Here is a 57671-nt window from a genome sequence, read left to right on the forward strand (position 1 = left end):
TGGGCGATCGGCTCCAGGGTGTGAACGCCGAGCCCGCCGAAATCGGCGACGAAGGGATAGCGGTAGTCGAGGCCGATCGCCGGCATGACGCGGCCGGAGAAGCCGTCATCGACGGTGGTGATGTTGTTCACCAGCGCGTTCTGGAAGCCCGAGCGGCTCGGGTTCACGAAGAACGCGTCCGTGCGCAGATAGGTGAACGGCGTGAAGACCTGGCCGAAATCGTCGATGAAGCTGCGGCGCCAGGAGACCTGGGCCGAGAGCCGGGTGTCGACGCCGCCCAAACCGCGCACGATGCAGCGGTCGCGCACGAAGGTGGTGCAGGTCTCGTAGAGCGGGTAGCTGATCCCGTTGACGCTCGGGGCGAACAGGTAGCTGCCGGTGCGCGGGATGCCCTGGAAGTCGGTCGCCTCGCGGCTGAGGCTCGTGACATTGGCCTCGAACCGCACCTCACCACCGATGGGCTGCGGCCCGTCGATGCGCTTGTCGTAATCGATCACGGGCAGGACGACCGGCTGCTCCTTCTGCCAGTCGAAGCTCGACAGGGCCTTGAAGTAGTAGCCGCGCGCCTCGAACCAGGAGCGGTCGCCCTGGCCGATCAGGTAGGCGGTCGAGACCGCTTCGCGGAAATAGTCGGTGGTGATGCTCTGGTTGCGGATGCGGTAATTGTCGAGGAACCACTTGTCGGTCACGCCGACGAGATCCCAGCCCGTGCGCCAGTGCTCGTTGATGAAGAAGCGCCCGCGCGACTCGACCGAGCCGCGGAACTCCCGGTCGGCCGCGCCCAGCGGCCCCGGCAGGAAGGCCGAGGGCGTGGTCTGGAAGATGCCCGACAGGCGTAGATTATAGCTGCCGTTGTCGATCCGCTGGCGGAACTCGGCCTGGCCCAGCACGCCCTGGCGCGAAACGAAGGCGGGCGAGAGCGTCAGGTCGTAGCTCGGATCGAGGTTGAGAAAGAACGGGGTCGCGACACCGGTGCCGATCGCCGTCGAGGTGATGAAGCGCGGTGTCAGGAAGCCGGTCTTGCGCTTCACCGTCGGGTCGGCGGACTCGAAATAGGGCAGGTAGGCGACCGGGATCCCACCGAGTTCGAGGGTCGAATCCTCGTAACTGATCGTATGGGTCTCATTGTTGTGGATGATCTTGGCCGCCTTGATCTGCCAGAGCGGCGGCGTCTCCGGATGGTCCTTGCACGGCTCGCAGGCGGTGTAGGTGGCGTAGTCGAAGCTCGACTGCTCGCCCGCGATTCGCTCCGCCCGCGGAGCGGAGATGCGGGTGCGCACCGTCTCGCCCTTGAGCTGGACGGTCTGCTGGATGCGAAGCGCGTCGACGAAGCCGTTCTTGAAGTCGTCGGTCAGCTCCATGCGCTCGCCGGTGACGAGGGCGCCGGTCTCGTCGGTGAGGCGGACATTGCCCTCGGCGAAGACTCGGCTCGTGCCACGGTCGTAGCGCACCCGGTCGGCCTGGAGCGTGCGGGCGCCGTAATGCAGCTCGGCATTGCCGCGGGCAGTCACGGTGTTGCGGTCGTTGTCGTAGATCAGCTCGTCGGCCTCGACGAGCAGGCGCTGGCCCTTCCCGTCCTTCTCCTTCGAGCCGGCTAGCTTCTCCAGCCCGGCCTGGGCATGGGCGCGCGGCGCGGCGAGCCCGAAGGCTGCCGTCAGCAGTGCGGCCATGGAGACCGTGATCGCGATGTCGGCGACCTTACGCAACGCGTCCCTCGAACCCTGTGCAGCCCCCTGCACGACGACCACAACCGAACCCGTCCCGACCCGGACAACCGCACATCAGCCGTCCTCCTGGTAGAGAAGCGTGAGCGTACCGAGCAAGCTTCCTACCACGGCGGGGAACCACGCCGCCACTGTCGGTGCGACCATCCCCGACGCTCCGAGGCCCTCCATGACCTGCCGCGCGACGTAGAGCACGAAGCCCGCGCTCACCCCGCCGAGCACCAGTTTTCCGACCCCACCAAAGCGGAAGAACCTTAAGGAAACCGTTGCCGCCACGAGGACCATCGCGAGGTAGAGCAGGGGCGTTGCCAGCAGCACATCGTACTGGAGCCGGTAGCGCGTGGCATCCAGCCCGGCCCGCTCGTGGCGTGCGATGGTCTCCGGAAGTTGCCAGAAGGGCACAGATTCCGGGGGGGTGAAGCGCTGGCGGACCTGGCTCGGGTCCAGCGTCGAGGCGACGAGGTAGACCTCGTGGCTCTCGGGCGGTTCATCGCGTGTGAGAACGCGCACATCGCGCAATTCCCACCAGCCGTCGTGCAAGGTCGCTCGCGCCGCCTCGACCTGCGCGGTGAAGACGCCGGCGTCATCGAACTGGAAGACGGTGACGCCGGCCAGCGTCGTCGTGCCCTCGATCGCCGTCTCGGCGCGGATGATCGCCTGCCCGTCGATGCTGCGCTGGCGCAGCCACAGGTCCTTGCCGGTGCCGGCCTTGGTGGATTTGGCGAAGATCTTCGCCTCGATCTCGCTGGAGCGCTGCTTGAGCGCCGCCGACAGAGGATTGTAGGCGCCAATCGCCAGCGCGCCGATCGCCAGCGCCACGAAGGCGCCGGGCTGGAGGAACTGCCAGGCGGAGATGCCGGCCGCCCGCGCCACCACGAGTTCGAGCTTGCGCGAGAGCTGGAGCAGGGCAGCCATGGAGCCGAACAGCACCGCGAACGGCAGCACGCTCTCGGCCACGGCCGGCGTACGGTAGAGCGCGAGCTGCGCCATCAGCCCCGGCGAGGCGCCCTCCGCGTCGCCCGCGCGCCGCAGCAGCTCGACGAAATCGAGGGTGTAGACCAGGGCGAAGACCGTGAGGAACACGCCCAGGATGGTGCGCACGAAGCGCCACGCGAAGTAGCGACCGAGGGTTGTGCCGATCAGCATGATCGCTCCCTCAGGCGCGTCCGGCCAGCGGGCGCCGCCGCAAGGCCCCCGCGAGCCGCCGCCACTGCCGTCCGAGGCGCTCGTTCACCGCGCGCACCCGGGCGCCGCCGAAGATCAGCAGGCAGGAGAGGGCGATCGCACCGAGCGGCGCGGCGTAGATCGCTACCACCGCGCCGGGGCTGCGCACGGCGGCGCTGCTCGCGGCGAACCCGGCGATGCGAAGCGCCACCACGCCGAGCACGGCGCCCGCCACGGCCAGCCCTCGGCCCTGGCGGGTGGTGCGCGGATCGCCGAGCGCGGCGAATGCAATGAAGGCCAGCGCCAGCGGGTAGAGCCAGGCCGAGAGCCGGTCGTGGAGTTCAGCCCGGAAGCGGCCCTTCTGCAGGCGATAATAGCCTTCTCCCGTATCGGGGAAGAGCAGGGCCAGGGTCGAGCGCTCGCGCGGCTTGTAGATCGTCTCCGAGTCCGGGGGCGTGAAGGCGGCGAGATCGACGGCGTAGCGCTCGTAGCTCACGATCGAGGAGTCGCGGCTGTCCTTCTGCTGACGGTGGATGCTGCCCTTCTCCAGGACGAGATAGGTCTGCCCGTCGACGTCCGTGACGCGGCCGCGCTCGGCGAGGTAGACCACCGCCTTGCCGGCCTCGCGCTTGTCCTGGATGAACAGGCCCTGGAGCGAGCCGTCGGCCCCGCGCTCGCGGAAATGGAAGGTGATGCCGTTGTCGAGCGCCGTGAACTGGCCCTCCTTGACGACATTGGCGACGAAGTCGCCGCGCACCCGTGTCAGCACGTCGCGCAGCTCCTGGAAGGAGGAGGGCATCACCTGGATCGTCAGGAAGGCGACCACGACGCTGACGGCAAAGGCGAGGGTCGCGAAGGGCCGCAGCAGCTGGCGCGGCGGCATGCCGGCGGCCGACATCACGATGAGTTCGGAATCGCCGTTGAGCTTGTTCAGCGCGTAGACGCAGGCGATGAACAGCGCCACCGGCGCGATCACGGTGATCAGCGTCGGCAGCGACAGGGCGGTGATGAACAGGAAGACGAGAAGCGTCTGACCCTTGGCCGTGACGAGGTCGAGTTCGCGCAGGGCCTGGGTCACCCAGATCGTGCCGGTGAGCCCGATCAGGCAGGTGAGGAAGGCCCCGAGCGCGATCCTGAATATGTAGCGCTCGATCTGCGTCATCCGCGCCTTCCGACCCTCGAACCCCTTCCTCGCCACCTCTCACGGCGCCACGCATTCTCGCCGGTCGCGGCGCTCAGGCCAAGCTGACCCGAACGCCAAGTCTTTTGGCGACAGCGTCTCGGGGCGCCCGGATTGAGGCCGTTTCGCGGCGCGGGCGACGCGGCCGGCCGATCGCGCGACAGAGCGTTTCACCCGACCCGCCACGGCCTGAAGCTTCTACAGATCACACCGGAGCAGCACACAGACAGGCGCACCCTGCAACACAGCGCCTTTCCTTGCCATCATCCGAAATCACATTTTTATTCGAATGTTGCCAAAACAGCGCGAAAGCTTAAATCAGACAAAATCAACAGCATTTTCGGCTATCGTTTCTCGAATAAAATGTTTGATAACGCTCCGGCTCATATGGACACTTCATTAACAAGATAAGCCGGAGCAATGCAGATGAGAGGGGGCACCCTGCGTGTCTTCACGGCGTGTTTGAGCATGGCGGGGAGCGCGGCCACGGCCCACGCCGCTCCGGCGACGCGCGCGGGCGAGCAGGCCGGTCTCACGGCCGGCTATCCCCTGCCGACCGGCGTCGTCATCGCGGTCGATACCTTCACCGCCGGCCGCGCTGACCGGCCGAACGCGCCGGATGCGATGGGCAACATCCCGTTCCTGGTCTGGGCCTCCCCCTACAAACTCTTCGGCGCACAGATCCAGCCGGTCGTCTCGCTGCCGATCGCCCTCATCAGCACGCGCAACCCCGCGCCGCTGCCGAACCGCGACCTCAGCGTGATGTACAATCCGCTGCTCGCCAGCGCCCTGGCCTGGAATCTCGGGAACGGCTTCGGCGTCTCCTACCTGCTCGGCGCCTACCTGCCTTTGAGCGATCGCGGCTCGCTCGGGCTCGGCCTCGCGGGCACGCCGCTCCTGCCGCAGGCCGCCTCGGCGACCATCCGCCAGTCCTTCGCGGCCACCTATGTCGGCGACGGTAGCTACAACATCACCGCGTCGCTCTCTTATGGTCTGACCGTGGATCCGCACGCCCGCTTCGGCGGCGCCGTCGGTCAGGCGCTCGGACCGATCGGCCAGGCGGACGGGCTCGGCCTCGACCTGACGCTGGTCAAGAAGTTCGGGAAGTTCGAGATCGGGCCGGTCGCCTACGGTTCCCTCGACCTCGCGGTGGATCGCAGCGATCCACTCTACCGCAACTATCAGAAGACCGGGCAATTCGCGGCCGGCGCCCTCGTCGGCTACAACTTCGACCGCTTCATCCTGCAGGCCTACCTCGCCCGCGACGTCGTCGCCCGCCAGACGCGCACCCGCACCGGCCAATTGCAGGACAATGAGGAGACCCGCGGCTGGTTTCGCCTCGTCCTGCCGCTCTATGCACCGAACGTCGGCCATACGGCGGAAGCCACCCCTCGCTCGGTCGTGTCGAAGGACTGAGCATCGGCGGGTCTGCCACCTTCCTTGCCGCCGTCCTTGCCGCCGCCCGCGGCCGCGCCCCGCGTTGCGTTCTGCGCCTCACCGGGTACACAGGTTCGCCGGCTGTCGCGGGGCCCGCGGCAGGCCGCCGGAACGCGGGTGGAAAGCGAAGAGCATCATGGCCGGTGGGATCGAAATCGCCTTTGAGCCGCTGTCGTCGCGCGGCCGGGGCGGCGACGTCGTCGTATTCGTCGGTGACGACCTCGCCCTGTCGGGGACTGCGGCCGAGATCCTGGGTCGGCCCGGCGCCGAACTGGTCGCCCGCGCCGCCGCGAGCGAGCGTTTCAAGGGCAAGGCGCAGAGCGCGATGATCCTCCCGGCCCCGGCAGGCGTGGAAGCCGACCGGCTCGTGGTGATCGGCCTCGGCTCGGAGAAGGATCGCGCCAAGACTGACTGGACTGTGCTCGGCGGCTTCACCGCGGGCAAGGTCGGCGCGCGCGAGAGCCGAGTGGTGCTCGACTGGCCCGGATTCGCCGGCAGCGCCCGGGACGTCGCCGATTTCACGCTCGGCGCGCGCCTGCGCAGCTACCGCTTCGACCAGTACAAGACCAAGAAGAAGGACGAGGACGAGGCGGGTGCCGCGCTGACCCTGCTGGTCGCCGACCCGTCCGCGGCGCAGGCCGCCGCGGGGGCGGCCGAGGCAGTGGCCGAGGGCGTGATCCTCGCCCGCAACCTCGTCAATGAGCCTCCGAACGTCCTCTATCCGGAGGAATATGCCCGCCGCGTCTCCGAGCTGACGCGCCTCGGCGTCGAGGTCGAGATCCTCGACGTGGCGCGGATGCGGGAAATCGGCATGGGCGCCCTGCTCGCGGTGGCGCAGGGCTCGGCCCGCGAGCCGCGGGTGGCGATCATGCGCTGGAACGGGGCGGACGACGCCTCGGAGCCGCCGCTGGCGCTGATCGGCAAGGGCGTGGTGTTCGATTCCGGCGGCGTCTCGATCAAGTCGGCCGGCGGCATGGAGGACATGAAGGGCGACATGGGTGGCTCGGCCGCGGTCGTCGGCACCCTGCACGCGCTGGCCTCACGCAAGGCCAAGGCGAACGTGATCGGCGCCATCGGCATCGTCGAGAACATGCCCGACGGCAATGCCTACCGGCCCTCCGACATCGTCACCTCGCTCTCGGGCCAGACCATCGAGGTCATCAACACCGACGCGGAAGGCCGCCTCGTGCTGGCCGACGTGCTCTGGCACGTCCAGGCCACCTACAAGCCCAAGGCGATGATCGACCTCGCCACGCTGACCGGCGCGATCATCGTCGCGCTGGGCCAGGACATCGCCGGCCTGTTCTCCAACGACGACGCGCTCTCGGCGCAGATCACCGCGGCCGGCGAAGCGGCGGGCGAGAAGGTGTGGCGGATGCCCCTCATCCCGGCCTTCGACAAGGCGATCGACTCGAAGTTCGCCGACATGAAGAACACCGGCGGGCGCCATGGCGGCGCGGCCACGGCGGCGGCCTTCCTCAAGCGCTACGTCAACGACGTGCCGTGGGCCCATCTCGATATTGCCGGCGTCGGCATGTCCTCCACCCCCTCCGAGATCAACCGGAGCTGGGGCGCGGGCTGGGGCGTGCGCCTGCTCGACCGGCTCGTGCGCGAACACTACGAGCGGTGAGCCGCGCTCAAGCGCTCTCCGCCGGAGCGGATGCCGATTCGGCGGAGAGCGCGCCGCGATGGGGACGCGGCGCCGAACGGGGCACCTGGGCGATTGCCGTAGCGCCGCTCCTGGCGGCGCTCGCCGTCCTGTTCGCCGTCTTCCTCACCGGCTTCGATGGGCGCAGCGCGATGCCGCCGGACGTGGCGGCGCGGTTCTACGGCTTCTTCCTCGACCGCTACCCGCTCTTCGCCTTCGCGCTGGTCTACGGCCTCGCCCGCATCCTGGCCGCGATGGTGGCGCCGGGTCCTGCCTCGCTGGTCCGCCGGCTCGTCGGCGGAGGGATCGGCCTCGTGCTGGTCCTGGGGGTGAGCCTGCACCCGACCTTCGGCGGCTTCGTGCTGCGGGCGGGCTTCGGCACCGGCAGCGGCGCCTTCCTGAACGGCGCGCCGATGGCACTCGCCTACACGATGGGGGCAGGCGCTGCCGCTTGCCTGTTCGGGCTGGCCATGGGGCTCGGTGCGCGCCTCGCCGGCAGGCCGGGTCCGGTCCCGAGCGGCAGCCGCTGGCGCCGGGCCGGGCAGGCGCTGCTCGGATGGGTCGCGGGCTTCCTCGCCCTGTGGTTTGCCGCGGCCCTGATCGGGCTTGCCCGCGACGCCGGGTTCGGCCCCTGGCCCCGCCGCCCGCTCGATGCCCGCGACCTCGTCGTCGCCGCTCTGCTGCTGACGGTCGCCGCGCTGCCGCACACTCTGCTCGTGGCCGCGCGCCTGCGACCGCGGCGGACAGCCTGAGTGCGGGCAGCGCGGGCGATGTTGCCGGCAAGGCGGGCCGGTGTGGGTTGATCGAACGCGTCGGAAACGCTTAAGCCACAATGGGAAGCGGTGGCGCCGGCACGAGGCCGGCCCTCATAAGCCGCGTGCCGGGATGGCGCCTGTAGGGCAGGAGGGACGAGGATGGCGCAGGACCGGAGCGCGGAGCGCCCTTGGCTGGCCGCCTATCCCCCCGGCATTCCCGCCGACATCGATGCCGACGCGGTCGGCACGGTGGTCGACCTGTTCGACCGCAGCGTCCTGCGCTTCGCCGAGCGCCCGGCAATCACCTGCTTCGGCGCGAGCCTGCGCTACCGCGAGGTCGGCGCCGCGGCGCAGGCGGTGGCGGCGTGGCTTGCAGCCAACGGCTACGGCAAAAGCCGTGAAAAGGGTGCCGACGGCATCGGTGACCGCGTCGCGGTGATGATGCCCAACGTCCCGGCCTGTCCCGTCACGCTGCTCGGCGTGCTGGTGGCGGGCTGCACCGTCGTCAATGTCAACCCGCTCTACACCCCGCGCGAACTCGCGGCGCAGATCAACGATTCCGGCGCCCGCGTCCTGTTCGTGCTGGAGAACTTCTGCCACACGGTCGCGCAGGCGCTGCCGCAGATGCCGAGCCTGGAGCGGGTCGTCGTGGCCGGGCCCGGCGACCTGCTCGGGCTGAAGGGGCGGGTCGTCGATTTCGTGTCGCGGCGGGTGAAGCGAGCGGTTCCGCCCTACGCCCTGCCGGTCGGCCGGACGCTGCGGTTCGAGGCGGTGTTGCGGGCTGGCCGCAGCCTCAAGCGGCCCTCGGTGGCGATCGACCCCGGCGACGTCGCCTTCCTGCAATATACCGGCGGCACCACCGGCATCGCCAAGGCGGCGATGCTGACCCACCGCAACATCATGGCCAATGTCGAGCAGAGCCGGGCGTGGTTCCGCGGCTCGGCGGAGGATGGCGAAGGGCGCGTGGCGGTGACGGCGCTGCCGCTCTACCACATCTTCGCGCTCACGGCCTGCTTCCTGTTCTTCTTCCGGCTCGGCGGCTGCTGCCTGCTGATCCCCAATCCGCGCGATCTCGACGGCTTCGTGAAGACGCTCAGTCGCACCCGCTTCACCAACTTCGCCGGGGTGAACACGCTGTTCAACGCCCTCAACAATCACCCGAAGATCGGCACGGTCGATTTCTCGAAGGTGGAATACGTGGTCGGCGGCGGCATGGCGGTGCAGTCTTCGGTGGCCGCCCGCTGGAAGGCGATCACCGGCCAGACCATCCTCGAAGGCTACGGCCTGTCGGAGACCTCGCCGGTGGTGAGCGTCAACCCGCTCGGGCTCGCCGACTGGACCGGAACGATCGGCTATCCCTTGCCCTCGACCGAGGTGACGATCCGCGCCGAGGACGGCACGGTGCTGCCCTTCGGCGTGCCGGGCGAACTCTGCGTGCGCGGCCCGCAGGTGATGGCCGGCTACTGGAACCGCCCGGAGGAGACGCGGGCGGCGACGACCGCCGACGGCTTCTTCCGCACCGGCGACGTGGCGGTGATGACGCCGGACGGCCAGATCCGCATCGTCGACCGGATGAAGGACATGATCCTCGTCTCCGGCTTCAACGTCTATCCGAACGAGGTCGAGGACGTGCTCGCCACCCATCCGGCGGTGGTCGAGTGCGCGGTCGTCGGAGCGCCCTGCGGCGAGAGCGGCGAGATGGTCGTCGCCCACGTGGTGTTGCGCGACCCTTCGGTGGAGCCGGACGCGCTGCGGGCGCATGCCCGCGCGAGCCTCACCGGCTACAAGGTGCCCCGCCGGATCGTGATCCAGGACAGCCTGCCGAAGACCAATGTCGGCAAGGTGCTGCGCCGCGCGCTGCGGGAGAACGGGACGGCGTCACCGCCGCAGGGATGAGCGGCCCTCTCGGCCGAAACTCGATCCGCCTGACCTCATGACGGGGCCGCAGGGGGCGGGAAGCCGCGGTTTAGCCCTACAGGCGATGGCGGCTTCCGGTAGGTGAAAGGCTTGCCTCAACGAACCCTGGTTCTTCAGCCTTTTCGCTGGGCGTCTTGCGCAAAAGGGCGGTGACAAGCTGCTTCAGCTCCTAAACCGATCACGGCGCCAGTCAGCACGTCGACAGGAAAATGCGCTCCACGTACGACCTGCATCGTGGCGATGCCGGCAGCGGCGAGGTACGCCGCTGGCGCGACGTCAGGATAGGCACGCGCCATCGATCGAGCCACGGCAACGCTCAAAGCTGCATGCCCTGAGGGAAAGGACTGCCAGGGGCCGGCACCGGTCCCAGGCCGACCTCGCGAGTAGACCCCCTCATCCATGAGGACATTGGGACGGGTGCGGTGGACCGTTCGTTTGAACGTTGTTTTCACAAGGCTCGCCACGATGCCAGCCTTGAGCATGTTGTTACCAGCGTGAGCAAGACGCCGATCCCTGAGGACCATACCAAGAGTCAGGGCAGTAGCCGATAATGCGAAGAGCGCCTGCCAACTCCCGATTTCGCTGGCTGATCCCATGGCGCGGATTGCAGGATGATCCTTCGCCCGTGCAAGCGAGACTCCGGATGCAACGTCAGCCGCCTCGATGCCCATGGCCAATCTGGCTGTTCGCGCGCGGATCGAACGTCTCGGAGTCCTCGAAAGCATGGCCTTAAACGCACAGCATTGGCAATCGTTCGCTGCACGCCGTGCGACCTAAACCGGACATTTCAGCCACCGCTGACCGATGTCCGCGCAGGGCCGCCAGCCGCCCCGCGCTTCGGCAAGATCACTTGGTTTCGTCCCGCAAGTGCCTTCCGAAAATGCAGTCCCCGAGGCGTCGAAGAACGGCGCGTTCAGAAGGCTGGGACACACCAGGAACGATCATGACGGGCAACCTTGACGGACGCGCAAACAAAACAAAATTCATCCGATCGGCCCCTTCGGACGCACCATTGTGCAGTGCGGAACCGTGTCCGGCAGCGATCATTGCCCCCTGACGAGGAGGTAATCGATGGCGGATGCTCACGCGTTCTTCGATCAGGTGATCGGCTGGATCGTCCAGCTTCCCTGGTGGGCCGCGAGCCCGATCCTGATTGCCGGCTGCTGCGCGCTGGTGCTGCCCCTGCACGGGGTAGCCTACCGCTTCGCGCAGAGGGCGGTGAGCGGGAAGAGCCTGTTCTGGCGCTCTCTGGTCTCGCGCACCCGCGGCCCGAGCCGGCTCGCCCTGCTGGTCGTGAGTCTGGCGCTCGCGGTCTCCACCGCGCCCCTGACCTGGCAGATCAGGCTCGTCCTCAACCAAGTTCTGCTCGTCGCCTTCGTGACGCTCGCAGGCTGGACCTGCGCCACGGCGATCCACATCGCCACCGTGATCTACCTGCGCCGGTTCAAGCTCGATGCGGAAGACAATCTGCTCGCCCGCAAGCACTTCACGCAGATGCGCATCCTCGAGCGGGCGGCGCTGACGCTGGTGGCCCTCGTCACCATCGCCATCGTGCTGATGACCTTCGAACCGGTGCGGCAATACGGGGTCAGCTTGCTCGCCTCGGCGGGGGCTGCCGGCCTGATCCTCGGCCTGGCGATGCAGCCGGTGCTCTCCAACCTCGTGGCGGGTATCCAGATCGCCATCACCCAGCCGATCCGGATCGAGGACGCGGTCATCGTCGAGAACGAGTGGGGCTGGGTCGAGGAGATCACGGCGACCTACGTCGTCGTGCGCCTATGGGACTGGCGCCGCCTCGTGCTGCCTCTGACCTACTTCATCCAGAAGCCGTTCCAGAACTGGACCCGGGAGGGCGCCTCACTGATCGGCTCCGTGTTCCTCTACGTCGACCACAGGGCGCCGATCGAGGCGATGCGGAAGGAACTCCGGCGGATCGCGGGGGCGTCCCGGCTGTGGGACGGCAAGGTGGTCAACCTGCAGGTCTCGGACACGCGGGAGGGTGTGATCGAACTGCGGATGCTGGTAAGCGCGCGGAACGCGCCCCAGACCTGGGACCTGCGCTGCGAGGTGCGCGAGAAGATGATTGGCTTCCTGCAGAAGGAGCATCCCTCCGCCCTGCCGCGCCAGCGGGCGGAATGGGTGAACCCCGACCCGCCCTCTCGTGACCGTCCGCTCATGCCCGAGGCCGGCAACGAGTCCGGGATCCGCGGCGAGCGTCCGGTCCGGAGCGATCCCCGCGCCGCGGCGGCCTGAACAAAAAAGGGCCCGGTGCGGCTGATCCGCACCGGGCCCCTCTTGTTTGCCGGACAGAGAAGAGCGGCTCAGCAGCTCGCGTGGCCGCACTGGCGGATGTCGCTGATGGTCTTGCGCATCGGCTCGACGCCGACCGCGCCGGGCAGGATCTCGTCACCGATGACGAAGGCGGGGGTGCCCGACAGGCTCAGCTTGTCGCCAAGCCCCACATTCTCGGTGAGCGCGGCCTTCACCTCCGGTCCCTGCGCGTCCCGCTTCAGGCGCTCGACGTCGGCGCCGAATTCCTTGGCCACCGCGATCGCCCGCTCGCCGTTGATGCGGCCCTTGGTCTCGAGCAGCTTGGCATGGAAGTCGAACATCTTCTCGGGCTTGAGCTGGAGCTTGGCCGCGAGCGCGATCCGGCTCGCCTCCAGCGACTCGGCGCCGAGCACGGGGAAGTCCTTGAGCACCACGCGCAGCTTCGGATCGGATTTGATCAGGGCCTGCACGTCGGTGAACGCCTTGCGGCAATAACCGCAATTGTAGTCGAAGAACTCGACCACGGTGACGTCGCCGTTCGGATTGCCGGCGACGATGCTGTGGGGCGAGTTGGTCAGCGCCTCGCGCGACTCCTTCATCGCGGCGGCCTGGGCGAGCTTCTGCGTCTCCTGGGCGCGGCGCTCACCCTCGGCGATCGCCTCCTGGAGCACGTCGGGGTTCTTGACGAGGTAGTCCTTGACGATCCCCTCGATCGCCCTGCGCTGGGCGTCGTTGAACGGGGCAGCCTCCTCCGCGCGGGCGCCCGCAGCCCCGGCGAGCGCAAGGCCGCCGGCGAGGGCGAGGGCGGAAATGGAGCGGAACAGCTTCATCGATACCTCGAAATGCATGTCGGGACGAAGGCTCGGCCGGAACGATCGACAGGGCGTTCCAACCGGCCCCGCGCGACGGAACTATGGCACAGCGCGACCGCTGCGCCGATGCAAATCTGATCTCGCTGGCTACCGCCGCCCGGAAGGCCTCGCTCTGGTCCTGCTCCGGAGCTGCGGCGATTTCGCGGCGCCCGCCACTCGCTCAAAAGTTTCACTCGAGATCACGTTACATTATCGATTCGCTAAAAGATGCACGTCAGCCTCTCGGCCGGCCGCAATCGAGCCGGAACAGGCGAACCGGGGAGCACAGCGTGATCGTCGTGGTGAGCGATCGTCCGGATCGTAGCCAGCCTCTGGTCGATGCCGTGCGCGCCGTTGCCGAATGCCGGGTCGTCGGCACCGAGGAAACCTGGGACCGGATCGGCCCGCTGCGCGGCGTGATCGCCGACATCACCCTGACGCGCCCCGAAGCCAAGCGCTGTCTGCGCCTGCTGACGAACCGGTCGGCGCGGCTGCGCACGCCCCTGATCTGCCTGACCCGCGGCAGCGGACAAACCGGCTTCACCGAGGCGCGCAATCTCGGTGCGACGCTCTGCCTCTCGGCTCTGGCCGAACCGCGCATGGTGGTGGGCTCGCTGGTCCGCGAGGTCTGGCCCGACAAATCGGTGGCCGACCTCGTCATCACCCGCGAAGCGCAGCGGGCCGGCACGCTGATGACCAACCTGTTCGCCTCCGCCCAGACCGGCGCGGTCGATATGTCGAACGTGGAGCAGGGCGTCGTCCCGGTTCTCGACGCGATCCACGAGGGGGGCCTGTCGCGCTGGCTCGATGAGGTGTGGGCGCATGACGACGTGACCTTCCAGCACTGCCTGCTGGTCTCCGGCGTCGTCGCCGCCTTCGCCCAGGGCCTCGGCCTCTCCGCCACGGACAAGCAGCTCATGACCCGGGCCGCCCTGGTGCACGACGTGGGCAAGTCGCGCATCCCCCACGCCATCCTCAACAAGCCCGGTCGGCTCGACGACGATGAGCGGGCGGTGATGCAGACCCATGCCCCGATCGGCCATGAGATTCTGCACGCGTCGGGCGGTTGCGATCCGGTGACGCTCGCGGTGACACGCCACCACCACGAGATGCTCGACGGGTCCGGATATCCGGACCAGCTGTGCGCCAGCGAGATCGGCGACCCGGTCCGGCTGCTGACGATCTGCGACATCTACGCCGCTCTGATCGAGCGGCGCCCCTACAAGGCGCCGATGTCGAGCCGCGACGCGCTCTCCATCCTGTCGGGCATGGAAGGGCGGCTGGAAGGCGGACTGGTGCAGGCGTTCGGCCGGGCGGTCCGGGACACACCCTGATGCAAGCCTGCGACTTCGGCCGGGCGCAGTTCGAGGGGTAGGCGGCGCCCGCGGTTGAGCGGGCTGCCTTCAGGGTCTACCTGCACCCCTGTCACGCCTCTCCCGTGAGGAGCCCCGCCTTGAGCCCCGATCCTGCCCTCTCGCGCCGCGCGCAGGCCGTCGCGCCCTTCCTGGCGATGGACGTGATGGCCGCGGCCGGCGCCCGCGAGCGGCGCGGGGAGGGCGTCATCCACATGGAGGTCGGCCAGCCCTCGGCCCCCGCACCCCGCGCCGTGATCGCGGCGGCGCAAGCCGCGCTCGTCGACGGGCGCATCCCCTATACCGAGGCACTCGGACTTCCCGCTCTGCGCGAGCGCATCGCCCGGCATTATGCCGAGACCTACGGCGTCCGCCTTTCCCCGGAGCGGGTGGTGGTGACGACGGGCTCCTCGGCCGGCTTCGTGCTCGCCTTCCTCGCCCTGTTCGATGCGGGTGCGCGGATCGGCGTGCCGCGCCCCGGTTACCCGGCCTATGACGGCATCCTGCGCGCCCTCGACCTGATCCCGCAGCCGCTGATCCTGCGGGCAGAAGATCGCTACGCCCCGACCAGCGCCCTGCTTCGGGCGGTGCACGGCGCGGCAGAGCTCTCGGGCCTGCTGGTGATGAGCCCGGCCAATCCCTCGGGCACGGTAATCGAGCCCGCCCGCCTCGCCGAACTCTGCGCCACCGCGCGGAGCTTGCGCTTGCCCTTCATCTCCGACGAGATCTATCACGGCCTCAGCTACGGCGTGCCGACAGCGACCGCCCTGCAGTTCGACGCGAACGCCGTCGTCATCAACTCGTTCTCGAAGTTCTACTGCATGACCGGCTGGAGGGTCGGCTGGATGGTGGTGCCCGACGCCCTCGTGCGCGGAATCGAGCGGCTGGCGCAGAACCTCTACATCTCAGCGCCCTACCTCTCGCAGGTCGCGGCGCTGGCCGCCTTCGACACGCTCGACGAGATCGTCGCGATCCGCGACGGTTATGCAGAGAACCGTGCCCTGCTCCTCGATGCGCTGCCGTCCTTAGGGCTCACCGGCATCCACCCGGTGGACGGCGCCTTCTACCTCTACGCCGACATCACCCGGCTGACGGACGATGCCAGCGCCTTCTGCCGGCGCATGCTTGACGAGGCGGGCGTGGCCGCGACGCCCGGCCTCGACTTCGACCCGGGGGAGGGCGGCCACCACATCCGCTTCTCCTTCGCCGGCTCGCGCGCGGACTGTGCCGAGGCGGTGACGCGGCTGAAGGGGTGGCTCGGTGCGTAACTAGGAAGGCAAGTCCCCCTCCCGCGACAGGGAAGGGGGTTTGGAGGGGCGCCGCGAGGCTGCCCCTCCTTCCCGAAAACTACTCTCCCGTGAGCGCGGCCTTGGTGCGCGACCACCAGCCGGCCCGCTTCGGGCGGTTCGGATCGGGCGGCGTCAGCACCACTGCGACGGGCTCCGGTGCAGGCTCCGCCGGAACGGGCGCCGCCGCCTCGGTCGCGGCCTCCGCGACGGTCTCCGCCTGGATCGGCTCGGCTTCCGGCGCCGGAACGACCGGGGGCCGCTTGGCGGCACTGCCGTTCCCGGCGGCGAGTGAGACCGTGCTCACGTCGACTTCGCTGACCGGTTCCTCGGGACCGACCGGAAGAGCGTCGGAGGCAGTCTCCTCGGGATGCGCCTCGGACACGGCATCGGATGCATCCGCGGCCCGGGCCTCGTCGGCCTCATTCGCCTCAGAATCCTGCTCGGAATCCTGATCTGTGTCCGAGCGACCGTTGCGCTCGGTCCGGCCGCGGCCACGGCCGCCCCGGCGCCCGCGGCGGCGGCGGCGTCCGTTGCTCTCGTCGTCGCCGGCCTCGGCGGCCTCGGACGCGGTCTCGTTCCGCTCGGTTGCGGCGCCGACGGCCTCCTCCTCAGCGACCTCCGGCCCGGATTCGAGCACATCGTCGCCGTCCTCGTCACCGTCCTCGGTGTCGGCGCCGTTCTCGGCACCGTCCTCGTCACCGTTCTCGTGCCGCGCGCGCGCCTCGCCTTCACCGGAGGAGCGTCCACCGCGGCGGCGGCGGCGGCGGCGGCGGCGGCCACCGCCCTCCTCGGACGCATCGACAGCCGAGCGCTCCTCGGAGGCGCTCTCCGTCTCGGACTCGGCCCGGATCTCGGCCGTGACCTCGGCCTCCTCACCCTCCTGGCTCTCGACCACCTCGTCCTCGAACTCCTCGGCCTCGTAGACCGGTGAGATCGCCACCGCACGCACGCCCGTCACCGGGCCCTCGTGCTTCACTGCCGGCTCACCGCGCTCGAGCTGGAAGGCGGAGGTCGCCACGAGCCGGTCGTCGGCGGAGATGGTGACCGTGACCGAGAAGCGCTGCTCGAGATCGAAGAGGTGCGCCCGCTTCTGGTTGAGGATGTAGAGCGCGGTTTCAGTGCGGGTGCGCAGCACGAGGTTGTGGCTCGCCGACTTGAGCAGCGCCTCCTCGATCGAGCGCAGGATGTGCAGTGCCACCGAGGAGGTCGCCCGCACGAAGCCCGAACCGCCGCAATGGGCGCAGGGGATCGAGGAGGATTCGAGCACGCCGGTGCGGATGCGCTGGCGGCTCATCTCGAGCAGGCCGAAGGGCGAGATCCGCCCGACCTGGATGCGCGCCCGGTCGTTCTTGAGCGCCTCGTTGAGCCGCTTCTCCACCGCCCGGTTGTTGCGCTTCTCCTCCATGTCGATGAAGTCGATGACGACGAGGCCGGCGAGGTCGCGCAGGCGCACCTGGCGGGCGACCTCTTCCGCCGCCTCAAGGTTGGTCTTGAGGGCGGTGTCCTCGATGTCGTGCTCGCGGGTCGCGCGGCCGGAATTCACGTCGATCGAGACCAGCGCCTCGGTCGGGTTGATGACGAGGTAGCCGCCCGAGCGCAGGGCCACGTGGGTCGAGAACATCGCGTCGAGCTGCTGCTCGACGCCGTAGCGGGCGAAGATCGGCGTGGGATCGCGGTAGGGCTTCACCACCTTCGATTGGCCGGGCATCAGCATCCGCATGAAGTCCTTGGCCTCGCGGTAGGCGTCCTCACCGGAGACCAGAACCTCGTCGAGATCCTTGTTGTAGAGGTCGCGGATCGCCCGCTTGATCAGCGAGCCCTCCTCGTAGACCAAAGCCGGGGCGGTGGAGGACAGCGTCAGCTCGCGCACGCTCTCCCACAGGCGCATCAGGTACTCGAAGTCGCGCTTGATCTCGGGCTTGGTGCGGGTGGCGCCGGCCGTGCGCAGGATGATCCCCATCCCCTCCGGCACGTCGAGGTCGGCCACGACCTCCTTCAGGCGCTTGCGGTCGGCGGCCGAAGTGATCTTGCGGGAAATGCCGCCGCCTCGACCGGTATTGGGCATCAGCACCGAGTAGCGGCCGGCGAGCGAGAGATAGGTGGTCAGCGCCGCGCCCTTGGTGCCGCGCTCCTCCTTGACGACCTGGACGAGGATGATCTGGCGGCGCTTGATCACCTCCTGGATCTTGTAGTGGCGGCGGTAGGCGCGCGGACGCTCGGGGAGCTCTGCGAGCGCGTCGCCAGCGCCGCCGACCTGGGCGACGCGCGGCTCACCGTCCTCGGACTCCTCGTCCTCGTCCTCTTCCTCGTCGTCCTCATCCTCGTCTTCGTCTTCCTCCGACTCGTCGTCCTCGGAATCCTCGGAGTCCTCGTCGGAATCCTCGTCCGCCTCCTCGGCCTCGGAGACCGGCGCGCTGGCGGTGACGGGCTGCGGCTCGACCGTCTCCGACTCAGCGGGAGCGGCAGTGCCCTCGGGCGCGTCCGCGGTCTCGACCGGCGGATTGGGTGCCTCGGAGATCTCGGCGATGTCGGAAGGCTCGACCGTGGTGGCTTCTTCCGCGGGAGCAGAGGCAGCGGACAGCTCCTCTGCGGCCGGCTCGCCGGGCTCCAGCGCCGTCTCGGGCAGGCTCGCGGAAGCGTCGCCGCCGATCTCGACAGGCGCGCTCTCGGCGGATTCCTCACCCTCGGTCCGGCCCTCGACGAGCGCGGCGCGCACGGCCTCGATGGCCTCCGGCGTGGGCGCATCCGCGGCCTGGCCCTCACCCGGGATCACGTTCTCGGGCGACACCGCCGCTTCGACGGCCCCTTCGCCAACCCCTTCGACCGCCTCCTGCGACTTGACGGTCTCGTCGCTGCGGGAACCGCGGGCCTCGGCCCGGCGCCCGCGCGAGCGGCGGCCCCGCGGCGGACGGCGCTCCTCGCGCTCGCGGTGCTCCTCCTCCTCGCGCGCCTCGGCCTCGATCAGCGCGAGGCGGTCGGCCATCGGGATCTGGTAGTAGTCGGGGTGGATCTCGTTGAAGGCGAGGAAGCCGTGGCGGTTGCCGCCGTACTCGACGAAGGCCGCCTGGAGCGAGGGCTCCACGCGGGTCACCTTGGCGAGATAGATGTTGCCCCTCAGAGGCCGGCGGTTGGCCGCCTCGAAATCAAATTCCTCGACCCGCGAGCCTTCCACTGTGACGACCCGGGTCTCCTCCGGATGCATCGCATCGATGAGCATCTTGTTGTTGGCCATGACGTGCTTTCGACATGGCGGCCGACGTCGTTCTCCTCACGCTCGCGCCGCTTGGTCCCGGCGGCGCCGCCCCCGGCCTGCAGGCCGGAAGGAGATGGGCGCGTGCCGGCCTCGTCACCGAGGTCGCGGAGGATGCGGGGAGGGGATTGCCGTCAACCGCCTTGACGCGCCGGGCATCGGCGCGCTGGGGGTTGAACAGGACCGGGGTGACGGAAGGGGCGAGGCGACGCGAAAACCGCGCGCCTTCGGCACGAGCAGCGGCAACCGATGCTGTGCGTCCTCCCATCCTGATCCGGCCTCGCGAAGATGGTGAGCCGGCAAGCGGCCCGTACAGATTTCATGGGCGCGACCGCCCCGGAATAATCGGGAGGCCGCGAATACCGTGACACCCGCCCGGATGCCGGGAGGCGCCGACTGACGCTGCCAATTCGAGCGAGGTGGGCGCCGACATGCCCCGGGCGCGCCCGGGGGCCGCCGAAGCGCCAACCCGGGAATGGGGTCGATATCATTACAGAGTGTCGCGGGAGAATTGCAAGGGTTCCGTACGACGCCCCGCAGTCTTGCGTCCGATGCGCGCGCCTTTCCACCGTCGGCGGCCGGCCGCCGCAATCGTCGCGCCTGTATTCCGCAGCGTTGAAGGTGGATCCGGAATGGCAGGCTGGTTGCCGTGAACCGGACGCCCCGCCGCCGGCTTGTCGCTGAGCGACCTGCGGCCGGCGCGGGCGGGCAGGGGAGGATTGGAGATGTCGTTTGCTGAGCGTTCGCTCGCCTCGGTCGCGAAGGAGGGGCGCGAAGCCCGCTACCGGGGCGATCCGGTCAGCGCCAATCCCTATCCGGAGGGCTCGGAGGATTATGCCGTCTGGAAGCGGGCCTGGGAGATGCCCGATGGCGAAGCGGCCGAACGGGAAGCGCCCGACGGTCGCCGATAGCGGGAGGCCGATGGGCGGATGCGGAGGGTGTCACCCATGGACAACAGGATCGCCGGGACGGTCGGGGCAGAGTGAGGAACGGTTAACCATCTCGGCCGTATCCCGTATCGGAGGCTCCCCGGAACCTTGGCCGCCTGATGCCGCACAGCACCCGCCTGCCCCGCACCGGACTTCTCCGCCACGCCGCCGCCCTCGCGCTCGCCGGCGGGATGGTCCTGGCCGCCGGCCCCGCGCCGGCTCAGGACGGCCCGGCGGGTCCGCAGGCCGGCGGCGCGGCCGTGGCGATCGCCGCCGAGACCGCAACCCGAGACGGCACGACGCGTCTCACTCTCACCCTGTCGAAGGCGATCGAGGCGCGCGCCTTCGTGATGGAGCGGCCGGACCGGGCGGTGATCGACCTGCCCGAGGTCAACTTCCAGCTCGATCAGGAGACGGGCAAGATGAGCGGCCGCAAGCGGGACGGCGCCATCGCCTCGTTCCGCTACGGCCTGTTCGCGCCGGGCCGCTCGCGCATCGTGGTCGATCTGACCGGCCCCGCATTGGTCGAGACCATCGAGACGACGAAGACCCGCGAGGGCGCAGTGCTCGTCTCGATTCCCTTCCGCAAGGTCGATCGCGACACCTTCCGCAAGGCGTCGGTGGCGGGCGATCCGAGCCCGGCCGCCTCCGCCAAGACGGCGCCCAAAGCTGCGTCGATGGGCGAGGCCGCCGATACGCGCCCGCTCATCGTCATCGATGCCGGCCATGGCGGCACCGATCCGGGGGCGATCGCCGCCACGGGCGTGTTCGAGAAGGACATCGTGTTCGGCTTTGCCCAGTCGTTTGCCGAGCGCCTGGAGCAGTCCGGCCGCTACCGCCTCGTGATGACCCGCGACCGCGACGTGTTCGTGCCGCTGGCTGAGCGGGTGCGCATCGCCCGCGAGGCGAAGGCCGACCTGTTCGTCTCGATCCACGCCGATTCGATCTCGGCCGCCCCCCAGGTGAAGGGCGCCACGATCTATACCGGCTCGGAGAAGGCGACCGACAGCGAATCCGCCCGGCTCGCCGAGCGCGAGAACCGGGCCGACGCTGCCGCCGGCACCGAATCCGGCGAGGGGCCGGCGGATGTGGCCGACATTCTCCAGGAACTCACCTTGCGCGAGACCCGCGGCTTCTCCTCGGGCTTCGCCGGGCGGCTGATGGGCCAGCTCGGGCCGGTGATGGAGATGAGCACGAAGCCCCATCGCGAGGCCGGCTTCAAGGTGCTGCGCTCGCCCGACGTGCCCTCCGTGCTGATCGAACTCGGCTACCTGTCGAGCAAGAGCGACCTGGAGAAGCTGCAATCGGAGGAGTGGCGCGCCCGGGTGACGGGATCGATGGCCAAGGCGGTCGACCTGTTCTTCTCCGGCCGGGCCACCCTCTCGCGTCCCGCTCCGACCGGAGCGCGCTCCGCCGAAGGGGACACCGGTTCGGCGGAGCGCGCAACCAGCGGGAAACGCGCAGGCGTGCTCCGGCCCGAAGGTGCCGTGCACGACTTCGCACCGAAGCGGTCGGCGGCCATCGCCCCAGTTTCACCATAGAGCCGGTGTCGATACGGGGCTCGACGAGCCCCCCGTCCGCCTGACAAGAGGCGTGGCCGCGCGGGGTCTCACCGGAGCCTGCGGCAGACCCTCGCCGCGACGGCTTCTTGCCGAGCAGGCCCCCCGGCCCATCGGCGTGCTGCGGACGAGCGACGGAACGGACCCCGGATGCGTTTCATCCTGCGATTCTTCGCCTTCCTGTTCTCGGCCGGCGCCGTGGTGTTCTGCCTCGCCGCGGCGGTGGGCGCGTTCTTCTACTGGAAGTACAGCCAGGACCTGCCGGACCACGCCGCGCTCGCCAATTACGAGCCGCCGGTGATGACCCGCGTCCACGCCGCGGACGGTTCGCTTCTGGCCGAGTACGCCCACGAGCGGCGACTCTATCTGCCGATCCAGGCAATGCCGAAGATCGTGGTCGCCGCCTTTCTCTCGGCCGAGGACAAGAACTTCTACAAGCACGGCGGCATCGACCCCGAGGGCATCGTGCGCGCGGTGCTGACCAACGCCCAGTCCGGCAAGAAGCAGGGCGCGTCGACCATCACCCAGCAGGTGGCCAAGAACTTCCTGCTCTCGGCCGAGCAGACCTACGACCGAAAGATCAAGGAAGCGCTGATCGCGCTGCGGATCGAATCGACCTACTCGAAGGACAAGATCCTCGAACTCTACCTCAACGAGATTTTTCTCGGGACGATCGTTCCGGGGCGCAACCTGCACGGCGTGGCAGCGGCCGCGCTCGATTATTTCGGCAAGTCGGTCCACGAGCTGACGATCAACGAGGCGGCCTATCTCGCCGCCTTGCCCAAGGGACCGAACAACTACCATCCCTACCGGCGCACGCAGCAGGCGCTGGCGCGGCGCAACGAGATCATCGGCCTGATGGCCCAGAACGGCTACATCACCGCCGAGGAGGGCACCGAGGCCAAGAAGCAGCCGCTCGGCGTCAATCCGCGCGTCGCCTTCCCGAACGCGGCCAACGCCAACTACTTCACCGAGGAGGTCCGCCGCGAGATCTCCGAGCGCTACGGCCAGAGCAAGCTCTACGAGGGCGGGCTCTCGGTGCGCGCCACCCTCGAGCCGAAGATGCAGGCCTGGGCGCGCAAGGCACTCATCGACGGCCTCGTGCGCTACGATCAGGCCCGCGGCTGGCGCGGCGCCGAGCACAAGGTGGACCTGACCGGCCGCGACTGGGGCCAGGCGATCGCCGAGATGCCGGCGCTCGGCGACATCGCCCCCTGGCGACTCGCCGTGGTGCTGAACACCAATGGCGGCGTGGCTCAGGTCGGCCTCCAGCCCAGGCGCGAGGCCGGCGGCGCCCTCTCGAAGGAGCGCGAGACCGGCGCGATCACTGCGGAAGGCGTGAAGTGGACCGGCCGCCCGGTCGCCACCGCGCTCAAGGCCGGCGACGTGGTCTATGTCGAGCCGCTCGATTCCGGCAAAGGCACCTACCGCCTGCGCCAGAAGCCCGAGGTGTCGGGCGCCATCGTCGCGATGGACCCTTATACGGGCCGCGTCCACGCCATGGTCGGCGGCTTCTCCTACGAGGAATCCGAGTTCAACCGCGCCACCCAGGCGATGCGCCAGCCCGGCTCGTCGTTCAAGCCGATCGTCTACTCGGCGGCGCTCGACAACGGCTACACGCCCTCGTCGGTGGTGCTCGACGCGCCGATCACCATCGAGGCCGGCCCTGGCCAGGAGGCGTGGTCGCCCTCGAACTACGACGGCAAGTCCGGCGGCCCGCACACCCTGCGCTACGGCATCGAGCACTCGAAGAACCTGATGACGGTGCGGCTGGCCAAGGATATCGGCATGCCGCTGATCGCCGAGTATGCCCGCCGCTTCGGCGTCTACGACGACCTGCTGCCCGTCCTGCCGATGTCGCTGGGCGCCGGCGAGACGACGGTCATGCGCATGGTGACCGCCTATTCGATGCTCGCCAACGGAGGGCGACGTATCCGCCCGACGCTGATCGACCGCATTCAGGACCGCACCGGCGAGACGATCTACCGTCACGACAACCGCAAATGCGTCGGCTGCGACGCGGAGAAGTGGTCGGGCCAGGACGAGCCGAAGCTCGTGGACGAGTCCGAGCAGGTGCTCGACCCGCTCACCGCCTACCAGATGGTCTCGATCATGGAGGGCGTGGTCCAGCGCGGCACCGCGACGATCCTGAAGCAGATCGGCAAGCCGCTCGCGGGCAAGACCGGCACGACGAACGACGCCAAGGATGCGTGGTTCGTGGGCTTCTCCCCCGATCTCGCGGTCGGCGTCTATCTCGGCTTCGACAAGCCGCGCTCGCTCGGCGACCGGGCGACCGGCGGCGGGCTCGCCGCTCCGATCGCCCTCGACTTCCTGAAGGTGGCGCTCAAGGACAAGCCGCCGACCCCGTTCCGCGTGCCGCCGGGCATCAAGCTGATCCGCGTCAGCGCGTCCTCCGGCGCCCGCGCCGGCTCGGGCGAGGGAAGCGGCACGATCCTCGAGGCGTTCAAGCCCGGCACCGCCCCGCCGGACGCCTACGTCGCCCCGGCCGCCCCCGCCGCGGCCCCGCCGGATGCCGGCGCCGCCGCCCAGGCCGGCGGGGTGTACTGAGCGCCCGCTCTCTTCCCGGAACACCCTGCAACGACACGGAGCCGCCCCCCGGGGCGGCTCTTTTCGTTCGCGCAGCCACGGGACGCCCCGCCCGGGATCGTATGCAACGACAACGATCTTCGCCCCTCGACCGTGCCGGAAGGAAGGCTCTTTTCCTTTCAACTGAAAAAATGCTCGATCATTCCTTTGACGAAGCGTCTTTCCGCGGCAATGATCTGTAACATCGAGACGATACGGTAATAAAATCCAACATCGTCTCACGTTGTTCCAGATCAATCCTCATGAAAGCGAGCGACGTGCAGCCATGACCGTCCGGACAGACCTTTCCTCACCCGAGCCGATCCGCTTCGCCTACTGGGTGCCCAACGTCTCGGGCGGCCTCGTCATCAGCAAGATCGAGCAGCGCACCGGTTGGGACATCGACTACAACCGCAAGCTCGCGCAGATCGCCGAGGCATCGGGCTTCGACTACGCCCTGACGCAGATCCGCTTCACCGCCGGCTACGGCGCCGAGTACCAGCACGAGTCGGTCGCCTTCAGCCACGCGCTGGCCGCGGCGACGACGCGGCTGACGGTGATCGCCGCGATCCTGCCCGGTCCCTGGAACCCGACGCTGGCGGCCAAGCAGATCGCCACGATCTCCCAGCTCACGGAAGGGCGCATCGCGGTCAACATCGTCTCGGGCTGGTTCTCCGGCGAGTTCCGGGCGATCGGCGAGCCCTGGCTCGACCACGACGAGCGCTACCGCCGCTCGGAGGAGTTCATCCGCTCCCTTCGCGGGATCTGGACGCAGGACAACTTCAGCTTTCGCGGCGACTTCTACCGCTACAGCGACTACACCCTGAAGCCGAAGCCGGGCGCGCACCTGCCCGAGATCTTCCAGGGCGGCTCCTCGCGGGCGGCGCGCGACATGGCCGCCCGCGTCTCCGACTGGTACTTCACCAACGGCAACACGCCCGAGGGCGTGCGGGCCCAGGTCGACGACATCCGCGCCAAGGCGGCCGCGAACGGCCATTCCGTCAAGGTCGGCGTCAATGCCTTCGTGATCGCCCGCGACACGGAGGAGGAAGCCCGCGCCGTACTGCAGGAGATCATCGCCAACGCCGATCCGGAGGCGGTGCGTGCCTTCGGCCATGAGGTGAAGAATGCCGGCGCGGCGTCACCCGAGGGCGAGGGTAACTGGGCGCAGTCGAGCTTCGAGGATCTCGTCCAGTACAACGACGGCTTCAAGACCAACCTGATCGGCACGCCCGACCAGATCGCCGAGCGCATCCTCGCGCTCAAGGATGCCGGCGCCGACCTCGCGCTGCTGGCCTTCCTGCACTTCCAGGAGGAGGTGCGGTATTTCGGCGAGCAGGTGATCCCACGGGTGCGCGCGCTGGAGGCCGCGCGCGAGCGCCGGGCCGAGGCGGCCTGAGCTAGCTCCCGACCCTCCCCCCTCTGCGGGGGAGGGAATAACCCAGCGTCTTTCCCCATCAATGGAGACCGCTCCATGACCATCGCCGTCAGCCCCACCACGGCCGAGGCCGGAAGCCGGCCGCAGGGCGTGCCGGGTCCCGCACGTCCGCAACAGCCCGCCCACGTCATCCGTGACGACGCCGAGGCGATCCGCATCGCCCACGCGCTGGCGGATCAATTCCGCGAAGGCGCGTCCGAGCGTGACCGCACCAACGCGCGCCCGCTCGCCGAACTCGACGCCTTCTCCCAGAGCGGCCTGTGGTCGATCAACGTGCCCAAAGCCTTCGGCGGGCCGGAGGTCTCCTACAAGACGCTCGCGCAAGTGATCGCGATCATCGCCGCCGCCGACCCCTCCATCGCGCAGATCGCGCAGAATCATCTCGGCATCGTCGCCGCGGTGCGCACGGTGTCGGACCCGGAGCAGCAGGCGCTTCTCTTCGCGGAAGTCCTGAAGGGCACCCGCTTCGGCAACGCATTCTCCGAGCGCGGCACCAAGCGCGCCGCCGAGTTCGAGACCCGCTTCACCGATCATGGCGACCACGTGATCGTGCGCGGCCAGAAGTTCTACGCGTCCGGCGCCCTGCTCGCCCATCTCGTGCCGATCGTCGCGCTCGATGCGGAGGGACGCGCTTGGTACGCCATCGCCGATCGCGACGCGCCCGGCCTCACCGTGATCGACGACTGGTCGGCCTTCGGCCAGCGCGGCACGGCGAGCGGCACCGTCCTCATCGAGGACGTGCGGGTGGAGAAGAGCCATCTCGTGCCGGGCTACCGCGCCTACGAGGCGCCGCGGGCGGACGGAGCGATCTTCCAGATCATCCAGGCCGCGGTCGATGCCGGAATCGGCCGCGCGGCGCTTGATGACACCATCGACTTCGTGCGCGAGAAGGCGCGCCCCTGGATCGACAGCGGGGGGGAGCGGGCTTCCGACGACCCCTACACCATCCGCGCCATCGGCGACCTGACGATCCGCCAGCACGCGGCGGAAGCCCTGCTCGACCGGGCGGGGCTGGCCATCGACGCCGCTCTCGCGAACCCGACACCCGAGAGCGTGGCCGCGGCCCAGATCGCGGTCGCCGAGGCCAAGGTGCTGACCACCGAGACGGCGCTCGCCGCCGCCAACACCCTGTTCGAACTGTCCGGCACCCGATCGACGCTGGCCGAGCACAATCTCGACCGCCACTGGCGCAACGCCCGCACCCACACGCTTCACGATCCCGTGCGCTGGAAATACGCAATCATCGGCAATCACGCGCTCAACGGCGTGAACCCGCCGCTCCACGCCTGGAGCTGACGCCACCAAGAGGCCCAAGCGCCACCACAGCGCGAGGCAAGACTCACGAGAACCGTCGCGCTGCGCCATCGGGGCGCGGCGCCCGAGCGGATCAACCTGAGCACCTGTCGCGTTCCGCCTGCAGTTTTCGATTCATTCCAGACTGGTCGCGCCCCGCCGTGGCCGGTCCGGATGCGCGGGACAGCAGGCCCAATGACGGATCATTCGACGAGAGACCGGCGCTTCGACCCGACGCGCCGCACGGTAATGGGAAGCTGCGCCGCCCTGGCGACGCTGGGCGCCTCCCTGCACGGCCGGGCGCAGGCCGCCCCGGCGGCGGCCACCGACCCGCAGCCGCAGACCATGCCGGTCTCGCTCACGATCAACGGGCAGCGGCACGACCTCACCCTCGATACCCGCACCACCCTGCTCGACGCCCTGCGCGAGCATCTCGACCTCACCGGCTCGAAGAAGGGCTGCGACCACGGCCAGTGCGGTGCCTGTACGGTGCTGGTGAACGGGCGGCGGATCAATTCCTGCCTGACGCTCGCGGCGATGCACGAGGGTGACGACGTCACCACCATCGAGGGGCTGGCACAGGGCGAGACCCTGCACCCGCTCCAGGCCGCCTTCCTGCACCATGACGGCTACCAGTGCGGCTACTGCACGCCGGGCCAGATCTGCTCCGCCGCCGGCATGCTTTCGGAGATCGAGGCGGGCTGGCCGAGCCACGTCACCGACGACCTCACGCAGAAGGCCTCGCTCACGGACGAGGAAATCCGCGAGCGGATGAGCGGCAACATCTGCCGCTGCTCGGCCTATCCCAACATCGTCGCGGCGATCCGCGACGCCAGCACCAAGATCTGAAGGAGGCGAACCCCATGAAGGCTTTCGCCTACGAGCGCCCCGCTACGGTTCAAGACGCGGCGCGGCTCGCCGCCGAGCGGCCCGATGCCCGCTTCATCGCCGGCGGCACCAATCTGCTCGATCTGATGAAGCTTCAGATCGAGACGCCCGCGACCCTGATCGACGTCAACCGCCTGCCGCTCGCCGAGGTGACCGACACGGGGGATGGCGGCCTGCGCATCGGCGCGCTGGTGCGCAACTCCGATCTCGCCGCACATCCGCGGGTGCGGAAGGATTACGCGGTTCTGGGAAAGGCCCTGCTCGCGGGCGCCTCGGGCCAGCTGCGCAACAAGGCGACCACGGCCGGCAACCTGCTGCAGCGGACGCGCTGCTACTACTTCTACGACACGACCAAACCCTGCAACAAGCGCGAGCCGGGCTCGGGCTGCGCGGCCATCGGCGGGTTCAACCGGATCATGGCGGTGCTGGGGGCGAGCGAAGCCTGCATCGCCACCAACCCCTCCGACATGAATGTCGCCCTGCGCGCCCTCGACGCCACCGTCGAGACGGTGGACCCGCAGGGTGCGAAGCGCAGCATCCCCATCGCCGCGTTCCACCGCCTGCCAGGGGACACACCGCAGATCGAGACCAATCTGAAGCCCGGCGAACTCATCACCGCCGTGACGCTGCCTAAACCCGTCGAGGGCGTGCACCTCTACCGCAAGGTCCGCGACCGGGCTTCCTACGCCTTCGCCACGGTGTCGGTGGCCGCGATCATCGCCAAGGGGGAGGGTGATCAGCCGAAAATGGCAAAACTCGCCTTCGGCGGTCTCGCCCACAAACCCTGGCGGGTCGAGGCGGCGGAAGCCGCGCTGGTCGAGACCGGTTCGACGGACGCTGCCGCAGACCGGGTGCTGGAGGGTGCCCGCGGCCAGGGCTCCAACGACTTCAAGATCCCGCTCACGCGCCGGACGCTCCGTGCCACCGTCGCCGAAGCCCTTCGCGCCTGAGGAGTCTCGCCATGGACATGAACCAGCCGATCGGCGCGACGCCCCTCGACGGCAAGTCGGACGGGCTCGTCGGCCGCCCCATCGACCGCATCGACGGGCGCCTCAAGGTGACGGGCCGCGCGCCCTATGCCTACGAGACCCGCGACCTGAAGAACCCCGCCTACGGCTTCCTCGTCGAGGCGGGCATCGCCAGGGGCCGCATCCGCAGCCTCGACGTCTCCGCGGCGAAACGGGCACCGGGCGTCCTCCTTGTGATGACGCACGAGAACGTGCCGGAACAGGGCGAAAAGAAGGAGCAGGTCACCCCGCAACTGCAGGGCGCCGAGATCCGCTTCCACGGCCAGCCCATCGCCTTCGTGGTGGCGCAGAGCTTCGAGCAGGCCCGTGCCGCCGCCGCGCTCGTCAAGGCCGAGTACGACGTCGAGAAACCCGAAACCTCGCTGAAGGCGGCCCGGCCCACGGCCGTCGAGCCGAAGCCGGCGCAGACGCCGCCCGATTCCCGGCTTGGCGACTTCGACGGCGCCTTCGCCGGCGCCCCGGTGAAGCTCGACGTGGAATACACCACGCCGGTGCAGATCCACGCGCAGATGGAGCCGCACGCCACCATCGCCTCATGGGAGACGGGACCGGACGGCGACCGGGTGACCTTGTTCACCGCCAACCAGATGCTCAACCGCGGCCAGACCTCGCTGGCCTCAGTCTTGAAGCTGAAGCCGGAGAACGTGCGCCTCGTCTCGCACTATATCGGCGGCGGTTTCGGCTCGAAGCTCCAGCCGCAGCCCGAGGCGATCCTCTCCGCGCTCGCCTCGAAGAGCCTCAAGCGCCCGGTGAAGGTCGCGCTGACCCGCCAGCAGGAGTTCCACGTCGCCACCCACCGCAGCGACACGATTCAGCGCATTCGGCTCGGCGCCGATGAGACCGGCCGGCTCACCGCGATCGCCCACGAATCGTGGTCGGCCACCGCGCCAGGGGATGTGTTCTACGAGACCTCGGCCGTGGTCACCCGCTCGCTCTACGCGGCGCAGAACCGCCTGACCCGGCACCGGCTCGCCAATCTCAACGTGCCGATCGCCTCCGCCATGCGGGCGCCAGGCGAGGCGGTCGGCCAACTCGCCTTCGAGTGCGCCATGGACGAGCTGGCGGAGCAGCTGAAGATCGATCCGATCGAGCTGCGCATCCTCAACGAGCCGGAGCAGGATCCGGAGAAGAAGGTCCCGTACTCCACCCGCCAGCTCGTCGCCTGCATGCGTGAGGGCGCCCAGCGGTTCGGCTGGGACAAGCGCGGCGCGCCCGGGGCGACGCGCGACGGGCAGTGGCTCGTCGGCATGGGCATGGCGGCGGCGTCGCGCCTCAACCCGCTGATGCCCTCGCAGGCGGGCGTGCGGCTCAACCCCGACGGCACCCTCACCGTGCGGATGGCGATGACCGATATCGGCACCGGCACCTACACCATTCTGGCGCAGATCGCGGGCGAGATGATGGGGCTGCCGATCGAGCGCATCCGCGTCGAGATCGGCGACACCGCCTATCCGAAGGCGGCCGGCTCCGGCGGTTCGTTCGGCGCGGGCTCGGCCGGCTCGGCGCTTTACGTCGCCTGCGACAACCTCCGCCAAGCCCTGTTGCAATCGGCCGGCATGAACGCGGAGGGCGCCGTGTTCTCGGAGGGCCGCGTCATCTCCGGCAACCGCTCGGAGGCGCTGACGGATCTCGCCGGGGCAGAGGGCGTCGAGGCCAAGGGCGAGATCAAGCCCGGCGCGATGAAGGAGCGGTACTCGCAGCACTCCTTCGGCGCGCATTTCGCCGAGGTCGGGGTCGACATCGATACCGGCGAGACTCGCCTGCGGCGGATGCTCGGCGTGTTCACAGGCGGGCGCATCCTCAACCTGAAGACCGCCCGCTCCCAGGCACTCGGCGGCATGATCTTCGGCATCGGCGCCGCCTTGATGGAGGCGGCCGAGACCGACACCCGCACCGGCCACTTCGTGAACCACGATCTGGCCGAGTACCACGTGCCGGTCCATGCCGACGTGCCGGCCATCGACGCGGTGTTCCTGCCCGAACTCGACGACAAGGCGAACCCGCTGAAGAGCAAGGGCCTCGGTGAGGTCAGCATCTGCGGCGCCGGGGCGGCGCTGGCCAACGCCGTCTACAACGCCACGGGTCTTCGCATCCGCGACTACCCGCTGACCCTCGACAAGGTGCTCGACGGCTGGAACGAGCGGGAGGGCGCGACGCAGCGCCGGACCTGAGTCATTTCGCGCAATCCCGCTCACGCGGCACCCGGATTGCGGATCGTGATCCGGGTGTCCATCTCGGACAAGCCCGTTCTTTTCAACATCTCCCGACCGGCCCCCGCCGGAGCGAAGTCCCCTGCCATGTCCCGTTTTCCGATCCTCGCGCTCGTTCTCGGCGTCGTCACCCTTGCCGGTGCCACTCAGGCGCAGGCCTTCCCCAATGACGAAGCGTCGGTGCGCTACCGTCGGCTGATCGAGCAGCTTCCACCTTCAGAGCGCCCGCGTCCGCACGATCCCCGGTGGACCACGAACGCGATCAGCCCCAGCACCGGCCGCTTCGGCCTGCCCCTGTCGGGCCCGGCCGCCCGCGGTGGGATGACGGCGTTTCACTGAGCGCTCGGCCGGTTCGGCCTCGAACAACCAAGCAGCGCCCTCGTCCTGAGGCACCGGCGCGCAGCGCCGACCCTGGAGGATACTCCGGATCCCGCGTGATGCCCGGAAGATCCTTCGACGCCGCTGCGCGGCACCTCAAGATGAGGGGGAGAGTTGGGACAACACCTCCGGCGCGGGATGCGGAGCCGGGCTTCCGTGCAGCCGCCCTTGCCCGCCCCGATCCCCGCTGGCAGGCTCCTTGCTGAGCCCCTCGGACAAGGGGCGCCGGCGGAAGGGCGATGGATCTCAACACGGTCGAGGGGGTCGTCCGGCCCGGCGCGCGCGCCGAACTCCCGGCCTGGCGGCCGGGGGATGCGTGGCTCGGCGGCGGGACCTGGCTGTTTTCCGAGCCGCAGCCGTCGTTGCGCCGGCTGGTCGACCTCGCCGGCCTCGGCTGGGCGCCGCTGACGGTCTCGGACGCGGGTCTCGAGATCGCCGCCACCTGCACCATCGCCGAACTGAACCGCCTCGCACCGCCTGCCGCCTGGACCGCCGCGGGGCTGATCGGCCCGTGCTGCCGGGCGCTGCTCGGCTCGTTCAAGATCTGGAACGCCGCCACCGTCGGCGGCAATCTCTGCCTCGCGCTGCCGGCCGGGCCGATGATCGCGCTGACCGCCGCCCTCGACGGCACCTGCACGCTGTGGACGCCCGAGGGCGGCGAGCGGCCGTTGAGCGTGCTCGACTTCGTGCGCGGCCCGCAGGAAACGGCGTTGCGGCCGGGCGAAATCCTTCGCAGCATCACCCTCCCCATCGCTGGCCTGACCCGCCGCGCCGCCGTCCGGCGGATCTCGCTCACGCCCGGCGGGCGCTCGGGGGCGCTCGTCATCGGCACGCTCGACGCAGCCGGCGCTTTCGCGCTCACGGTCACCGCCTCCATACGCCGTCCAGTGCAGATTGCCTTTCCGATCCTGCCGGATGAAGGGGCCCTGCAGGCCGCGCTCGACGAAAACATCCCCGAACGCCTCGTCTTCCACGACATGCATGGCGCCCCCGAGTGGCGCCGCCACATGACGCGGGAGCTCTCCCTTGAGATCCGCAGCGAATTCGCCGGGGAGGGCGATCCGTGAGGCTCACCGTCAACGGCATGACCCAGGAGGCGGCCCCGCGGCCGGGCCAATGCCTGCGCACCACCTTGCGCGATCTCGGCTGGTTCGGGGTCAAGAAGGGCTGCGACGCGGGCGATTGCGGCGCCTGCACCGTCCATCTCGACGGCCAGCCGGTCCATGCCTGCCTCATGCCCGCCTTCCGGGCGGAGGGACGCAGCGTCACCACGATCGAGGGGCTGGCCGGCCCCTGCAGGTCTGGGGAGGGCGTGCCGGCGGAGTTCCATCCGATGCAGGCGGCGTTCCTGGCCGCGCAAGGCTTCCAGTGCGGCTTCTGCACGCCGGGCATGATCATGACGGCGGCCGCCCTCGACGCGAGCCAGCGGCAGGATCTCGGCACCGCGTTGAAGGGCAATCTCTGCCGCTGCACCGGCTACCGGGCGATCCGCGACGCGGTGGCCGGGATCACCCATGTCGATCCGGGAGGCGAGGGCGACCCGATCGGCCGCAACCTGCCGGCGCCGGCCGCGGCCGAGACCGTGAGCGGGCACGCCCGTTTCACCTTCGACGCGGCTGTCGATGGCCTGCTGCACCTCAAGGTGCTGCGCTCGCCCCATCCGCACGCCCGCATCGTCGCGATCGACCGGTCCGCGGCGCTCGCCGTGCCCGGCGTGGTGGCAGTGTTCACCCACGCCGACGTGCCGCGGCGCCGCTTCTCCACCGGCCGCCACGAGGACCCGCGGGACGACGCCGCCGACACGCTGATCCTCGATTCCGTCCTCCGCTTCGTCGGCCAGCGGGTGGCGGCGGTGGTGGCCGAGAGCGAGGCAGCGGCCGAGGCCGGCTGCGCGGCGCTGCGCGTCACCTACGAGGTCCGTCCCGCCGTCGTCGATCCGACCCTGGCACTCGCCGCGGACGCGCCTCTGGTCCATGACGGCGCCGACCGGCCCGGCGAGGACGCGCCGCCGCTCCACGCCCATCCGAACCTCGCGGCGGAAGTCCACGGCGGGGTCGGCGACGTGGCGGCGGGTTTGGCAGAGGCTCACCACGTCTACGAGGGCGAGTACCATTCGCAGCGGGTCCAGCACGTTCATCTGGAGACCCATGGCTGCCTCGGCCTCATCGACGCCGACGGGCGCCTTTCCTTGCGCAGCTCGACCCAGGTGCCGTTCCTGACCCGCGACGCGCTCTGCGCCTTGTTCGAACTGCCCCCCGACCGGGTGCGGGTCTCGTGCGGGCGCGTCGGCGGCGGGTTCGGCGGCAAGCAGGAGATGCTGACCGAGGATCTCGTGGCGCTGGCCGTGCTGCGGCTCGGCCGTCCGGTGAAGTGGGAACTGACCCGCCAGGAGCAGTTCATCGGCACCACCACGCGCCATCCGATGCGGGTGCGGGTGAAACTCGGCGCCACCCGCGACGGGCGGCTGACGGCCATGGCGCTGGACGTGCTCTCGAACACCGGCGCCTACGGCAACCACGCGGGCGGGGTGATCCATCACGGCTGCAACGAGGTGCTCGCCGCCTATACCTGCCCGAACAAGCGGGTCGACGGATACGCGGTCTACACCCACACCCTGCCGGCCGGGGCGTTTCGCGGCTACGGCCTGAGCCAGACCATCTTCGCCATGGAATCCGCCCTCGACGAACTGGCGCGGATGGTCGGCCTCGACCCCTACGCGCTGCGCCGCCGCAACGCGATCCGGCCGGGCGAACCGATGATCTCCAACAGCCTGGAGCCGCACGACGTCGCGATCGGCTCCTACGGCCTCGACCAATGCCTGACCCTCGTCGAGGCGGCGATGCGGGCCGATCCGGGCGAGCCGCCGCCGGGGCCGGACTGGCGGGTCGGCAGCGGCATGGCGATGGCGATGATCGACACGATCCCGCCGCGGGGCCACTTCGCCGAGGCGCGCCTGCGGCTGGAGGCCGACGGCAGCTACACCGCGCAGGTCGGCACCGCCGAGTTCGGCAACGGCACCGCGACGGTCCACCGCCAGATCGCGGCGAGCGCACTCGACACCGATCCCGCACGGGTGCGGATCGCCGGGGCCGACACCGATGGGGTCGGGCACGATACCGGCGCCTATGGCAGCACCGGCACCGTGGTCGGCGGGCAGGCCGTGCTGAGGGCCGCGCGAGCCCTGGCGCGGGCGATCCTCGTTGCGGCGGCCGAGCGGATGAGTACCGATCCGGCCGCCTGCCGCCTCGCGACCGACCGTGTCGAGACGCCGGCCGGGCCGGTGCCACTCGCCGACCTGGGGCCGATCGAGGCAGCGGGCCACGCCGAGGGCAGCCCGCGCTCGGTCTCCTTCAACGTCCAGGCGTTTCGCGTCGGCGTGCATCCGCGCAGCGGCGAGGTCCGCATCCTGAAAAGCGTCCACGCGGCGGATGCGGGCTGCGTCATCAACCCGATGCAGTGCCGCGGCCAGATCGAGGGCGGCGTCGCCCAGGCTCTCGGCGCGGCGCTCCACGAGGAGGTGATCGTGGACGGAGCCGGCCGCGTGGTCACGCAGACCTTGCGCGGCTACCCCATTCCGACCTGCGCCGGCGTGCCGGTGACCGAGGTGCTGTTCGCCGACACCCGCGACCGGATCGGGCCGCTCGGCGCCAAGTCGATGAGCGAGGCGCCCTTCAACCCGGTCGCCGCCGCACTCGCCAACGCCATCCGCGACGCCACCGGCGCGCGCCTCACCGCGACGCCCTTCCGGCCGGACCGGATCTTTGCGCAGGTCATGAACGCGGTGACGGTGGGGGAGGGGTGACGGCGTGATGGACATGAAGCGCGACCCGGCCGCGGCGCCGCCGAACCTGTTGGAGCGCCTGTTCAAGCTGGAGGCGCACGGCACCAATGTGCGCACCGAGCTGCTGGCGGGGCTCACCACCTTCCTCACCATGGCCTACATCGTCTTCGTCAACCCGAGCATCCTGGCGGATGCAGGCATGCCGAAGGGCTCGGTTTTCGTGGCGACCTGCCTCATCGCCGCTCTCGGCTCGCTGGTTATGGCGTTCGTCGCCAACTGGCCGGTGGCGTTGGCGCCGGGGATGGGGCTCAACGCCTATTTCGCCTACGTCGTCGTCCAGGGCATGGGCTATACGTGGCAGGCGGCTTTGGGCGCGGTGTTCATCTCCGGCCTCTGCTTCCTCGCCGTGACGCTGACGGGCCTGCGCGGGATCATCGTCGAGGGCATCCCGCGCTCCATGCGCATCGCGCTCACCGTCGGCATCGGCCTGTTCCTCGCGATCATCGCGCTCAAGAACGCGGGCGTGGTGGCCTCCAACCCCGCCACCTTCGTGACGCTGGGCGACCTGCGCCAGCCGGGGACGGTGCTCGCCGCGCTCGGCTTCCTGATGGTGGCGGTGCTCTCGGGGCGGCGGATCAAGGCGGCGCTGCTCCTCACCATCCTGACGGTGACGGGCCTGAGCTTCGTCTTCGCCGGCAACGCCTTCCAGGGCCTCGTCTCGGCGCCGCCCTCGATCCTGCCGACGCTACTTGCTCTCGACATTTCCGGCGCGCTGACCGGGGGGCTCGTCAACGTCATCCTCGTGCTGTTCCTGGTCGAGCTGTTCGACGCCACCGGCACGCTGATGGCGGTGGCCAGCCGCGCCGGGCTCCTGCCGGAGACGGGGCGCTCGCCCCGGCTCGACCGGGCATTGATGGCCGATTCCGCTGCGATCTTCACGGGTTCGCTGCTCGGCACATCGAGCACCACGGCCTATCTCGAGAGCGCCGCCGGGGTGGAGGAGGGCGGGCGCACCGGGCTCACCGCGGCGACGGTGGCCGTGCTGTTCCTGGCCTGCCTGTTCTTCGCGCCGCTGGCGGGCTCGGTGCCGGCCTACGCCACCGCGCCGGCCCTGTTCTACGTCGCCTGCCTGATGCTGCGCGACCTGACCGCCCTCGACTGGAACGACCTCACCGAGGTGATCCCGGCCTGCGTCACCGCGCTTCTGATGCCGTTCACCTACTCCATCGCCAACGGCGTCGCCTTCGGTTTCATCACCTACGCCGTCCTGAAGGCGCTGACCGGCCGCGCCCGCGAGGTGAAGCCGGTGGTGTGGGTGATCGCGGCCGTGTTCCTGTTCAAGTTCGTCGAGACCGGCGGGGCGCACTGATCGGCGCGGGCACCTTCACAGCGCCGCCCCATCTCAACGCGGCCGGTGGCATGATCCGTCAACGAATCCCCGCCAGGATAGGCGGCATCCACGCCCGCCGGGCCCGAACGGCACGGGCCTTGGATACCGGCCATGGATACCGGCGATGATCAAGCGCACCGGCATCGCGATCCTTCTCGGCCTGGGCAGCTTCGCCCTTGGCAGCGTCATCGCGCGGGTGACGGAGAAGGACGGCCCTCGCTCCGCCGGGGCGTCGGAGGCCCCGCCCGCGCTGCGCCACATCACGCAGTATCCGCCGCCCGTGCCGCCGAAGCCCGCCCAGGAAAAGCCCGTCCAGGAAAAGCACGCCAAGAACGCGCCATCTTCAGGCCGCTGAGCGCCCGGGTCGGGCTTGCGCCGCCAGAGCGCCATGTGCCTCGGCGAGGATCGCGTAGGAGGCGAGCCGCGCCCCGTGATCGTAGACGGCCGAGGCCACCATCACCTCGTCAGCGCCGGTCTCGGCCACCAACGCCTCCAGCCCGGCGCGGACGGTCTCACGCGAGCCGACCAGAGCGCGCGCCAGCATCCGCGAGGCCTGTGCCTTCTCCGACGGGCTCCAATACGCCTCGATGTCGTCGATCGGCGGGGGCAGGAGGCCGCGGGTGCCCCTCACCAGCCGGGTGAATTGCTGCTGCGCCGTCGTGAACAGGCGCCGCGCCTCCGCGTCGGTCTCCGCCGCCACGACGTTGACGCCGACCATGGCGTAGGGCCGCTGCAACTGCTCGGACGGCTGGAAGCGGGCGCGGTAGGCCTCCAAAGCCGGCAGCAGCGCATCGGGTGCGAAATGCGAGGCGAAAGCGTAGGGCAGGCCGAGCATGCCGGCGAGTTCCGCCCCGAACAGGCTCGAGCCGAGGATCCAAAGCGGCACCTTGAGCCCCGCCCCGGGCACCGCCTGCACCGCCTGCCCCTCCCGCACCGGGCCGAACAGGGCCTGCAATTCGAGCACGTCCTGGGGAAACCGCTCTGCCGAACCGAGGTCGCGGCGCAGCGCGCGGAGCGTCATCCCGTCGGTGCCCGGCGCCCGGCCCAAGCCGAGATCGATCCGGCCCGGAAACAGCGATTCCAGCGTGCCGAACTGCTCGGCGATCACCAGCGGCGCGTGATTGGGCAGCATGATCCCGCCCGCCCCGACACGGATGCGGCTGGTTCCAGAGGCTACGTGGCCGATCACCACCGCCGTGGCGGCGCTCGCGATGCCGGTCATGTTGTGGTGCTCGGCGAGCCAGAAGCGGCGATAGCCGAGCCCCTCTGCGTGCCGGGCGAGACTGACGCTGTTGGCCAGCGCCTGTCCCGGCGTGGCGCCCTCCGGGATAAAGGCGAGATCGAGGACGGAGAGGGGAGGCAGGGAGGAGGACATCAGGGAGTCGCACACTTTCGCTTCGCGCCCGCGGGCGGAAAAATCTGTTTCCCCTCGATGCGGACAGATCGTGTGCAGGACGGCCCGGCGCAAGGAAGAAAGGGGGTTGCGCGACACGTGCGAACCATCCTAGCCTCTCCTTATCGGCGCTGCGGCGCCGCCCTGAGACAAGGAGGTCGGCCATGAGACATCACGGCATCACCGGCTCCCCCGCGCGCACCGCTGACGCGGATCAGGATACGCCACCCAACTAGAATCGGCAGGGATAGTGGCTCCCTAACGCTGCGACAGGTCGAGTTCCCCCGCCGGTCCGAGGGCGGGGCGGCAGCTCCCACCGCGCGCGAGAGTGTGGCCCCTGCAAAAGCCCGTCGGCGAAAGCCGGCGGGCTTTTCCTTTGAGGGCAGGCGCATCGGGGAAACTCCTCCTACCCTCCGCTCCAGAGAAGCCCGTAGGCAACGTGCGGAGAGAGGCCGCTCTGCACCGATAGAAGCGAGATTCCCGCTCCACTCGAACCGTGAGCATCCCTGCGGCGCGAGGCTTGCACAAGCGTCATCCGACCCGTTGCTCGGAGACCGGCGCCGGATGCCTCTCTTCCATTTCGAGCTGTGCCGGAACGGTCGGACGATCGGGCCGACGGAGACGCGCGACTGCCCCGATTGCGGCATGGCCTTCCGCGCCGCCCGCGAGATGATCCGCATCTTGCGCGAGGCCGACACCCTTCCGAACGGCGCCCGCGAGCACACGCTGCGGGTCAGCTACGTCGATCACTCGATGCTGTTCGACCTGCCGTTCAACCTGGGGATCTGAGGCTGCTCGGCCGGAGGATCGAACAGCGCCGCGGGCTTCGCGAGAGCAAGCCCGCCTTCCCATCCAAGCCGCCCGGGACGAGGGCGAGGGTCGGCGGCCCGTCCGGAGGGGTCAGCCCTTCCAGTTCTTCAGTGCGGCAAACGGGCTGCCGGAGTGGTCAGGGGGCGGGGGGTTGAGCACCGGCTCGACCTGGGCAACCGCGTCCTCTCGCGAATGGGCATTCCCGTTCGGCAGCTTGCCGCCGGCAGCGTCACGGTGACCGCCGCCGCGGAAGGCACGGGCGCCGTCGAGAGCCGTGCCGTCGATGGAGCGGAACGAGAGCGTGCCCGCCCGCTGCACGTTGACGACCCGCTTGGCCCGGCCCGCCTCCATCACTTGGTCGGAGACTCGCTGGAAAGTGCCGGAATCGAGGCCGAAGGAGAGCAGCGTCCCGTCCGAGAGGGGTTGGAACAGCGCGTCCGAGCGGGCGAGCGCCCGGGCCAGCCGCTGGCGCGCGGTGAGTGTTGGATCGTCGCCCGCCTCCCCGGCGAGGAGGCCGTCCACGAGGCCGGCGCGGATTTCGCCCGAGCGCCGCTCCAGTTCGGCCGGGGTAGAGCCCGCCCGCAGCAGGCTCGCCGCCGCCATCAGCAGGTCGGAGACGAAGCGGTCGTGCCAGGGGTGGCCCGCCGGCACCAGGGTCGAGACGCTGTCCCAGAACATCTCGTCGAGGGCGAGCCCGCCGGCAAAGGCCGGCTCGCCCTTCTTCCACAGGTCGAGGGCCTCCACCGCCTCGATCAGCGTCGCGAGGTCGGCGGCTGCCGCCTCCTCCGGCACCTTCGGCTCGGGCGCGTAGAGGCCGCGCTGGTCGTGAGCCATCCGCGTGGCGCAATGCGCCTCGTCGATGAGCACGAACACCTCCGGATCGCTCAGGTCCGCCCGCAGCAGCCCCGTGCGGTCCGGATCGGGTCCGATCTCAAGGTTCTGGCGCTTGAGCTGATCGATTGAGGAAGCGTGGTGATCGAGGACCACGAGGCGGTGGCGCGCCTCTTCCGCCCGGCCTCGATTCATCGCGGCGAAGCGGCGCAGGAAGGCGATGGTCGGCTCCTCCAGCCCGAGATCGGTCATCAGCAGCGTCTCGGGGGCCGCCGTGCCGCGCAGGCGCTTCAGCTCGTCCTCCACCACCGGTCCGACATCGGAATAGCGGGCGACGTGCACCACCCGCGACACCGCCGCGAAGGCGGCGGCGACCGTCGTGGCACCGTAGCCGTCGAGGTCGTGATGGGAGATCTGCGTGACGATCATCGGCAGAAATCTCGGTTCAAGGCTGGACAGGAGGCTCGCGGGACGCGAGACGGCGGGCACCGCTGACGCGGCGTGCGAGGTGCGAGCCTCTTACGCCGGGCGGCCCCGAAAGGTCCACGGGCCTTCGGCGGCTCCGACGCCCGGTGCGCTCCGCATCAGCCGGCCGCGGCGGCCGATGCACGGCGACGACCGGGCAAACTCGGCAACCTTAACGCCCGGTTCAGGCGTTGAGATTCTTTCTGCAACCGTTCTTCATCCCAAGTCCGGCGAGGGCATGACGCATCCGACCGACCCTTCGACCCGCGATGCGCGGCTGATCGACCGTTCCCTCGACCGGCGCCGGCTGATCGGCGGCGCCGCGGCCGGCGCCGCCCTCGCGCTGCTGCCGCGTGGGGCGAGCGCCCAGGCCGCGCCGCCGGCGCTTCCCGCCGCGGGCTCCCCCTTCTCGGATGCCACCGTGCCCGATCTCGCCCGGGCGCTCGGCAACCGGCCGTTCGCGGGTCAGCCCACGAACGACGTGCCCGACGCGCTGAAGAACCTGCCGCGGGAGGCCTACGAGGCGATCCGCATCCGGCCCGAGGCGCTGATCTGGGGCGGCGAGCCGCACGGCTTCGCCGTCGAGCCGCTGGTGCGCGGCTTCTACTACACCGACCGGGTCGCCCTGTTCCTCGTCGAGGACGGCGTGGTCCGCCCCATCCTCTATGACCGGGGGAGATACGTGGCGGGGTCGGAGGCGGGCGCGGCGGCCCTGCCGGAGACCGAACCGGGCTTCTCCGGTCTGCGCATCCGTGCACGCTTCGGCGAGCAGAACCAGGATTTCGCGGTGTTCCAGGGCGCCTGCTTCTACCGGCTGGTGGGGCAAGGGCAGGAATTCGGCATCAACGGACGCGCCCTGATGCTGCGCCCGGCCGATCCGCGCGGCGAGGAATTCCCCCGCTGGCGCGCCCTGTTCGTAGAGCGCCCGAAGACGCCCGACGGGCCGCTCGTGATCCACGCCCTGATCGATTCCGACTCGCTCGCGGCCGCCCTGCGCCTGGAGCTGCGCCCCGGCGGGCCCTCAACCGCCGCAATCACCGCCACCCTGGTCACCCGCAAGGCGATCGACCATTTGGGGCTTAGCGGCATGCAGGCGCCGTTCCTGTTCGGGCCGCATGACCGGCGCGGCGCGGACGACGCCCGCGCCGCGGTCTACGCCGCGGGCGGTCTGCAGATCCGCAACGGCGGCGGGGAGGCGATCTGGCGACCGGTGCGCAATCCGGAGACGTTGCAGATCTCGGGTTTCCTCGACAACGGCCCGAAGGGCTTCGGCCTGACGCAGAGGGACCGGTCTCCCGCGACCTTCGAGGACGATGTCCATCACTGGGAGCGCTGTCCCTCGCTATGGGTCGAGCCGGGCGAGCCTGCGGGCGAAGGCTTGTGGGGGGAGGGCGCCGTGACCCTTCTCGAGATTCCGAGCGATTCGGAGGTCAACGAGAACGTCATCGCCTACTGGCGGCCGAAGGCGAATTTGCCCGCGGGCCAGGAGGTCCGCCTCACCTACCGGCAGAACTGGGGTGGCGAGCCGCCGGTCGGCCCGCTCGCGCGGGTCACCTCGACCCGCAGCGGCCGCGGCACGGCCAATCCCCGCCGCCTGTTCCTCGTCGACTTCACCGGCGACCTGCTGTTCACCGCGGCGGGCACGATGGTGCCTCTCGACACCGTGCTGATGGCCGGCCCCGGCCGGATCGTCGAGGGCTCAACCCGCAGGATCGCCCATCCGGAGACTCGCACCGTGCGCGTCGCCTTCGAGCTGGATCCGGGCAGCGAGCGGGCGGTCGAACTGCGCCTTGCCCTCAAGACGGAAGGGCGGCAGGTCACGGAAACGTGGCTGTACCGCTGGACGCCGTGACCCCCTCCCTGCCTCTTGCTGGACCCTTGCCGGAGCAACGATGCCCGACCGTGACGCTAGCGTCTTGACCGTGATGGACCGACCGAGCCCGGTCGGCGATCCGGCCGAGGCGGCTCCCCTCGCATCCATGCCGCCGCGGGCGCCGCTGGCGATGCCGGTGCAGGATCTGCGCAACCGGCCCGCGGCGCGCCGCAGCGGCGGCGGCGGGCCGCTCCTGGCGCGTCTGTTCGTGTTCGGCGGAGCGGTCGCGCTGACCGCCTACGGCGCGTGGCAGATGTACGAGGTGATCTCGGTCTCCGGCGGCGCCACGTGGCTCCAGTACGTGCTGCTGGTGCTGTTCGTCCTGAACTTCTCCTGGATCGCGCTGGCCTTCACCGCCGCGCTTCTCGGCTTCGCGGCGCTGCTGCGGCGGGAGCGGCCGACCCCGCTTCCGACGACGCTCGCCAGCCGCACCGCCATCGTCATGCCGGTCTACAACGAGGGCAGCGCGCGGGTCTTCGCTGGACTCCAGGCGATGCACGAGGCCGTCGAGGCCACGGGACTCGGGCGCCACTTCGATTGGTTCGTCCTGTCCGACTCGACCCAAGCCGACGCCTGGATCGCCGAGGAGCGCGCCTTCTTGGGCCTGCGCGCGGAACTCGGGCCCGAGGCCCGCCTCTATTACCGCCACCGGGAAAAGAACCATCACCGCAAGGCCGGCAACATTGCCGACTTCGTCACCGGCTGGGGCGGGTCCTACGACCACATGCTGGTGCTCGACGCCGACAGCCTGCTCACCGGCGCGTGCATCGTGCGGCTCGCCGCCGCGATGGAGGCCGACCCGCAAGCCGGCATCATCCAGAGCCTGCCGCTCATCATCAACCGCAACACGCTGTTCGCCCGGCTCCAGCAATTCGCCGCGCGCATCTACGGCCCCGTCATCGCCACCGGCCTGTCGGTCTGGTCGGGCCGCGACGGCAACTATTGGGGCCACAACGCGATCATCCGGATGCAGGCCTTCGCCGAGGCCGCGGGCCTGCCGGACCTCAAGGGCCGTCCGCCGTTCGGCGGCCACATCCTCAGCCACGACTTCGTCGAGGCGGCCCTGATCCGACGCGCCGGCTGGGGCGTGACCATGCTGCCGCGGCTGGAGGGTTCCTACGAGGAGAGCCCGCCCTCGCTGATCGATCTCGCCGTGCGCGATCGGCGCTGGGCGCAGGGCAACCTGCAGCACGCCCGCGTCATCGGCGCGGCGGGGCTCGTGCCCGCCTCGCGCCAGCACTTCGCCACGGGCATCGCCGGCTACGTCGCCTCGCCGCTCTGGCTCGCCCAGCTCGTGATCGGCATCATCATCGTGCTGCAGACCGCCTGGGTGCGGCCGGAATACTTTTCGGCCGAGTTCGGCCTTTATCCGGTCTGGCCACGCTTCGACCCGGTGCGCGCGCTCCAGCTCTTCGCCCTGACCATGGGCATCCTGCTCGCGCCAAAGGTTCTCGGCCTCATCCTCGCGCTTCTCGATGCCGAGACGCGGCGGGCGAGCGGCGGGGCCGGGCGGCTGACTTTGTCCTTCCTGATCGAGATCCTGCTCTCGGCCCTGATCGCGCCGATCGCGATGCTGATCCAGTCGGGCTCGGTGTTCCAGATCCTGGCCGGGCGCGACACCGGCTGGAACCCGCAACGCCGCGACGACGGCTCGATCCCGCTCTCCGATATCGTGCGCCGCCACCGCTGGCACACCGGCCTCGGCCTCGTCACCGGCATCGCGGCGTTTGCCATCGCCACATCCCTGTTCCTGTGGATGTCGCCGACGATCCTCGGCCTCGTGCTGGCGATCCCGCTCTCCTGGGCCAGCGGCCAGTTGGCGCTCGGCCTCGCCCTGAAGCACCGCGGCCTGCTGGTGACCCCCGAGGAGCGGGCGCCGCCTGCCATCGCCCTGCGCGCGGGCGAACTCGCCCGCCGCAACGCGGCGCGCGGCTTCGACGACGCGGACGCGCTGGCCGCCCTCCACGCCGACGCTGCCCTTGCCCGCGCGCATACGGCGATGCTGCCCGAGGGTGCGCCCCGCCCCCGCGGCGCGATCGACCCGGACCACACGCTCGCCCGCGCCAAGATCGTCGAGGCGGAGACCGTGGCCGAGGCGCAGGTCTGGCTCACCCCGAAGGAGCGCTTCGCCCTCCTTCACGATCGCGCCCTCCTCGACCAGCTCACCCGTCTGCGGCCGGCCTGAGTCTCGTTCTCGGGCTCCCTTTCGCGGGGCGTGCGTTGCGGATGCGGATGTAGGCGAGGACGGCCATCACGCAGTCCGCCGCTGAACGGACGCATCGGAGTGATTCAGGGCCCGCGAGAGCTCTCCGCCATTCCATCCAGGCGAGCCAAGATCGGGCGCTCGGCACCCAAGCCGATGGGTTACAAAGCGTGCGCTCGAACAGACCGGTGAAGTCGGATGTGGCTCGTTCGACCGGGCACTACCCGACCAAATCGGGGCAAGAGCGTTACCGGCGATGAGGGAGGGCGGTGTCCGCTGCATCATCGTGTATCCTGTCTCGCAGCGTCAGCCATCGCGAGGGAGGGGTCATGCCTAGGAGCACAATCCAAGGCCACCATGTCCTGGTCGTCGAGGATGAATACGTGATCGCCAGCGAGCTTGCCCGTGCACTGAGAGAAGCTGGCGCGCAGGTGCTGGGGCCTGCGCCATCCGTGCACGCCGCGCTTGTTCTGCTCGACTGCGAACCGGCACCCGAGGTCGCCGTGCTCGACCTAAATCTCGGAAAAGGCGTGGACTTCAGGGTCGCCGACGCGCTGCTGACGCGTGACATCCCGTTCCTGTTCGCCACAGGCTACGAGCAGGAGTTCCTGCCGGAGCGACACGGCGCTGTCCGGTGTATGAGGAAGCCGCTCGACCCCTCAACCATCATCGAAGAAGCAGAGCGGCTGATCCGTGCCGGCGATGCGGAGGATGAGCGCACCGCAATCGCCAACGTCTTCTCTGGTGCGTCTGTTACCAAGTTTCGCAACGGCTTGTTGGCGCTGCTCTCGGCAGAGGATCAAGCGCACATCCTGCCGTATCTGAAGCGTGTGACGTTGCGCAGAGGTGATATCGTCCAGGAGGCGGGAGCGCCCATCGAGCATGCCTACTTCCCGGAAGGAGGCGTCATGTCCGAAATCACCGCCAACCCGGACGGCAAGCAGATCGAGGTCGGCCTTGTGGGCCGCGAGGGCTGCACAGGTGTTCCTCTGATTCTCGGTGTGAAGGACGCCGCGAACCGAACAGTCGTGCAGGCGGGCGGGACGGCCTTGCGCATGGCGGCCAGAGACCTGGAGGAGGTGCTAGAGGCTCACAGCCCTCTTCGTACCCTGCTTCTGCGCTACGTCCACGTCGTCATGACCCAGCTTGTGGCAACAGCGCTCGCTGACGGCCAGTACAAGATGGAGCAGCGGATCGCACGCTGGCTTCTGATGTGTCACGACCGGCTCGACGGCGACGAACTTCCGCTGACGCATGACCTTCTGGCGCTCATGTTTGGTGTGCGGCGTTCGGGCGTGACGGATGCGATCCATATCTTGGAAGGTGAGCGCATCATCAGGGCCAAGCGCGCCAGCCTGACGGTTCTCGACAGACAACGGTTGGAGGACGTCGCAGGCGAGAGCTACGGCGCTCCAGAGAACGCGTATCGTCGGCTGATCTTGCGAGAGATCAGCTCCTCGGATGATCTGTCAATCTCCACCTCAGACCGGTTGCGGCGACCGCTTGGCAGAAACGGAAATTGATGGCTGGAAGCGGAGTTGATTGGTGATGGCCGCATAGGGTGGCGGCAAGCGGTCGTTAGGAAGACCGCGAGAGGTGGACCGTTCAGGTTCGCCCGGTCGCCTTCCGCGCCTCAGCTAAGAGGCGCTTCGTCTCCGCAAGCGTGGCCCTCAACGCTGCCTGCTCCGCTTGTACATCGGCAATCAGGCATGCTGTTCGCTCCATCTCCGCCTGGGCTTCATGCCAGCGCCGACGCTGGTCAGGCGGCGATGGCTGCCTCCTCTCTTCCAGGACCTCCGAGAAAGGTAACTCCATCAGGAGATTACCGCTCGCATCCATGATCTCGAGGGTGTGCCGGTATGGGTTCGCCTTCTCTCGCAGCAGATCGGCGCTTATAGCTGGGACCGCCGCGTAGGCTTCGAGGTAGGCGCATTCCACCCCGGCCAGATCGAGTCCGACATCATCCTGATCGAAACCATCGGGTGTGCGTAAGTGGAAGAAGAACCGTGGCACCGGTCTCTCCTAGATCGCCTTTTGCGGGCAACATCTAACCCGGCATACACGGCGGGTGTCCCTGATAAGCGAACTCATGCCAATGCCCGGCTCACCTGCCAAAACAAGCCACTGCATACGTCGTGCTTCCAAAATGGAGGACGAAAAAACAAGACTTGAGGTGATCCAGCGGCGTGTCCTGTGGGCGTGGAGCGCCCCGCCAGTCAATAAGTCCTCGTGAAGGTTATAGGAACACAGCGCGACCGGCTGCGCTGGCACTGAGTTCGAGAAAACCGACCTGCAGGAAAAAGCGAGCTGATATCGGTCAGGTTTGTATGAGCTTGCCGACAGCACGTAGCAACTCGTCCTCGAGAATAGGCTTCTCCAGCTTCGGACGGGAGCGATAATCTGAGCGATCCGCGATTTGCACCTCACCCGTGGCGAACAGATATGGGATCCCGCTTGCACTCAGCTTATCCGCGACCGAATAGACCTCCTCCTTTCTGAGGTTCACGTCGAGGATCGCTGCATCGAGCTTGGAGGTTTTGATCAGCGCCAGCGCCTGCTGCGCATCCGGGATCGGCCCGACCACCTCGGCGCCCGCCTGCTGCAGGCTGTACTCCATGTCGTGGGCGATCAGATACTCATCCTCGACAATGAGCACACGACGGCCGGACAGAGCAAGGATGGGATCGGACACGGAAGTTCCTCCAGACCGGGCGAACGCCCTGAGGCTACCAGGGTTCGATGCGGCGACACATTCTTGTAAGTTAGACGAGAGGTAACTCGATACGGCATCGTACGCCGTCCGCGCCGAGCGCGTAGTCTGTCCGCCCTCCCAGCGCGTAGGCAAGCGCCTGATCGATCAGTTCGCGTCCGTAGCCGCGGCGCGTCACCGTCTCCGGCTGCAGGTCCACTCCGCTCTCGATCCACTTCAGCGCCAAGCGCTCGCTGCCGGCCTCGTCGCTGATCAGCTCCCAGGTGACGGAGAGCCGACCGGACTCGCCCTTCAGGGCGCCGTACTTGACCGCGTTGGTTGTCAGCTCATGTACGGCAAGGGCGAAGTTCTGCACTTGCTCGGAGGCTAGCAGCACCTTTGGCCCGGAGACGGTGATGCGGGTGGAGGCCTCGACTGCATGGGCGGCGAGTTCCGCGCTCACCAGGGCTCTGACCTCCACGGTATCGCTGCCGGATTGGCTCAGCAGCGCCTGGGCCCGGCTGAGCGCCTTCAGTCGGATCGTAAAGCTCTCGACGGGAGAGCCGCGGCCGACGGTCCGGGTGGCGAGAGACGTGACGACACCGATCAGGTTACGCGAACGGTGCTGCAACTCGTTGACCAGGATCTCCTGTCGCGCGTGGAGCTGGCGGATGGCGTCGACATCGGTCGAGGTGCCGAGCCACTCGACCGTCCGGTCGGATATATTACGCACCGGCAGCGAGCGCGTGTGATGCCACAGCCAGGCACCATCCGAGGCGCGCCGCACGCGATACTCGACGCTGAGGAAGCCGTCACGTCCGGCCTGCTCCCACGCCTGCATCGCCACGTCTCGGTCCTCCGGGTGGACGGCCTCAAGCCAACCTGACTCCAGGCTCTCCTCCAGTGCCTGTCCGGTATAGGACATCCATTGGGGACTCGCCCACGTCCACCGTCCCTCTTCGTCCGCACGCCAGACGAGCTGTGGGATACCCTCGATCAGCGCCCGCTGGCGCATCTCGCTCGCGCGCAGCGCCTCGTCGATCTTGCGCCTGTTCGTGGTGTCCTGGCCGATCTTCAGGAAGCCGCGCAGCGAACCGTCCGCCTGGCGCAGGGCCGTTGTGGTGCCTTCGATGAACACGCGCGAGCCATCCTTGCGCAGGTGCCAGCGGACGTTCGGGGCAGAGCCCTCCCGGCGAGCCGTCTCCACCTCCTTCTCGTCCGCGTGCTGCCTCCGGTCCTCAGGCGTGAACAGGATGCTGCCGGACTGTCCGACGGCCTCCTCGGCCGACCAGCCGAACACGGCCTCCGCACTCGGATACCAGTCGGCGATCCGGTCCTCAGGGTCGGTGGTGAAGATGGCATGGTCCTGCGCATTCTCGACCACGAGGCGGAATCGCTCCTGACTCTCACGCAGAGCTGTCTCGACTCTCTTACGGGCGGTGATATCGACGAAGGTGATGACCACACCGGCGATGAAGTTGTCGACACTTCGGTATGGCAGGACCCGGACCATGTAGTGTGAGCCGGTGGCGCTCTCGATCTCCCGCTCGACGGCGGCCAGCGTCCGCAGGACGCGACGGGCGTCGGATTGCAGGTCCTCGTAGGCGATGCGAGACTTGATGTGGCCGATGGGCCGGCCGGTATCGGTTTCGATGAGGTGAAAGATCTCGGTGACAGCGGGTGTGTAGTTCGTCACCCGCAGCTCGTTGTCGAGGAAGACGGTGGCGATCTGGGTGCTCTCGAGAAAGTTTTTCAGGTCACTGTTGCTGCGCCCGAGCTCCTGCACCCGCAGGCTGAGCTCACCGTTGACCGTGGTCAGCTCCTCGTTGAGCGATTGCAGTTCCTCCTTCGAAGTCTGTAGCTCCTCGTTGGCCGATTGCAGTTCCTCGTTGAGCGACTGATACTCCTCGTTGGACGCTTTCAGTTCCTCGCTCGTGGACTCGGCCTCCTCGGCGGTCGCTTGCAGCCGCTCTCTGGTCTCGCGCAGCTCCGCCTCGAGTTGCTGGATGTAGGCCTGCTGGTCGGGCGATGCGGAAACGGCGGTGACCTGTTCGAGGTCGGGCGGCGCATGTCCGTCCTTGAACAGCACGACGAAGCTTCGCACAGCCCCGGACGCGTTCTTGACAGGCTCGACCACGACGTCGACGGCCAAGCTGTGTCCGTTCTGTCCGACGCGGCGGTTTGCGAGCCGGACGGCCCGCCCCCCCCTCAGCGGCTTGCGTCAGGGCTCCGCGCAGGTCGATGCGCAAGTCCGGGTGGATGAGGTGCAGGAGGTTCAGCGTCGCCGTCCCGCCGACCGGCTCGATGTACCGCCCCGTCCAGGCTGAGAAGTGCAGCACGTCATACCTGTCATCCGTGATGACGTAGGCCGGTGCGTGGCGCTCCACGAAGCGCTCGGCCTGCCTCACCAGAGAGGGCTCGAGCGTGCGGGGCTGTATGCTGTGAGGGAGCGGCCTTTCGACAGGAGAGGACGCCACTGTAGATGAGGTTGTTACGGTGAAGGGGAAGTTGGGCAGCACCCGGTTGGGCGCATCCACCCGGCGAAACACGCGGGAGCGGTTCTCGATCGGCGCGAATAGATTTGCGTGGCGCGACACGTTCTCGGAATTGCCCAGGAACAGCACGCCGTCCGGCTTCAGGGCGAAGTGGAACAGCGGGATCACCTGGCTCTGCAACTCGGCATCAAGGTAGATCAGCAGGTTGCGGCAGGAGACGAGGTCGATGCGCGAGAACGGCGCATCCTTGATGATGCTGTGCTGCGAGAAGATGCACAGCTCCCGGAGCTCCTTGACCACGCAATAAGTGTTGCCTTCCTTCACGAACCAGCGCGCCAGTCGCTCCGGCGTCATGTCGCCCGCGACGGTGGCGGCGTAACGGGCGGCACGGGCTGCGGCGAGCGCGCGGCCGTCGAGGTCGGTCGCGAAGATCTGGACCTGCGGAGCATCGTCGAGGGTCGCCATGTGCTCACGCAGCAGGATGCCGAGCGAGTAGGCTTCCTCACCGGTCGAGCAGCCGATCACCCATACGCGGACGCGGTCCTCCCGGGTCTTGCCGGCGAACAGCGCTGGGATGACCAAGCGCTCGAGGAGTTCGAACTCCCTTGCGTCGCGGAAGAACTGGGTGACGCCGATCAGGAGGTCGTTGAAGAGCTCCTGCGCCTCTTCGGGGCTCTCGCGCAGGAGATCCAGATAGGCAGCGATGTCGGGTGCCCGGACGACCTGCATACGGCGCTGGACCCGGCGGAGGAAGGTTCCGGTCTTGTAGCCGTGGAAATCGTGACCGGTCCTCTTGCGCAGGACCGCGGCGATGCTCGCCAACGCGACCGATATATCGGCGGCATCAGGGCCGCCCTGTGGGACGCCGGCGGCGAAGACCTGACGGACGCCTTCCTTGATCCGCTCGGCGAGTTGATCAATCGGCAGCACGGCATCCGCCAGCGCAGCGGGGTGGTTGCTGCGGGCGAGTTCGCCCGAGCGCGCTTCCTCCGTCTCCTCCGCGAGCGTCAGCCCACCCGCCTCCTTGATCGCCTTGAAGCCAAGCGTTCCGTCGGCGCCAGTGCCGGCGAGGACCACTGCAATGCTCTGACCGTCCTCGTCGGAAGCGAGCGCGACGATGAAGCTGTCGATCGTCCCGCGCTCGCCGGCTCGCTGCTGGGCGCGCTGGATTTGGATCCGGCCGCCCTCCAGGCTCATGATCACGTCGGGATCAGGCAGGTAGGTCCGCCCCGCCACCAGTGGCGCGTCGTTCTCGACAGGGCTCAGGTCATGGCCGGCCTCTCGCAACGCCTGAGTGAACGCATCCGCGTTAAGCGCCTCCCGGTGCTGCAGCACGATGACGAGCGCCATGTTGGGCTGTGGCGCCAGCTGCCTCAGGAGGTCCAGGAGCGCGCGCGGGCTCGCCGCCGATCCGCAGATTGCAACGACGGCGGGCTTCTCGCCTTGGGAGACGGCATGCTCGGAGGGTTTCACCATGACCGCGTTCCGCTCGATCTCACTGACGACTCCACAACCCAAGATGCCCCAACCCAAGATGCCCGACACATGAGCCGAGTGCGCACCGCCCCGCCCCACTCGCGAGAGAAGCAAACCGGCGCATGCCTCAATCGTCCTGTGCGCCCTCATTCCCCGAAGGCTCCGGGGGCGACAGCGAGAGCAGAACGGCCTTCCGGATCGTCTCGGCATAGTCGCTGTATTCGGCCGCGCGTTCCTCGTACATCTCGGCAAGGGCCCGCCGCCCAGCGTTGCGGCCATCAGCGGCCATGCGCCGGACAAGCTCAGCGCGCTCCTCGATGATGCGCAGCGCCACGCGCAGGGCCTCGTCGACAGCGTTCTCCTGCTCCTTGGCCACGACGTCGGCGGTGTAGGCGTGTCCGACCTGGCAGCGAAAGCGGAGCGGCTTCGCCTCTCGCACCATCGAGAGAACACCACCGCACTGCGGGCAGGAGACGGCGGCAGGATCGGCGATGCGGCGGAGGACGTCGCTGTCGACCCGCGCACCGGCCGCGATGTCGACTTCGAGGCGGATCTCGGGCGGCACGGGCAGGGCGGGACCTGCGGGATCGCTGGCGAGTTCGGAAAGGATGTCGCCGATACGCGCAGCCGGCAGGGTGAGGTCGACCTCCAGGGCTTGGAGAGCACTACGCGGCATCTCGTCGGCGATCGCGTCTGCCGGGTCCTGTACGAGGGTGAGGCCGCCGCAGCGCTTGATCGCCTCGAGTCCGGACGCACCGTCGTTAAGGAGGCCACTCAGGACAACGCCGATGACGCGCGGACCGTAGGATACGGCGGCTGAGCGGAACAGTGGGTCGATGGAGGGCCGGGCCATATTCTCGCGCGGACCGCGCCCGAGCCTGATCTGCCCGTCTGCCAAGATGAGATGATGGTCGGGCACGCCGAGATAGATGTTGCCTGGGCTAATGGGCATGCCGTCCGCCGCCGCATGAACCGGCAGGCGCGCTGCTGCGGAGGCCACGGTCGCAAGTAAGCCGAGGCTGCGCGCGGGGATGTGGAGCACGACGAACACTGCCGCCGGCAGGTCCTGCGGCAGGGCACTCAGGATCGCCTTGAGGGGAGCCGTCGCACCCGACGAGCCGCCGATGACGATGATATCGCGATTGTCCATGCCAAGCCGCTCCTCGGGTTGCGAGGCGATAACGCAGCTGACCGTCTAAATCTCCGAGATGATCCGCAACGGTCCTCCGCTCACGCCTTCAGCGGGATCTTCATTCGGAGAGCCGCGCTCAGAGGCTTTTGACTTGTCCTGGTGAGCTCGGACCTCGCCGAGCGCCAATGTCTGCCGGCCTGAGTTGCGTACCACGAGCTCAGTCCGCTCCAGCAACTCGCGCGAGCGCCTGATGGCCTCGCGCGAGGTGTCAACGAGCCACTGATCATATTCGGTCGACGACCGGAATTTAGAGGGAAGGTCGGCCAAGATTGTACTCCGCGCACTGCAGGCGGGAGCACATGTCGCTCTCGGCCATCAGCGCCCGGGTCTGTGCCAGCTGATGATGCGCAGAGCATGCGCTGCTTTGATCGGGAAGTCCAATGGCAGCTATGATGCTTCTAGCCGGAGGATGGTACGTAGAATTTCGTCGCGGTGAGCGTGCCATTGCACGAGAGTGTCTTGCAAGGTGGCAAGAAGTTCTTCAGCGCGGCGCGTATCATGTCCCTTGTGGCGCATCGCTTGGATCCGCAGCTCCTGCGCAGCAATCCGCCTCTGGCCATCAGCAATGTCCAGCTCCGCCTTGGCGAGATGCGCCTGTTCTTGAGCTAAGCTGAGCATTCCGAAACCGAGGTAGGATACACCTTGTATGACACGGGTTCGCTGACTCAGCCAATTCGAGTGCATCTCAGATTAGATCGCCTCGACGGATATACCGACGTGCGGACACCAACGTTCGGAAATCGCCTGTCACCAGCCCCCCAAACATGCCTCGAAGGTCCACATGGGGTCGCAAGCAGTCCTTGCATCGCAGTCCGATCACGCCTCTTTTGCCCCGCGCTCCACGCACGGCGCCCGCACCACCTCCTCCGGCGTCTCGCGCGCGAACGTTGTGATCGGTCCGATGGTGAGTTCGGACCGCGCATGCGGCCGCTCGCCTGGCTCTGTGCGCGAAAAACCCGCCGCGACTGAGCCGGGCGGGGCGCCGAGAAGCTGATGCGCCTGGAACAGCGCCGCCGCTTCGAGGAAGCCGCCCACGAACTCATCTGTGACGAGTCAGAGGAGCGGTTCAAGGCGGCGTTGAAGGTGATCGGAAGGCCGAAGAAGGAAGAGAGCTAGGGCACCTCTCTGTTGAGCCGCAGGCCAGCGAAGGTTAGGGTCGCCGTGTAGACAATGGCGCCGCTCTCATCGCGGACCATAACGGTGAAAGCTCGATTGTCGCCACCAGTCGGTATCGACCAGCGTGCGATCTCAGGCAGGCAAGTCATGGCCTCCGTGCGCGCAGTTTCAAAATTAGTGCACTCAGATCCTTCATCGTCACGGTGGAACACACCATCGTGCGTGTCGAAGAAGTAGCGGGACACCGAAGCCCTCCTGTGGTCGAAGCCCTTGGATTCAACCTGAGACGGAGCATGGTGTTTCTGTTCGGAATCAAACGCGGCAATGCTGCTTTATCCGGCTGTTGCCGGAACTGGCTCAGGTTCGAAATGCGCGATGAACCGGAGCCCGTCCCACAGGTCGATACCAGCGTCGCGGGCCATTGTGGCCGCGAGTGACAACGCCTCGTCGTCACTGCAGGCGCTCAGAGGTGCGCTGGATAGGACGTGCCCGTCCTCGGTCAACGTGTGCGTGCGATAGGCAGCCGGCCCGTCAGAAGAGAGAGTTGGATGGACGATCGTCATCCCTGTGCTCCATGTCCGTATAGGCGGGAGCACTCTTCTCTCTCAGCCGCTGGCGCCCATTAGTCGCGGCCAGCGATCGGCAGAGCATACGCCCTCAACCGTTAGACGCAACCGAACCGGCGAAACCACCTATAGGATTTGGTCTGCGGGCTATATCATCGCCGTTTGCATGACCCGACGCGTAGCCTGCCTGGATCGGCCGATCCGGGTCCGCTCATACCTGTGGCGAGGTTTACCTACCCGGCGCAGGGCGGTTTACCTTCGACCCGACCAACCGAAGCGTGGGCGGGGCGAACCTGTTCCCGGTCGCCGTCGCGCGACATTCGCCGGGCGATGCCTGTGACGGGCAGCTTTATCGGGCCTTCTGATGACCTTCTGGGAAATGTCCGTCGCCCTCGAAGTTTGCGGCTAACCTTCCGCTGAGGCTGCTCTATGCAGGTAGCAAGCTCCAGCTTCGGCAAGTTGAGCAGCCAATCTCCTCGCCGCCTAGCTCTTCGCCTCGCGCGGCGGCAAATCCGGGAAGGAGATCGTCACGGTCACCCCGGCATCGCTGCGGATGTCGATTTCGCCCTCGATCTGTCGTACCAGCGAGCGCACCAGCCCGTAGCCGAGGGAACCCTCGCGCAGGCCAGTCATACCGACCCCATTGTCCTGGATCACCAGTTCGATCTGCCCCGGCCGCGGTCGGCGGACTCGAGCGCGTATTGTGCCGGAGTGGGGGGATGGGAACGCGTACTTGACCGCATTGGTCACAAGCTCGGTCACCGCCAAGCCCAGCGGAATAGCCCGGTCGGCGCTGACAAAGATCTCCTCCTCGACCTGGGCCTCCAAGTGGATGCGATCGTCGCTGGGCGTGATTGCCTCCAACGCAGCGCAGAGATCGGCTACATAGCTTCCGGCATCAACCTGCTGCACGCTCTCGGATTTGCTCAGCAGGTCGTGCGCCCGCGCCATCGCGTTGAGCCGCTCCTGAGTTTCGGCAAACAGCGCCTTAACCCCCTGGTCGGCCTGGCGACGCCCCTGCAAGCTCAGCAGCGCTCCTGCGATCGACAGGCTGTTCTTGGCCCGGTGATTGACCTCGGCCAGCAGTATCTCGCGCTCAGCCACCAGCTTCGTCAGCCGCGCATTCGCAACTTCCAGCTCCCGTGTCCGGTCAGACACACGCTGCTCCAGCTCAGCAGTCAGCGCCTGCAGGTTCTTCTCGGCCTCGAAGCGGCGGGTGATATCGAGGTACGAAAGGAAGTGGTTGGTGACCGTGCCCTGGCCGTCATCCAGCGGGGCGGCGAACAGCATCGCCCGGATCGCGCTACCATCCTTGCGGTACTGAAGGATCTCCAGCGTCGCGTTGCGGCTCTCGCGGATTGCCGCCTCGTACTCCTGCACTGCAGCCGAGTCAGTCGCCGGACCGTTCATGAAGTGCGGGTCCTGCCCAAGCAGCTCCTCCAGTGAGTAGCCCGACAGCTCCGCAAAGGCTTGGTTGGCAAAGATGATCGGGTTGCCTGGCAGGGTGGCGTCGGTGACAATCATCGGCATCCGGGTAAGCCGCACTGCATCGACAAAGATGCCGCCATGCTGGCGGATCGCCTCGATATGCCGCTCGGCTAAGGTGCGCGCTGCGGTCTCAGACAGGTCCTGCTGAAATTCGTTCATGGCAAACCCTAGGCGGTCCTGGGCGGACGGGATAGTTTTCTGAAACGGCCACCCAGGCGGCGTGTCGCCGCTTCCTGCCGGCGTGCTTGAGTGCGACTCCGGTTGAGCTACGGCGTCCCCCTGAAACCTCGCGCACCTGACACGGTTCTCCTCCTCATGACCGGTTCGCGTTCTCTTTCTTCCTCCCTCGTCCTGGTTGTAGAGGACGAGGACCTTGTACGCATGATGGCATCTGACATGCTGCAGGACGCCGGGTTCACCGTCATCGAAGCAGCGTGCGCTGACGAGGCTTGGGACATCCTGAAGAGCCGTAGCGACATCGGCGTGCTGTTCACCGACATCGAGATGCCGGGATCGATGAACGGCTTTGCGCTTGCCGCTTGGGTTGCTGAGCGATGGCCGCACATCCGCCTGGTGATCACCTCGGGGCGATATCGCCCGGCGCCGCGCGATGTGCCGGATCACGGCATGTTCGTGCCCAAGCCCTATCTGGCGGAGCAGGTACTCAGCGCCTTTGACCGAGCCAAGCCGGTTTAGTTGCTCCCGCTGACCATTCAGAGTGGCGCCACATCACACTCCTCCCCGCCGTCTCACTCACGCAGACACCGGCGCCAGCGTCAGCCTCACCTGGGTTGGAACGGCGCAATCTTCGCCTCTGGCCGGACGCTCGTCACAAGTGCGCGTGCGAGATCGACCTGCTCGAACGGCTTGCCTAGGCGCGTGAGCGCCGTGATCCTGTCATCCGGCAATTCGGCGTAGCCGCTGGCGAGGATCACCGGCAGCTCTGCGTGTGCCGCTCGGATCGCCTCGATCAGCTGAACGCCGGTCATGCCCGGCATGACCTGATCGGTGATCACGAGATCGATGGTTTTGGCGGAGCGGCGCAGGATGCGCAGAGCCTGCTGTGCCGAGGTCGCCTCCAGCACCTGGTGACCAAGGTCCTCCAGCATCGCCGAGGTGTTCATCAACACCAGCGGATCATCATCGACGACCAGCACCGTCATCGGGTTCAGGGTCGGAAGATCCGGATGAGGCGTCTCGCCCTCTCGACAGAGGAGGCCTGCATCGGCCACGGGAAGCCACAGCTCAGCGGTCGTCCCCTGTCCCAGGGTGCTCTTGAGCACCAAGCGTCCGCCGGATTGCCCGGCAAAGCCGTGGATCATCGAGAGGCCTAGCCCCGTACCCTTGCCAACACCCTTGGTGGTGAAGAACGGCTCGGTGGCTCGGGCGAGCGTTTGCTCATCCATCCCCTCGCCGGTATCGGTCACCGACAGGCAGACGTAGCTGCCCGCAGAAAGACCGGCGACCTCGCTGGTATCGACCCGTTCCTCCCGGGCTGAGATTGTGATCGAGCCGCCATCCGGCATGGCATCGCGGGCGTTCACAGTGAGGTTGAGCAGCGCCAACTCCAGCTGGCTTGCGTCGACGAAGGCGAGCGGCAGCTGCAGCGGAAACTGCGTGCTAACCGGAATGTTGGAGCTGATTGAGCGCTGCAGTAGCTCGGCCATGCCACGCACCAGTTGCGGCACGTCTACAGGCCCTCTGGTCAACTCCTGTCGGCGGGCGAAGGCGAGCATGCGCTTTGTCAGCGTTGCGCCACGCTCGGCGGCCTGGATCGAATTCTCGATCAGCTGCCGCAGCTTGGGGTCGTTCGGCAGGCGCTTGCGGACAAGGCTCAGATTGCCCAACACGACTGCCAGCAGATTGTTGAAGTCGTGCGCCACGCCGCCAGTGAGCTGGCCGATGGCCTCCATCTTCTGGGACTGGATGAAGCGCGCGCGGGTCGCTTCCAACTCCAGCTGGACGTTGCGCCGCTCGGTGACGTCCCGGGTGATCTTGGCGAACCCGACCAGTTCGTTGTGATCACCGCGAATTGCGTCAATCACCACGTGAGCCCAAAACCAAGTGCCGTCCTTGCGCACGCGCCAACCCTCGGCCTCGAAGCGGCCCTCCCTTGCTGCCGTTTGCAGGGCACGGGTAGGCAGATCCGTCGCCCGGTCCTCATCCGTGTAGAACCGAGAGAAGTGCTCCCCGATGATTTCCTCGTCGTTGTAGCCCTTGAAGCGCTGCGCGCCGCGGTTCCAGCTCGACACCTTGCCCTGCGGGTCGAGCATGTAGATCGCGTAGTCCTGAACACCCTGCACCAGCAGGCGGAAGCGCTGTTCACTCTGCCGCAAGGCCTCCTGCGTCGCCTTCCGCTCGCTCAGGTCACGAGTGATTTTGGCGTAGCCGACAAGCTGGCCGTCCTCGCTTCGGATCGGATCGATCAGCACGTGCGCCCACATCAGGGAACCGTCCTTGCGAACGCGCCATCCCTCCTGCTCGAAGCGGCCCTCGGTGGCCGCAATATGCAGGGCACGAGTCGGCAGATCCGTCGCTCGGTCCTCGGCCGTGTAAAAGCGGGAGAAGTGCTGGCCGATGATCTCGTCGGTCGTATAGCCCTTGAAGCGCTGGGCCCCTGGGTTCCAGCTCGCAATATTACCCTGCGGGTCGAGCATATAGATCGCGTAATCGACGATTGCCTCAACCAGCAGCCGGTAGCGGTCATGCCGATCTGCGGCCGCTTCGATGGCCTTGGTTGCCCGCACGTCTTGGTG

General features: G+C 68.4%; 44 protein-coding genes and 1 pseudogene (1 of these 45 only partly in view). 26 read left to right on the forward strand and 19 right to left on the reverse strand.

The features are described 5' to 3' along the window. The 3 genes in view from FHU13_RS23400 to lptF are tightly spaced (at most 33 nt apart) and all read right to left on the reverse strand, a layout consistent with a single transcriptional unit that may run on beyond the window. Nucleotides 1-1748, reverse strand: the 5' portion of a protein-coding gene (locus FHU13_RS23400) for an LPS-assembly protein LptD (RefSeq protein WP_183438246.1). It extends 886 nt beyond the left edge of the window; 1748 of the gene's 2634 nt are visible here — the first part of the coding sequence; it begins with the start codon at nt 1746-1748; its stop codon lies beyond the left edge, outside the window. Nucleotides 1749-1781: 33 nt separating this feature from the next. Continuing rightward, nucleotides 1782-2870, reverse strand: a complete 1089-nt coding sequence (lptG, locus tag FHU13_RS23405) for an LPS export ABC transporter permease LptG (RefSeq protein WP_183438247.1) — start codon at nt 2868-2870, stop codon at nt 1782-1784. A gap of 10 nt (nt 2871-2880) precedes the next feature. Then, nucleotides 2881-4050 (reverse strand): LPS export ABC transporter permease LptF, encoded by a 1170-nt coding sequence (lptF, locus tag FHU13_RS23410; protein WP_183438248.1) that lies wholly within the window; start codon nt 4048-4050, stop codon nt 2881-2883. 444 nt (nt 4051-4494) lie between these two features. Here lptF and FHU13_RS23415 point away from each other — a divergent pair, with 444 nt between their 5' ends. The 4 genes from FHU13_RS23415 to FHU13_RS23430 all read left to right on the forward strand — a co-directional run bounded on the left by FHU13_RS23415 (nt 4495) and on the right by FHU13_RS23430 (nt 9804). Beyond that, entirely contained in the window at nt 4495-5484 is a 990-nt protein-coding gene (locus tag FHU13_RS23415; protein ID WP_183438249.1) for a transporter, read from the forward strand. Between the two features lie 157 nt (nt 5485-5641). Then, a complete protein-coding gene (locus FHU13_RS23420) occupies nt 5642-7135 on the forward strand; it encodes a leucyl aminopeptidase (protein ID WP_183438250.1) in 1494 nt (497 codons plus the stop codon). Next, nucleotides 7132-7905, forward strand: a complete 774-nt coding sequence (locus FHU13_RS23425; protein WP_183438251.1) for a hypothetical protein — start codon at nt 7132-7134, stop codon at nt 7903-7905. The genes FHU13_RS23420 and FHU13_RS23425 overlap by 4 nt, the downstream gene beginning before the upstream one ends. A 162-nt stretch (nt 7906-8067) precedes the next feature. After that, complete coding sequence (locus FHU13_RS23430) at nt 8068-9804, forward strand: AMP-binding protein (protein WP_183438252.1); 1737 nt, start codon at nt 8068-8070, stop codon at nt 9802-9804. Between the two features lie 134 nt (nt 9805-9938). Here the strand turns inward: FHU13_RS23430 and FHU13_RS23435 are convergent, their stop codons facing one another. After that, a complete protein-coding gene (locus FHU13_RS23435) occupies nt 9939-10550 on the reverse strand; it encodes a phosphatase PAP2 family protein (protein WP_183438253.1) in 612 nt (203 codons plus the stop codon). A 346-nt stretch (nt 10551-10896) separates the two neighbouring features. Here FHU13_RS23435 and FHU13_RS23440 point away from each other — a divergent pair, with 346 nt between their 5' ends. Continuing rightward, complete coding sequence (locus tag FHU13_RS23440) at nt 10897-12078, forward strand: mechanosensitive ion channel family protein (protein ID WP_183438254.1); 1182 nt, start codon at nt 10897-10899, stop codon at nt 12076-12078. 68 nt (nt 12079-12146) lie between these two features. On the opposite strand, the gene FHU13_RS23445 is transcribed toward FHU13_RS23440, so the two are convergent. Further along, nucleotides 12147-12926, reverse strand: a complete 780-nt coding sequence (locus tag FHU13_RS23445) for a DsbA family protein (RefSeq protein WP_183438297.1) — start codon at nt 12924-12926, stop codon at nt 12147-12149. Between the two features lie 311 nt (nt 12927-13237). Here FHU13_RS23445 and FHU13_RS23450 point away from each other — a divergent pair, with 311 nt between their 5' ends. Beyond that, nucleotides 13238-14281: an HD domain-containing phosphohydrolase gene (locus FHU13_RS23450; RefSeq protein ID WP_183438255.1), complete on the forward strand. Its 1044-nt coding sequence runs from the start codon at nt 13238-13240 to the stop codon at nt 14279-14281. Between the two features lie 119 nt (nt 14282-14400). Further along, on the forward strand, nt 14401-15567 hold the full coding sequence (locus FHU13_RS23455; protein WP_183438256.1) for a pyridoxal phosphate-dependent aminotransferase: 1167 nt from the start codon (nt 14401-14403) through the stop codon (nt 15565-15567). A 79-nt stretch (nt 15568-15646) separates the two neighbouring features. Here the strand turns inward: FHU13_RS23455 and FHU13_RS23460 are convergent, their stop codons facing one another. Beyond that, the gene (locus FHU13_RS23460; RefSeq protein ID WP_183438257.1) at nt 15647-18820 is read right to left on the reverse strand and encodes a ribonuclease E/G; all 3174 of its coding nucleotides are present in this window, start codon (nt 18818-18820) and stop codon (nt 15647-15649) included. 743 nt (nt 18821-19563) lie between these two features. Between FHU13_RS23460 and FHU13_RS23465 the strand changes: the two genes are divergently transcribed. The 13 genes from FHU13_RS23465 to FHU13_RS23525 all read left to right on the forward strand — a co-directional run bounded on the left by FHU13_RS23465 (nt 19564) and on the right by FHU13_RS23525 (nt 36673). Next, nucleotides 19564-19749 carry a hypothetical protein gene (locus FHU13_RS23465; protein WP_183438258.1) on the forward strand — a complete coding sequence of 62 codons (186 nt, stop codon included), beginning with the start codon at nt 19564-19566 and terminating at the stop codon, nt 19747-19749. 137 nt (nt 19750-19886) lie between these two features. Beyond that, nucleotides 19887-21308, forward strand: coding sequence for an N-acetylmuramoyl-L-alanine amidase (locus FHU13_RS23470; RefSeq protein WP_246714824.1), 1422 nt, complete (start codon nt 19887-19889; stop codon nt 21306-21308). Between the two features lie 168 nt (nt 21309-21476). Continuing rightward, entirely contained in the window at nt 21477-23894 is a 2418-nt protein-coding gene (locus FHU13_RS23475; protein WP_183438259.1) for a penicillin-binding protein 1A, read from the forward strand. Between the two features lie 304 nt (nt 23895-24198). Continuing rightward, nucleotides 24199-25311 (forward strand): dimethylsulfone monooxygenase SfnG, encoded by a 1113-nt coding sequence (gene sfnG, locus FHU13_RS23480; RefSeq protein ID WP_183438260.1) that lies wholly within the window; start codon nt 24199-24201, stop codon nt 25309-25311. A 75-nt stretch (nt 25312-25386) separates the two neighbouring features. Next, nucleotides 25387-26646: an SfnB family sulfur acquisition oxidoreductase gene (locus tag FHU13_RS23485; protein ID WP_183438261.1), complete on the forward strand. Its 1260-nt coding sequence runs from the start codon at nt 25387-25389 to the stop codon at nt 26644-26646. Between the two features lie 192 nt (nt 26647-26838). Further along, nucleotides 26839-27492 (forward strand): aldehyde dehydrogenase iron-sulfur subunit PaoA, encoded by a 654-nt coding sequence (gene paoA, locus FHU13_RS23490; protein ID WP_183438262.1) that lies wholly within the window; start codon nt 26839-26841, stop codon nt 27490-27492. Between the two features lie 14 nt (nt 27493-27506). After that, a complete protein-coding gene (locus FHU13_RS23495) occupies nt 27507-28481 on the forward strand; it encodes a xanthine dehydrogenase family protein subunit M (RefSeq protein WP_183438263.1) in 975 nt (324 codons plus the stop codon). Nucleotides 28482-28492: 11 nt separating this feature from the next. After that, nucleotides 28493-30730: a xanthine dehydrogenase family protein molybdopterin-binding subunit gene (locus FHU13_RS23500; RefSeq protein ID WP_183438264.1), complete on the forward strand. Its 2238-nt coding sequence runs from the start codon at nt 28493-28495 to the stop codon at nt 30728-30730. A 126-nt stretch (nt 30731-30856) separates the two neighbouring features. Beyond that, nucleotides 30857-31108, forward strand: a complete 252-nt coding sequence (locus FHU13_RS23505; protein ID WP_183438265.1) for a hypothetical protein — start codon at nt 30857-30859, stop codon at nt 31106-31108. A 278-nt stretch (nt 31109-31386) separates the two neighbouring features. Further along, nucleotides 31387-32214, forward strand: coding sequence for an FAD binding domain-containing protein (locus tag FHU13_RS23510; RefSeq protein WP_183438266.1), 828 nt, complete (start codon nt 31387-31389; stop codon nt 32212-32214). After that, on the forward strand, nt 32211-34949 hold the full coding sequence (locus FHU13_RS23515) for a molybdopterin-dependent oxidoreductase (RefSeq protein WP_183438267.1): 2739 nt from the start codon (nt 32211-32213) through the stop codon (nt 34947-34949). The genes FHU13_RS23510 and FHU13_RS23515 overlap by 4 nt, the downstream gene beginning before the upstream one ends. A 7-nt stretch (nt 34950-34956) precedes the next feature. Next, on the forward strand, nt 34957-36297 hold the full coding sequence (locus FHU13_RS23520; RefSeq protein WP_183438298.1) for an NCS2 family permease: 1341 nt from the start codon (nt 34957-34959) through the stop codon (nt 36295-36297). 145 nt (nt 36298-36442) lie between these two features. Beyond that, nucleotides 36443-36673: a hypothetical protein gene (locus tag FHU13_RS23525; protein WP_183438268.1), complete on the forward strand. Its 231-nt coding sequence runs from the start codon at nt 36443-36445 to the stop codon at nt 36671-36673. On the opposite strand, the gene FHU13_RS23530 is transcribed toward FHU13_RS23525, so the two are convergent. Further along, nucleotides 36662-37693 carry an LLM class flavin-dependent oxidoreductase gene (locus FHU13_RS23530; RefSeq protein WP_183438269.1) on the reverse strand — a complete coding sequence of 344 codons (1032 nt, stop codon included), beginning with the start codon at nt 37691-37693 and terminating at the stop codon, nt 36662-36664. The genes FHU13_RS23525 and FHU13_RS23530 overlap by 12 nt on opposite strands. A gap of 582 nt (nt 37694-38275) precedes the next feature. Between FHU13_RS23530 and FHU13_RS23535 the strand changes: the two genes are divergently transcribed. Then, nucleotides 38276-38500, forward strand: a complete 225-nt coding sequence (locus FHU13_RS23535; protein ID WP_183438270.1) for a hypothetical protein — start codon at nt 38276-38278, stop codon at nt 38498-38500. A 111-nt stretch (nt 38501-38611) separates the two neighbouring features. Here FHU13_RS23535 and FHU13_RS23540 read toward each other — a convergent pair whose 3' ends face one another. Further along, a complete protein-coding gene (locus FHU13_RS23540) occupies nt 38612-39781 on the reverse strand; it encodes a dimethylmenaquinone methyltransferase (protein ID WP_183438271.1) in 1170 nt (389 codons plus the stop codon). A 274-nt stretch (nt 39782-40055) separates the two neighbouring features. Between FHU13_RS23540 and FHU13_RS23545 the strand changes: the two genes are divergently transcribed. From FHU13_RS23545 to FHU13_RS23555, 3 genes are all read left to right on the forward strand, one after another. Continuing rightward, the gene (locus FHU13_RS23545; protein WP_183438272.1) at nt 40056-41669 is read left to right on the forward strand and encodes a glucan biosynthesis protein D; all 1614 of its coding nucleotides are present in this window, start codon (nt 40056-40058) and stop codon (nt 41667-41669) included. A 40-nt stretch (nt 41670-41709) separates the two neighbouring features. Then, the gene (gene mdoH, locus FHU13_RS23550; protein ID WP_183438273.1) at nt 41710-43875 is read left to right on the forward strand and encodes a glucans biosynthesis glucosyltransferase MdoH; all 2166 of its coding nucleotides are present in this window, start codon (nt 41710-41712) and stop codon (nt 43873-43875) included. Nucleotides 43876-44222: 347 nt separating this feature from the next. Beyond that, nucleotides 44223-45416, forward strand: a complete 1194-nt coding sequence (locus FHU13_RS23555) for a helix-turn-helix domain-containing protein (RefSeq protein WP_210287811.1) — start codon at nt 44223-44225, stop codon at nt 45414-45416. Nucleotides 45417-45498: 82 nt separating this feature from the next. Here FHU13_RS23555 and FHU13_RS23560 read toward each other — a convergent pair whose 3' ends face one another. The 6 genes and pseudogenes from FHU13_RS23560 to FHU13_RS23585 all read right to left on the reverse strand — a co-directional run bounded on the left by FHU13_RS23560 (nt 45499) and on the right by FHU13_RS23585 (nt 52012). Continuing rightward, complete coding sequence (locus FHU13_RS23560; RefSeq protein WP_183438275.1) at nt 45499-45906, reverse strand: DUF6894 family protein; 408 nt, start codon at nt 45904-45906, stop codon at nt 45499-45501. Nucleotides 45907-46210: 304 nt separating this feature from the next. Continuing rightward, nucleotides 46211-46585, reverse strand: a complete 375-nt coding sequence (locus FHU13_RS23565; RefSeq protein WP_312889633.1) for a response regulator — start codon at nt 46583-46585, stop codon at nt 46211-46213. Between the two features lie 70 nt (nt 46586-46655). After that, complete coding sequence (locus tag FHU13_RS28635; protein WP_409518532.1) at nt 46656-47213, reverse strand: HWE histidine kinase domain-containing protein; 558 nt, start codon at nt 47211-47213, stop codon at nt 46656-46658. Nucleotides 47214-47285: 72 nt separating this feature from the next. Then, nucleotides 47286-50553: pseudogene (locus tag FHU13_RS28640) on the reverse strand (CheR family methyltransferase); the annotation flags it as partial. Nucleotides 50554-50680: 127 nt separating this feature from the next. After that, the gene (locus FHU13_RS23580) at nt 50681-51703 is read right to left on the reverse strand and encodes a chemotaxis protein CheB (protein WP_183438276.1); all 1023 of its coding nucleotides are present in this window, start codon (nt 51701-51703) and stop codon (nt 50681-50683) included. A gap of 45 nt (nt 51704-51748) precedes the next feature. Next, on the reverse strand, nt 51749-52012 hold the full coding sequence (locus FHU13_RS23585; protein WP_183438277.1) for a hypothetical protein: 264 nt from the start codon (nt 52010-52012) through the stop codon (nt 51749-51751). Nucleotides 52013-52204: 192 nt separating this feature from the next. Here FHU13_RS23585 and FHU13_RS23590 point away from each other — a divergent pair, with 192 nt between their 5' ends. Further along, entirely contained in the window at nt 52205-52354 is a 150-nt protein-coding gene (locus FHU13_RS23590; protein ID WP_183438278.1) for a hypothetical protein, read from the forward strand. A 207-nt stretch (nt 52355-52561) separates the two neighbouring features. On the opposite strand, the gene FHU13_RS23595 is transcribed toward FHU13_RS23590, so the two are convergent. The 4 genes from FHU13_RS23595 to FHU13_RS23610 all read right to left on the reverse strand — a co-directional run bounded on the left by FHU13_RS23595 (nt 52562) and on the right by FHU13_RS23610 (nt 55074). Continuing rightward, nucleotides 52562-52780, reverse strand: coding sequence for a hypothetical protein (locus FHU13_RS23595; RefSeq protein ID WP_183438302.1), 219 nt, complete (start codon nt 52778-52780; stop codon nt 52562-52564). A gap of 77 nt (nt 52781-52857) precedes the next feature. Beyond that, nucleotides 52858-53106 (reverse strand): DUF6894 family protein, encoded by a 249-nt coding sequence (locus tag FHU13_RS23600; RefSeq protein WP_183438279.1) that lies wholly within the window; start codon nt 53104-53106, stop codon nt 52858-52860. 87 nt (nt 53107-53193) lie between these two features. Next, complete coding sequence (locus tag FHU13_RS23605; RefSeq protein WP_183438280.1) at nt 53194-53424, reverse strand: hypothetical protein; 231 nt, start codon at nt 53422-53424, stop codon at nt 53194-53196. 486 nt (nt 53425-53910) lie between these two features. After that, the gene (locus FHU13_RS23610; RefSeq protein WP_183438281.1) at nt 53911-55074 is read right to left on the reverse strand and encodes a sensor histidine kinase; all 1164 of its coding nucleotides are present in this window, start codon (nt 55072-55074) and stop codon (nt 53911-53913) included. Between the two features lie 156 nt (nt 55075-55230). Between FHU13_RS23610 and FHU13_RS23615 the strand changes: the two genes are divergently transcribed. Beyond that, entirely contained in the window at nt 55231-55611 is a 381-nt protein-coding gene (locus FHU13_RS23615) for a response regulator (RefSeq protein ID WP_183438282.1), read from the forward strand. Between the two features lie 86 nt (nt 55612-55697). On the opposite strand, the gene FHU13_RS23620 is transcribed toward FHU13_RS23615, so the two are convergent. Beyond that, on the reverse strand, nt 55698-57662 hold the full coding sequence (locus tag FHU13_RS23620) for a PAS domain S-box protein (protein ID WP_409518533.1): 1965 nt from the start codon (nt 57660-57662) through the stop codon (nt 55698-55700). Nucleotides 57663-57671 lie beyond the last annotated feature (9 nt).

It is taken from the genome of Methylobacterium sp. R2-1 (assembly GCF_014191355.1).
Classification (GTDB): Bacteria; Pseudomonadota; Alphaproteobacteria; order Rhizobiales; family Beijerinckiaceae; genus Methylobacterium.

Bases quoted from the DNA above. Each gene is read 5' to 3' on its own strand.
- lptG (WP_183438247.1), bottom strand. From the start codon at position 2,870: ATGCTGATCGGCACAACCCTCGGTCGCTACTTCGCGTGGCGCTTCGTG.
- lptF (WP_183438248.1), bottom strand. From the start codon at position 4,050: ATGACGCAGATCGAGCGCTACATATTCAGGATCGCGCTCGGGGCCTTC.
- FHU13_RS23415 (WP_183438249.1), top strand. From the start codon at position 4,495: ATGAGAGGGGGCACCCTGCGTGTCTTCACGGCGTGTTTGAGCATGGCG.
- FHU13_RS23420 (WP_183438250.1), top strand. From the start codon at position 5,642: ATGGCCGGTGGGATCGAAATCGCCTTTGAGCCGCTGTCGTCGCGCGGC.
- FHU13_RS23430 (WP_183438252.1), top strand. From the start codon at position 8,068: ATGGCGCAGGACCGGAGCGCGGAGCGCCCTTGGCTGGCCGCCTATCCC.
- FHU13_RS23435 (WP_183438253.1), bottom strand. From the start codon at position 10,550: ATGCTTTCGAGGACTCCGAGACGTTCGATCCGCGCGCGAACAGCCAGA.
- FHU13_RS23440 (WP_183438254.1), top strand. From the start codon at position 10,897: ATGGCGGATGCTCACGCGTTCTTCGATCAGGTGATCGGCTGGATCGTC.
- FHU13_RS23445 (WP_183438297.1), bottom strand. From the start codon at position 12,926: ATGAAGCTGTTCCGCTCCATTTCCGCCCTCGCCCTCGCCGGCGGCCTT.
- FHU13_RS23460 (WP_183438257.1), bottom strand. From the start codon at position 18,820: ATGGCCAACAACAAGATGCTCATCGATGCGATGCATCCGGAGGAGACC.
- FHU13_RS23465 (WP_183438258.1), top strand. From the start codon at position 19,564: ATGTCGTTTGCTGAGCGTTCGCTCGCCTCGGTCGCGAAGGAGGGGCGC.
- FHU13_RS23470 (WP_246714824.1), top strand. From the start codon at position 19,887: ATGCCGCACAGCACCCGCCTGCCCCGCACCGGACTTCTCCGCCACGCC.
- FHU13_RS23475 (WP_183438259.1), top strand. From the start codon at position 21,477: ATGCGTTTCATCCTGCGATTCTTCGCCTTCCTGTTCTCGGCCGGCGCC.
- sfnG (WP_183438260.1), top strand. From the start codon at position 24,199: ATGACCGTCCGGACAGACCTTTCCTCACCCGAGCCGATCCGCTTCGCC.
- FHU13_RS23485 (WP_183438261.1), top strand. From the start codon at position 25,387: ATGACCATCGCCGTCAGCCCCACCACGGCCGAGGCCGGAAGCCGGCCG.
- paoA (WP_183438262.1), top strand. From the start codon at position 26,839: ATGACGGATCATTCGACGAGAGACCGGCGCTTCGACCCGACGCGCCGC.
- FHU13_RS23495 (WP_183438263.1), top strand. From the start codon at position 27,507: ATGAAGGCTTTCGCCTACGAGCGCCCCGCTACGGTTCAAGACGCGGCG.
- FHU13_RS23500 (WP_183438264.1), top strand. From the start codon at position 28,493: ATGGACATGAACCAGCCGATCGGCGCGACGCCCCTCGACGGCAAGTCG.
- FHU13_RS23505 (WP_183438265.1), top strand. From the start codon at position 30,857: ATGTCCCGTTTTCCGATCCTCGCGCTCGTTCTCGGCGTCGTCACCCTT.
- FHU13_RS23510 (WP_183438266.1), top strand. From the start codon at position 31,387: ATGGATCTCAACACGGTCGAGGGGGTCGTCCGGCCCGGCGCGCGCGCC.
- FHU13_RS23520 (WP_183438298.1), top strand. From the start codon at position 34,957: ATGGACATGAAGCGCGACCCGGCCGCGGCGCCGCCGAACCTGTTGGAG.
- FHU13_RS23525 (WP_183438268.1), top strand. From the start codon at position 36,443: ATGATCAAGCGCACCGGCATCGCGATCCTTCTCGGCCTGGGCAGCTTC.
- FHU13_RS23530 (WP_183438269.1), bottom strand. From the start codon at position 37,693: ATGTCCTCCTCCCTGCCTCCCCTCTCCGTCCTCGATCTCGCCTTTATC.
- FHU13_RS23535 (WP_183438270.1), top strand. From the start codon at position 38,276: ATGCCTCTCTTCCATTTCGAGCTGTGCCGGAACGGTCGGACGATCGGG.
- FHU13_RS23540 (WP_183438271.1), bottom strand. From the start codon at position 39,781: ATGATCGTCACGCAGATCTCCCATCACGACCTCGACGGCTACGGTGCC.
- FHU13_RS23545 (WP_183438272.1), top strand. From the start codon at position 40,056: ATGACGCATCCGACCGACCCTTCGACCCGCGATGCGCGGCTGATCGAC.
- mdoH (WP_183438273.1), top strand. From the start codon at position 41,710: ATGCCCGACCGTGACGCTAGCGTCTTGACCGTGATGGACCGACCGAGC.
- FHU13_RS23555 (WP_210287811.1), top strand. From the start codon at position 44,223: ATGCCTAGGAGCACAATCCAAGGCCACCATGTCCTGGTCGTCGAGGAT.
- FHU13_RS23580 (WP_183438276.1), bottom strand. From the start codon at position 51,703: ATGGACAATCGCGATATCATCGTCATCGGCGGCTCGTCGGGTGCGACG.
- FHU13_RS23605 (WP_183438280.1), bottom strand. From the start codon at position 53,424: ATGACGATCGTCCATCCAACTCTCTCTTCTGACGGGCCGGCTGCCTAT.
- FHU13_RS23610 (WP_183438281.1), bottom strand. From the start codon at position 55,074: ATGAACGAATTTCAGCAGGACCTGTCTGAGACCGCAGCGCGCACCTTA.
- FHU13_RS23615 (WP_183438282.1), top strand. From the start codon at position 55,231: ATGACCGGTTCGCGTTCTCTTTCTTCCTCCCTCGTCCTGGTTGTAGAG.